53 protein-coding genes (2 of these 53 running past the window's edge) are annotated in these 57671 nt (G+C 34.0%); 35 read left to right on the top strand and 18 right to left on the bottom strand.

The genetic code is table 11. The annotated features are described in order from the left end of the window. From BT156_RS03470 to rimP, 4 genes are all read right to left on the bottom strand, one after another. A protein-coding gene (locus BT156_RS03470) for a SusC/RagA family TonB-linked outer membrane protein (RefSeq protein WP_072407270.1) crosses the window boundary here: on the bottom strand, positions 1–2558 show its 5' portion. The gene continues 298 nt to the left of window position 1, outside the view; only the first 2558 of its 2856 coding nucleotides appear in the window; its start codon is at positions 2556–2558; the stop codon falls past the left edge of the window. Positions 2559–2862: 304 nt separating this feature from the next. Then, complete coding sequence (gene infB / locus BT156_RS03465; protein WP_072407268.1) at positions 2863–5862, bottom strand: translation initiation factor IF-2; 3000 nt, start codon at positions 5860–5862, stop codon at positions 2863–2865. 79 nt (positions 5863–5941) lie between these two features. Beyond that, positions 5942–7177 (bottom strand): transcription termination factor NusA, encoded by a 1236-nt coding sequence (gene nusA / locus BT156_RS03460; protein WP_072407266.1) that lies wholly within the window; start codon positions 7175–7177, stop codon positions 5942–5944. A 16-nt stretch (positions 7178–7193) separates the two neighbouring features. Further along, positions 7194–7661, bottom strand: a complete 468-nt coding sequence (gene rimP, locus BT156_RS03455) for a ribosome assembly cofactor RimP (RefSeq protein WP_072407264.1) — start codon at positions 7659–7661, stop codon at positions 7194–7196. Between the two features lie 217 nt (positions 7662–7878). Between rimP and BT156_RS03450 the strand changes: the two genes are divergently transcribed. The 23 genes from BT156_RS03450 to BT156_RS03340 all read left to right on the top strand — a co-directional run bounded on the left by BT156_RS03450 (position 7879) and on the right by BT156_RS03340 (position 30490). Continuing rightward, positions 7879–9192 carry a UDP-glucose dehydrogenase family protein gene (locus BT156_RS03450; RefSeq protein WP_072407262.1) on the top strand — a complete coding sequence of 438 codons (1314 nt, stop codon included), beginning with the start codon at positions 7879–7881 and terminating at the stop codon, positions 9190–9192. A gap of 4 nt (positions 9193–9196) precedes the next feature. Further along, on the top strand, positions 9197–10276 hold the full coding sequence (gene rfbB / locus BT156_RS03445) for a dTDP-glucose 4,6-dehydratase (RefSeq protein ID WP_072407260.1): 1080 nt from the start codon (positions 9197–9199) through the stop codon (positions 10274–10276). 9 nt (positions 10277–10285) lie between these two features. After that, on the top strand, positions 10286–11146 hold the full coding sequence (gene rfbA / locus BT156_RS03440; protein WP_072407258.1) for a glucose-1-phosphate thymidylyltransferase RfbA: 861 nt from the start codon (positions 10286–10288) through the stop codon (positions 11144–11146). Between the two features lie 175 nt (positions 11147–11321). Next, complete coding sequence (locus BT156_RS03435; protein ID WP_072407256.1) at positions 11322–12170, top strand: ABC transporter permease; 849 nt, start codon at positions 11322–11324, stop codon at positions 12168–12170. A gap of 19 nt (positions 12171–12189) precedes the next feature. Further along, entirely contained in the window at positions 12190–13452 is a 1263-nt protein-coding gene (locus tag BT156_RS03430) for an ABC transporter ATP-binding protein (protein ID WP_072407254.1), read from the top strand. A gap of 130 nt (positions 13453–13582) precedes the next feature. Next, positions 13583–13984, top strand: coding sequence for a sugar 3,4-ketoisomerase (locus BT156_RS03425; protein WP_072407252.1), 402 nt, complete (start codon positions 13583–13585; stop codon positions 13982–13984). Continuing rightward, entirely contained in the window at positions 13981–14442 is a 462-nt protein-coding gene (locus BT156_RS03420; RefSeq protein WP_072407250.1) for an acyltransferase, read from the top strand. The genes BT156_RS03425 and BT156_RS03420 overlap by 4 nt, the downstream gene beginning before the upstream one ends. Then, positions 14435–15535 carry a DegT/DnrJ/EryC1/StrS family aminotransferase gene (locus BT156_RS03415; protein WP_072407248.1) on the top strand — a complete coding sequence of 367 codons (1101 nt, stop codon included), beginning with the start codon at positions 14435–14437 and terminating at the stop codon, positions 15533–15535. Before BT156_RS03420 ends, BT156_RS03415 begins: the two co-directional genes overlap by 8 nt. A 2-nt stretch (positions 15536–15537) precedes the next feature. Next, on the top strand, positions 15538–16512 hold the full coding sequence (locus BT156_RS03410; protein WP_072407246.1) for a hypothetical protein: 975 nt from the start codon (positions 15538–15540) through the stop codon (positions 16510–16512). Positions 16513–16517: 5 nt separating this feature from the next. Further along, positions 16518–17414, top strand: coding sequence for a glycosyltransferase family 2 protein (locus BT156_RS03405; RefSeq protein ID WP_072407244.1), 897 nt, complete (start codon positions 16518–16520; stop codon positions 17412–17414). Between the two features lie 2 nt (positions 17415–17416). Beyond that, complete coding sequence (locus BT156_RS03400) at positions 17417–18238, top strand: glycosyltransferase family 2 protein (RefSeq protein ID WP_072407242.1); 822 nt, start codon at positions 17417–17419, stop codon at positions 18236–18238. Position 18239: 1 nt separating this feature from the next. Beyond that, positions 18240–19109, top strand: a complete 870-nt coding sequence (locus BT156_RS03395; RefSeq protein WP_072407240.1) for a glycosyltransferase — start codon at positions 18240–18242, stop codon at positions 19107–19109. An 11-nt stretch (positions 19110–19120) separates the two neighbouring features. Then, on the top strand, positions 19121–19789 hold the full coding sequence (locus BT156_RS03390; RefSeq protein ID WP_072407238.1) for an NAD-dependent epimerase/dehydratase family protein: 669 nt from the start codon (positions 19121–19123) through the stop codon (positions 19787–19789). Positions 19790–19795: 6 nt separating this feature from the next. Beyond that, positions 19796–20749, top strand: a complete 954-nt coding sequence (locus BT156_RS03385) for a glycosyltransferase family 2 protein (RefSeq protein WP_072407236.1) — start codon at positions 19796–19798, stop codon at positions 20747–20749. 12 nt (positions 20750–20761) lie between these two features. Further along, positions 20762–21550 (top strand): glycosyltransferase family 2 protein, encoded by a 789-nt coding sequence (locus tag BT156_RS03380; protein ID WP_072407234.1) that lies wholly within the window; start codon positions 20762–20764, stop codon positions 21548–21550. Positions 21551–21558: 8 nt separating this feature from the next. After that, positions 21559–22521: a glycosyltransferase family protein gene (locus BT156_RS03375; protein ID WP_072407232.1), complete on the top strand. Its 963-nt coding sequence runs from the start codon at positions 21559–21561 to the stop codon at positions 22519–22521. A gap of 67 nt (positions 22522–22588) precedes the next feature. After that, complete coding sequence (asnB, locus tag BT156_RS03370) at positions 22589–24391, top strand: asparagine synthase (glutamine-hydrolyzing) (RefSeq protein ID WP_072407230.1); 1803 nt, start codon at positions 22589–22591, stop codon at positions 24389–24391. 2 nt (positions 24392–24393) lie between these two features. Continuing rightward, positions 24394–25554: a glycosyltransferase family 4 protein gene (locus tag BT156_RS03365; RefSeq protein WP_072407228.1), complete on the top strand. Its 1161-nt coding sequence runs from the start codon at positions 24394–24396 to the stop codon at positions 25552–25554. 76 nt (positions 25555–25630) lie between these two features. After that, entirely contained in the window at positions 25631–26452 is an 822-nt protein-coding gene (locus BT156_RS03360; RefSeq protein WP_072407226.1) for an FkbM family methyltransferase, read from the top strand. Positions 26453–26457: 5 nt separating this feature from the next. Next, the gene (locus tag BT156_RS03355; protein ID WP_072407224.1) at positions 26458–27393 is read left to right on the top strand and encodes a glycosyltransferase family 2 protein; all 936 of its coding nucleotides are present in this window, start codon (positions 26458–26460) and stop codon (positions 27391–27393) included. Between the two features lie 193 nt (positions 27394–27586). Further along, on the top strand, positions 27587–28585 hold the full coding sequence (locus tag BT156_RS03350) for an acyltransferase family protein (RefSeq protein WP_072407222.1): 999 nt from the start codon (positions 27587–27589) through the stop codon (positions 28583–28585). 12 nt (positions 28586–28597) lie between these two features. Beyond that, complete coding sequence (locus BT156_RS03345) at positions 28598–29536, top strand: glycosyltransferase family 2 protein (protein WP_072407220.1); 939 nt, start codon at positions 28598–28600, stop codon at positions 29534–29536. A 15-nt stretch (positions 29537–29551) separates the two neighbouring features. Then, the gene (locus BT156_RS03340; protein WP_072407218.1) at positions 29552–30490 is read left to right on the top strand and encodes a glycosyltransferase family 2 protein; all 939 of its coding nucleotides are present in this window, start codon (positions 29552–29554) and stop codon (positions 30488–30490) included. A 2-nt stretch (positions 30491–30492) separates the two neighbouring features. Here BT156_RS03340 and BT156_RS03335 read toward each other — a convergent pair whose 3' ends face one another. From BT156_RS03335 to BT156_RS03295, 9 genes are all read right to left on the bottom strand, one after another. Next, positions 30493–31416, bottom strand: a complete 924-nt coding sequence (locus BT156_RS03335) for a hypothetical protein (protein WP_139255399.1) — start codon at positions 31414–31416, stop codon at positions 30493–30495. Next, on the bottom strand, positions 31416–32834 hold the full coding sequence (locus tag BT156_RS03330) for an MBOAT family O-acyltransferase (protein WP_072407216.1): 1419 nt from the start codon (positions 32832–32834) through the stop codon (positions 31416–31418). Before BT156_RS03330 ends, BT156_RS03335 begins: the two co-directional genes overlap by 1 nt. A 2-nt stretch (positions 32835–32836) precedes the next feature. Further along, a complete protein-coding gene (locus tag BT156_RS03325) occupies positions 32837–33217 on the bottom strand; it encodes a VOC family protein (RefSeq protein WP_072407214.1) in 381 nt (126 codons plus the stop codon). Further along, positions 33217–33456 (bottom strand): acyl carrier protein, encoded by a 240-nt coding sequence (locus BT156_RS03320; protein WP_072407212.1) that lies wholly within the window; start codon positions 33454–33456, stop codon positions 33217–33219. The genes BT156_RS03325 and BT156_RS03320 overlap by 1 nt, the downstream gene beginning before the upstream one ends. 9 nt (positions 33457–33465) lie before the next feature. Then, positions 33466–34371, bottom strand: a complete 906-nt coding sequence (locus tag BT156_RS03315; protein WP_072407210.1) for a class I SAM-dependent methyltransferase — start codon at positions 34369–34371, stop codon at positions 33466–33468. Positions 34372–34376: 5 nt separating this feature from the next. Then, positions 34377–36098: an HAD-IIIC family phosphatase gene (locus BT156_RS03310; protein WP_228429974.1), complete on the bottom strand. Its 1722-nt coding sequence runs from the start codon at positions 36096–36098 to the stop codon at positions 34377–34379. A gap of 81 nt (positions 36099–36179) precedes the next feature. Beyond that, the gene (locus BT156_RS03305) at positions 36180–37148 is read right to left on the bottom strand and encodes a hypothetical protein (protein ID WP_072407206.1); all 969 of its coding nucleotides are present in this window, start codon (positions 37146–37148) and stop codon (positions 36180–36182) included. 2 nt (positions 37149–37150) lie between these two features. Next, entirely contained in the window at positions 37151–38584 is a 1434-nt protein-coding gene (locus BT156_RS03300) for an MBOAT family O-acyltransferase (RefSeq protein ID WP_072407204.1), read from the bottom strand. Between the two features lie 26 nt (positions 38585–38610). Then, the gene (locus tag BT156_RS03295) at positions 38611–39381 is read right to left on the bottom strand and encodes a class I SAM-dependent methyltransferase (protein ID WP_072407202.1); all 771 of its coding nucleotides are present in this window, start codon (positions 39379–39381) and stop codon (positions 38611–38613) included. 98 nt (positions 39382–39479) lie between these two features. On the opposite strand from BT156_RS03295, the gene BT156_RS03290 reads away from it, so the two are divergent. After that, positions 39480–40319, top strand: coding sequence for a glycosyltransferase family 2 protein (locus BT156_RS03290; protein WP_072407200.1), 840 nt, complete (start codon positions 39480–39482; stop codon positions 40317–40319). Positions 40320–40325: 6 nt separating this feature from the next. After that, positions 40326–41480, top strand: a complete 1155-nt coding sequence (locus BT156_RS03285) for a glycosyltransferase (RefSeq protein ID WP_228429971.1) — start codon at positions 40326–40328, stop codon at positions 41478–41480. On the opposite strand, the gene BT156_RS03280 is transcribed toward BT156_RS03285, so the two are convergent. Genes BT156_RS03280 through BT156_RS03270 form a run of 3 tightly spaced genes read right to left on the bottom strand, consistent with a single transcriptional unit; the run spans position 41481 to position 43473 of the window. Beyond that, on the bottom strand, positions 41481–42239 hold the full coding sequence (locus tag BT156_RS03280; RefSeq protein ID WP_072407196.1) for an SDR family NAD(P)-dependent oxidoreductase: 759 nt from the start codon (positions 42237–42239) through the stop codon (positions 41481–41483). After that, the gene (locus tag BT156_RS03275) at positions 42239–42472 is read right to left on the bottom strand and encodes a phosphopantetheine-binding protein (protein WP_072407195.1); all 234 of its coding nucleotides are present in this window, start codon (positions 42470–42472) and stop codon (positions 42239–42241) included. The genes BT156_RS03280 and BT156_RS03275 overlap by 1 nt, the downstream gene beginning before the upstream one ends. Before the next feature lie 26 nt (positions 42473–42498). Continuing rightward, the gene (locus tag BT156_RS03270) at positions 42499–43473 is read right to left on the bottom strand and encodes a ketoacyl-ACP synthase III (protein WP_083582277.1); all 975 of its coding nucleotides are present in this window, start codon (positions 43471–43473) and stop codon (positions 42499–42501) included. Positions 43474–43516: 43 nt separating this feature from the next. Here BT156_RS03270 and BT156_RS03265 point away from each other — a divergent pair, with 43 nt between their 5' ends. The 5 genes from BT156_RS03265 to BT156_RS03245 are packed head-to-tail and all read left to right on the top strand — an operon-like array spanning position 43517 to position 47907. Beyond that, on the top strand, positions 43517–44089 hold the full coding sequence (locus BT156_RS03265) for an acyltransferase (RefSeq protein ID WP_228429968.1): 573 nt from the start codon (positions 43517–43519) through the stop codon (positions 44087–44089). Between the two features lie 8 nt (positions 44090–44097). Next, positions 44098–45225, top strand: coding sequence for a glycosyltransferase (locus BT156_RS03260; protein WP_072407193.1), 1128 nt, complete (start codon positions 44098–44100; stop codon positions 45223–45225). Beyond that, the gene (locus tag BT156_RS03255; RefSeq protein ID WP_072407191.1) at positions 45180–46184 is read left to right on the top strand and encodes a glycosyltransferase family 2 protein; all 1005 of its coding nucleotides are present in this window, start codon (positions 45180–45182) and stop codon (positions 46182–46184) included. The genes BT156_RS03260 and BT156_RS03255 overlap by 46 nt, the downstream gene beginning before the upstream one ends. A gap of 6 nt (positions 46185–46190) precedes the next feature. Next, positions 46191–47342 carry a glycosyltransferase gene (locus BT156_RS03250; protein ID WP_072407189.1) on the top strand — a complete coding sequence of 384 codons (1152 nt, stop codon included), beginning with the start codon at positions 46191–46193 and terminating at the stop codon, positions 47340–47342. Between the two features lie 10 nt (positions 47343–47352). After that, on the top strand, positions 47353–47907 hold the full coding sequence (locus tag BT156_RS03245) for a serine O-acetyltransferase (protein ID WP_072407187.1): 555 nt from the start codon (positions 47353–47355) through the stop codon (positions 47905–47907). A gap of 101 nt (positions 47908–48008) precedes the next feature. On the opposite strand, the gene BT156_RS03240 is transcribed toward BT156_RS03245, so the two are convergent. Then, positions 48009–48335, bottom strand: a complete 327-nt coding sequence (locus BT156_RS03240; RefSeq protein ID WP_072407740.1) for a winged helix-turn-helix transcriptional regulator — start codon at positions 48333–48335, stop codon at positions 48009–48011. Between the two features lie 314 nt (positions 48336–48649). Here BT156_RS03240 and BT156_RS03235 point away from each other — a divergent pair, with 314 nt between their 5' ends. The 5 genes from BT156_RS03235 to BT156_RS03215 all read left to right on the top strand — a co-directional run bounded on the left by BT156_RS03235 (position 48650) and on the right by BT156_RS03215 (position 57020). Next, positions 48650–53248, top strand: coding sequence for a T9SS type A sorting domain-containing protein (locus BT156_RS03235; RefSeq protein WP_083582276.1), 4599 nt, complete (start codon positions 48650–48652; stop codon positions 53246–53248). A gap of 352 nt (positions 53249–53600) precedes the next feature. Further along, positions 53601–54269, top strand: a complete 669-nt coding sequence (locus BT156_RS03230) for a carbonic anhydrase (protein ID WP_072407185.1) — start codon at positions 53601–53603, stop codon at positions 54267–54269. Between the two features lie 23 nt (positions 54270–54292). After that, on the top strand, positions 54293–54592 hold the full coding sequence (locus BT156_RS03225; RefSeq protein ID WP_072407183.1) for a hypothetical protein: 300 nt from the start codon (positions 54293–54295) through the stop codon (positions 54590–54592). Positions 54593–54732: 140 nt separating this feature from the next. Beyond that, positions 54733–56325 carry a SulP family inorganic anion transporter gene (locus BT156_RS03220; protein ID WP_072407181.1) on the top strand — a complete coding sequence of 531 codons (1593 nt, stop codon included), beginning with the start codon at positions 54733–54735 and terminating at the stop codon, positions 56323–56325. Between the two features lie 59 nt (positions 56326–56384). Then, complete coding sequence (locus BT156_RS03215) at positions 56385–57020, top strand: carbonic anhydrase (RefSeq protein WP_072407179.1); 636 nt, start codon at positions 56385–56387, stop codon at positions 57018–57020. A 107-nt stretch (positions 57021–57127) separates the two neighbouring features. On the opposite strand, the gene pth is transcribed toward BT156_RS03215, so the two are convergent. Then, positions 57128–57671, bottom strand: partial view of an aminoacyl-tRNA hydrolase gene (gene pth / locus BT156_RS03210; protein WP_072407177.1) — the 3' portion only. It continues 20 nt past the right edge of the window; only the last 544 of its 564 coding nucleotides appear in the window; its start codon lies off the right edge, out of view; it ends in the stop codon at positions 57128–57130.

Here is a 57671-nt window from a genome sequence, read left to right as displayed (position 1 = left end):
TTACCACCATATACATATTTTGGTTGAGAAGCATTTGTATTATCAGTAGTCCAAGAATCATATAAAGCTGATGACAACTGATTTAAATAACCATACTGCCCACTAGAATCGTAAACAAATGCCCATCTATCATATACAGAATAATTACCTTGATAATTTATTAAAAATGATAATTTAAGATTTTTATAATTTAATTCATTATACCAACTTCCAATATGAGTAGGCAATGCATGTTTTCCTGTAAAAGATAACTTTGCAAGCCCTGAATTATTCGTGGTAGCTGTTTTTGTATCATCAGTATACCAAAGTGGATCTCCGTTTTTAGGATCAACTCCTGCCCATAATCTCATGTAAAATTCAGTAGGATTATGACCTGGCAACCAAGCTTTATTCCCGTCAATAGCTGTAGGGTTTACCTCACCGTTTAAGCTTTTAATTCTACTATCATTATAAGAATAATTAAACTTTGTATTCCAACTCAATCCCTCAGCACTTCCTACTCTAAATCCTAAAGTTGCTTCCAAACCTTTTGAATATGAATCCGCTAAGTTTTTAGTCAAAGTTGTAAACCCTGTAGAAGCAGGATTAGGAACATTAAATATCTGATCAGTATTATTATTTCTATAAACCTCAACTGTTCCATAGATTGATCCATTTTTACCAAAAGTGAAATCTAATCCAATATTTGATTTATCCGATTTTTCCCAGTATAAACCTTCAGCTGGAGCAACATTTGAAATAAATCCTGCATTGTTTGAAATATAAGATGAGTTATATGAATATTGGTCAATTTTTGCGTAAGGTCCTGCAGCCTGGTTTCCATTTTGTCCATAACTAGCTCTCAACTTCAAACTCTTAAAGAATCCAGGAAGTATACCAGCTTTACCAAAATCAAAACTTAAACCAGTCCCCCAGAAGTTACCATAATAATCAGTAAATCCTGTATAACCATCTCTTCTAAAAGACCCTGCTAAAGTCAAGTACTTATTAAATGTATATGATACTCTTCCTACATATCCAACTAAACTTCTAAAGTCAGCACTACCTGTCATATCAACAGCATTAGTTCCCGCGTCGGCATATTTAATTCTTGTTCCAGCCGGGAATCCTTGTTTTTGAGAACTATTAAATTCACGTTCAGTTCTAGTTGCCTCAAACCCAACAGAAACGGATACATCATGCTTTTCTGCAAAAACTTTATTAAAGTGAACAAAGTTGTACCAGTTCCATGTAAAATAATTATTAAAAGTCCTATATAAATTACCATTCCCATTTGTATCTCCAGCGTTTAGACCATCTCCAAAATCTGGGTTCCAATATAATAATTCATTACCAGATGTATAATCTAGTCCAAAATTAGATGTATATCTAAAATTTGGTAGAAATTGATAATCAGCACCTACACTAGTAATAATCTTATTGAAAATCCCTTTTTCTAGATTCTCATTCTGAATACCAACTGGGTTAAAGGTTGCGTTGATATAATAAAGATTTGTATTATAAGATCCATCAGGATTGTAAATTGACTGCGTAGGAGACATTAGCCTTCCAGTAAATGTTGGGTTACCAAATGAAGATCCATCTGTTGCTCCTTTTTGAACTGAACGAGATAAATTAATCGACATATTAAACTTAAGCTTGTCACTCGCTTTCCAATCAGCTCTTAATGCTCCATTATATCTATCAAATTTAGAATCTCTAGAAATCCCTTCTTGTTGTAAATACCCCATTGAAGCATAAATTGAAAGATTTCCTACACCTCCAGAATAATTTACATTATATCTACTGAAAGCTGGATTAGCTCTTCTTACAGCTTTATTCCAGTCATAGTTAGAAACCCCATCCCATGCATACTCAGATTGAGCGATGTCATACCCATCTTGCAAATCAGCAGCTTGTCCTGCATTAAATAAACTTAAACCGAACAATTTTGTAGACTCCTCTGCATTAAGCATTTTAAACTTTTCAAAGGCAACATCTCCTGCACCAATTTCAGTAGTAAAATTAATATCAGACTTCCCTTTTTTACCAGACTTAGTAGTAATTACAATTACTCCATTTGCACCCCTAGAACCATACACAGCAGTCGCAACACCATCCTTTAAAACTTCAATATTATCAATATCAGCAGGATTAATTAAAGACAATGCATTTTGTGAGGTTAACAATCCTGAGATATCACCTGAAGGAATTGGAACTCCATCTAAAATATATAAAGGATTATTTCCTGATGTTAATGATCCTAGACCTCTAATTAGAGTAATTGAATTTGCACCAGGCTGTCCACTACTAGCTGTAGACATTAGCCCTGTTACCTGCCCTTGAAGAGCTCCTTCAATTGAAACAGCGGAAGGTCTTTCTAATTGGTCTGCTTTAACCTTTACACTAGCTCCAGTAATTTGCTCTGCTGTCTGTCTGATACCATAAGACCCAGTGATTATTACTTCTTCAATTTTAGTTTCTTTCGGGACTGTATCCTTCTTAGTTGTTTGCGCAAAAGCAGCCTGTCCTAAGAAAAACAAAGCTCCCGCACTTAATACACGTAGTTTAACATTCATATTAACAAATTTTAATATATTTTAATGGGCAAATATGTTAATAAATATTAACACTTGCAAGTTTTTCAACAACATATATGTTAGTTTTTTTTAAGGGAAACTCTAAATTTTATATAAAATAAATAAGATTCAACAAAAATTGACAGTTATTATTTCATAAAATGTATTTTTTATAGACCAAAAAATACATTTAACATATTTTTTTTAAAACTTTAAATATTATTTAGAATTATTACAAATTACTACTTAAAAAAATAAAAAAACCACTTTATAAAAAAGTGGTTTTCATATAGTTAAAAACTAATTATTTCAATTTCTTCTTAACAGCTACTTCTTCGTAAACTTCAAGAATATCACCGTTTTCGATGTCATTATAGCCTTTTAAGTTCAATCCGCATTCGTAACCTTTTGTTACTTCTTTTACGTCATCTTTAAAACGTTTTAAGCTTTCAAGCTCACCATCAAATTTCACGATTCCATCACGAAGTACTCTTACTTTAGACTGTCTCGTAACCTTTCCTGAAAGAACCATACAACCGGCAATTGTTCCAACTTTTGAAATCTTGAAGACTTCTCTAATCTCAACATTACCAATCACCTGCTCTTTAATCTCAGGAGAAAGCATACCTTCCATAGCTTCTTTAACTTCGTCAATAGCAGCGTAGATTACAGAATATGTTCTGATCTCAATCTCTTCTCTATCTGCCAATTCTTTAGCGTTACCACCGGCTCTTACATTAAATCCGATAATAATTGCATCTGAAGCAGTTGCTAGGTTAACGTCAGACTCAGTGATCTGTCCAACACCTTTATGAAGAATGTTTACATTAATCTCAGCAGTAGATAATCTCTGTAACTGATCAGATAATGCTTCAACTGAACCATCAACGTCACCTTTCAAGATAATATTCAATTCCTTGAATTCACCAAGAGCAATTCTTCTACCAAGTTCTTCAAGCGTTGTATGCTTCTTAGTTCTGATAGAAAGTTCTCTTTGAAGCTGCTCTCTCTTGTTAGCAATAGTTTTAGCTTCACCTTCATCTTCATATACTTTAAACTTATCACCAGCTGTCGGAGCTCCGTCTAAGCCTAAAATAGTTACCGGAATAGATGGGCCTGCTTCTTTAAGGTTTCTACCTCTCTCGTCAAGCATTGCTTTTACCTTACCGTGGTTTTTACCTGCAACTACATAATCTCCTACTCTTAAAGTACCTGTTTGCACCAACATTGTAGCAACATAACCTCTTCCTTTATCTAATGAAGCTTCAATAACAACACCTTGAGCATTTCTATCAGGATTAGCCTTTAAAACAAGCATTTCTGCCTGAAGTAAAACTTTTTCCAATAAAATATCCATGTTATTACCAAATTTCGCAGAAATCTCTTGTGCCTGAACATTTCCTCCCCACTCTTCCACTAAGATATTCATCCCGGAAAGTTGCTGACGGATATTATCCGGATTTGCACTTGGTCTATCTACTTTATTTATCGCAATAATCATTGGTACTCCAGCAGCCTGTGCGTGAGAAATAGCTTCTCTCGTTTGAGGCATCACATCATCATCCGCCGCAATTACAATAATTGCAATATCCGTGATTTGAGCACCTCTGGCTCTCATTGCTGTAAAGGCTTCGTGACCCGGTGTATCTAAGAATGTAATTCTCTGACCGTTTTCCAACTTCACGTTGTAAGCACCAATGTGTTGAGTAATCCCTCCTGATTCACCAGCAATAACGTTTGTCTTTCTGATGTAATCAAGTAATGACGTTTTACCGTGGTCAACGTGACCCATTACTGTAACGATTGGAGCTCTTGGAGAAAGATCCTCCTCAGTATCCATATCTTCTTCAGATTCTACCTCTTCAAGGTCTGCATCTGAGAATTCTATTTTATAACCAAATTCATCTGCAACTAATAATAAAGTATCAGCTTCAAGTCTTTGGTTCATTGTTACCATCACACCTAGTGAGAAACAAGCAGAAATTACTTCTGTTGCACTTACATCCATCAAACTTGCCAATTCTCCGACAGTGATAAATTCTGTAACTTTTAGTGAAGTATCTCTTGCATCTGCTTCCTGCTGACGCTCATCCTGCTCTCTACGGTAAGTTCTTTTATCTTTTCTGTGTTTAGCAGATTTAGATTTACCTCCTTTATTGGTTAATTTCTCAAGGGTTTCCTTGATCTGGTTTTTAACTTGCTCGTCTGTTAATTCAACAGGCATCGTTCTTTGACCAGGTCTGTTGTTGTTTCCAGGACCGCCTGGTCCTTTTTTGAAACCACCACCTTGTCCTGGTGGACGGTTACCTTGGTTATTTCCAAAACGAGGCCCACCTTGACCACCTTGTCCTGGTGGACGGTTTCCTTGACCACCCTGTCCTGGAGGACGGTTTCCTTGAGGACCACCTTGTCCTTGCGGACGGTTTCCTTGAGGACCGCCTTGGTTGTTATTATTTCCTCCTTGCTGATTGTTTCCTGTGTTTGGCTGATTCGGCCCCCCAGGTTTTTCAATCCTTTTTCTTTTCTTTTTAGCCCCAGAATTAGGTTTTGGAGCAAACTGACTTAAGTCAATTTTTTCACCAACAATTTTAGGTCCGTCAAGTTTTTGATAAACCGTTTCAATTTTTTGAGACTCTTGAGGTTGTTCAGTTTCTTCTTTTTTAGGCTGCGCTTTTACCTCAACAGGTTTAGCTACGGGCTCTACAACGGGTTTTGGAGCTTGTTTCACAGGCTCAACTGGTTTTTCCTCCGCTTTTTTATCTTCCACTTTAGGTTTATCTTTTTTTACAGGTCTATTTCTAGATTCTATCTGAGACAAGTCTATTTTATCCAGAACTTTGAATTCCTGTTTTTCTTTTTCAGGAGCTGCCTTCACTTCTGGTTCAGGCGTTGGTGTTGGTGGTACAACTACTTCTTCTACTTTCTTTTCTTCTACCACTACCGGCGCTACTGCTGCAGGAGCAACAGGAGTTTCTTCAACTTCAGGCTTTTTAGGCTCCAAGTCTATTTTACCTAAAATTTTAGTTTCCGGTTTATTAGCTTTAGCTCTTATTACTTCAGGGGTTCTCTTTTCTTCAATTTCCAGTTTTTCCTCCGGAACTTTTGTGATCACCACCTCATGAGAAGCTTTACGTTGCTCGCCATCTTTGGCAAACTCAGCTTCCAATGCAGAATATGCCGCTTCTTCTAATTGAGCGTTAGGATTGCTTTCAACCTCGATACCTTTAGCCTGTAAAAATTCTACTAATCTGGACATCGAAATATTGAATTCCTTAACCGCTTTATTTAATCTTATTTTTGGCATCTATTATATTTACTATTTTTTTTAATTCTTAAAATTAAAGTATTTCTTTTTACTGATTATTAAAATTTATTCAAAAATCTTAACTTTCAAATTCTTCTCTTAGAATACGTTTTACATCTTCAATCGTTTCCTCTTCCAAGTCAACCATTTTAATAAGACTCTCCGTATCTTTATCTAATACTGATTTCGCAGTAGTAAGACCTACTTTCTTAAATTCATCCAGAATCCACTGTTCGATATCGTCATTAAATTCTCTCAATTCAACATCATCATCTTCGCTAGACTCTCTAAATACATCAATCTCATATCCCGTTAACCAAGAAGCCAGTCTGATATTCTGTCCTTGCTTACCGATAACTTTAGAAATCTCTTCAACAGGGGTATAAACCAAAGCATAATTGGTTTCCTCGTTGATGTCAATTTTATTGATGGTAACATTTCCTAAAGCTCTCTTCACTAAAATCTCAGGGTTTTTAGACCACTGAATAACATCGATGTTTTCATTTCTCAACTCTCTTACAACTCCGTGAATTCTTGATCCTTTAACACCCACACAGGCACCAACAGGATCTATTCTGTCATCATAAGCATCTACTGCGATCTTCGCCTTTTCACCAGGAATTCTTACTACCTTTTTCAATATAATAGTACCGTCTTGGATCTCAGGAATTTCCAGCTCTAATAACTTCTCTAGGAATTTAGGTGCAGTTCTGGAAATAATAATCTGAGGTTTTGAACCTTTAAAATCTACTGATTCTACAATAGCTCTGATATTTTCACCTTTTTTAAAGAAATCGGAACTGATCTGATTTTCTTTAGGCAAAATAAATTCATTCTCTTCATCATCCAACAAGATCACATGCTTGTGACGGATGTGGTGAATTTCACCGATAACGATCTCACCGATTCTGTCTCTAAACTGCTCGTACAACATTGCGTTGTTGTGCTCCTGCAATTTAGTTGCTAAAATCTGCTTCAAAGTAAGGATATTTCTTCTTCCCAACTGAGCAACAGGAATTTCCATAGTGAAATCCTCGCCCACTTCGAAAGTAGGGTCTATCTTCTTCGCCTCAGAGATCTCAATTTCCAAATCATCGTCTTCCGACATTTCGTCCTCTACAATCGTTTTATTTAAAAATATCTGAAAATCTCCTTTATCCGGGTTCACAATTACATCAAAATGATCATCTGAATCAAATCTTTTTCTCAAAAGAGTCTTCAGTGAATCTTCAATAATCGCCATAAGATCAATCTTACTGATCCCCTTTTCGTCTTTAAAATCACCAAAGGATTCAATCAACGCTATATTATCCATTTATTCTTTTTTCTTTTTAAAATTTAATTGCTACTAATGCTTTTTTAATCTCAGAGTACGGAATTTCTTTTTCCTCCTCCACATCTACTTTACCTTTACCTACTTCTTTCGGTTTTCGGTAACGTAAAATAAGAGTGATCTTTTCGTCGTCTACTTTAGACAGCTCCCCTTCAATCTCAGAAGAATCTGTAAGTAAAACTTCGATGTCTCTTCCTAGATTTTTATTGAATTGTCTTGGAGTTGCCAAAGGCTCGCTTAATCCCGCAGACATCACCTGTAAGCTGAAATCATGTTCTTCGCGATCCATATTGAATTCTATTGCACGACTTGCATCAAGGCAGTCTTGCAACGTAACTCCGTTGTCTCCATCCAAAATCACCGTAATATCATCCCCTGCCGAAAATTTTAAATCAATAAGAAATAAATCTTTTCTTGTGTCAAGGAATTCATTTAATAATTCTTCAATTTTTTTTCTAAACTCCATAAATAATATTAACCTTGGTTTACCTGTACGAAAAAAGGCTTTCTTCCGAAGCCTTCTCATTTTTTTCCGTAAATCCAATGCAAATATACAATTATTTTCTAAAAAAGCAAAATCTCTTATAATCAAGCAGGTAACTTAATATAGATTTACATTAAATTAAAAGACCTGATGAAAGTATTTTTACTATTTTTGTCCTGAATTTTAAAAAACATACATTTTGAATATAACGATTGTAGGTACAGGTTATGTAGGATTAGTTACAGGGACTACCCTAGCAGAACTTGGCAATTCAGTATACTGTGTAGATATTGATGAAAAAAAAGTAGAAGGTATGAAAAACGGCATAGTTCCCATCTATGAGCCGAACCTTGAGGAAATGTTTCTAAGAAACATTCAATCTGAAAGATTATTTTTCACTACCAATTTAAAAGAAGCTTTAGACAAAAGCGAAGTTGTATATCTGGCATTACCCACTCCTCCGGGAGAAGACGGCTCGGCAGACCTTTCTTACGTTTTGAAGGTTGCTAACGATATTGGTGAATTAATGACAGAATACAAAGTTGTTGTTAATAAAAGCACCGTTCCCGTTGGTACTGCAGATCGAGTAAGCGAAGTAATTGCTTCAAAAACAAACATTCCTTTCGATGTAGTTTCTAATCCAGAATTTTTAAGAGAAGGTTTTGCTGTTGAAGACTCCATGAATCCTGCAAGAGTCGTTGTAGGATCGAGTTCTGAAAAGGCGAAAGATATTATGGCTAAAATTTACCAGCCATTTACCAACACTGGTATTCCTATTATATTTATGGATGAGAAGTCATCTGAATTAACGAAATATGCTGCCAATTCTTTCCTAGCCGTGAAAATCACATTTATGAACGAAATTGCAAACTATTGTGAAAAAGTAGGCGCAGACGTTGATAAAGTAAGACTAGGAATGGGAAGTGATGACAGAATCGGCCACAGATTTCTATTCCCTGGAATCGGATACGGTGGAAGCTGTTTCCCTAAAGATGTAAAAGCATTAATAAGATCAGGAAAACAAGAAGATTTTAATTTTCAAATCCTGGAAGCGACTGAAAATGTGAATATTGCTCAAAAAGTAATTTTAGTTTCAGAAATTGAAAAATATTTCGGAGGAAGTGTTGAAGGAAAAACAATCGCCATGTGGGGATTAGCTTTTAAAGCCAATACAGACGACATTCGTGAAGCCTCTTCTCTAGATAACATTGATCTTTTACTAAAAAAAGGCGCAAAAATTGTTGCATATGATGCTGTTGCGGAAGAAAATGTTAAAAAAATTCTAGGCGACAAAATACAGTATGCTAAAGGTATGTATGATGCATTGGAAAATGTAGACGCTTTATTCATCGCAACAGAATGGCCTGAGTTTAAAAATCCAAATTTTGAACTGATGGCAAAAAAAATGAAAAATAAAGTTATTTTTGACGGAAGAAATATGTACCCATTGGAAATCCCGGAACAAAACGGATTCCATTATAAGAGTATAGGCAGAAAGACCATTTCAAAATAATCAGATGAAAAATATAATAATTACCGGAGGAGCAGGATTTATAGGATCCCACGTTGTAAGAGAATTTGTGAAAAATAATCCCAACACAACGATCATTAATCTTGATGCACTCACTTATGCCGGAAATCTGGAAAATTTAAAAGACATCGAAAACGAACCCAATTACGTTTTCGAAAAAGCAGATATTACAAACCCGGAAGAGCTCAGAAAAGTATTTGAAAAATACAATCCTGATGCCATAGTTCATTTGGCTGCAGAAAGTCACGTTGACAGAAGTATTACAGATCCAATGGCATTTATTAATACCAATGTAAACGGAACCGCCAATCTTCTTAATCTTTGTAAAGAATTCTGGACATTAAACCCAGATCACACGCACGGAAGATTTCCTGATGAAAAAAGACAAAACTTATTTTATCACGTTTCAACCGATGAAGTTTACGGAAGTTTAGGAGAAACAGGATTTTTCTTAGAAACAACCGCTTACGATCCACAATCACCATATTCAGCTTCAAAAGCGGCTTCTGACCATTTGGTAAGGGCATATGGAAATACGTACGGAATGCCATTTATTGTTTCAAACTGTTCAAACAATTATGGACCGAATCATTTCCCTGAAAAGCTAATTCCACTTTGTATTTCAAATATCATTAACGAAAGACCATTGCCAATTTACGGTGACGGAAAATATACTAGAGATTGGTTATATGTGATTGATCACGCAAAAGGTATTCATCAAATCTTTAATGAAGCTAAAACAGGCGAAACTTACAACATTGGAGGTTTCAACGAGTGGCAGAATATTGACTTGGTGAAAGAATTAATTAAGCAAATGGATGCAAAATTAGGAAAACCTGAAGGTCATTCTGAGAAACTAATCACTTTTGTAAAAGACAGACCGGGGCACGACAAACGTTATGCCATCGATGCTACCAAGCTTAATAAAGATCTTGGATGGAAACCCTCAGTAACTTTCGAAGAAGGTTTAGGAAAAACCATCGACTGGTATCTTGAGAATAAAGAATGGCTTGAAAATGTAACCAGCGGCGATTATCAGAAATATTACGATAATCAATACAATTAAACACACAAAATGAAAGGAATAATATTAGCCGGAGGTTCCGGAACAAGACTTTACCCTCTTACAATAGCCGTAAGCAAGCAACTGATGCCTGTTTATGACAAACCGATGATCTACTACCCTCTTTCTACATTGTTATTAGCTGGTATTAAAGACATTTTAATTATTACAACTCCACACGATCAGGCGGGATTCATCAAGCTTTTAGGTGATGGTTCGCAGATCGGATGCAACATAGAATATATTGTACAGCCCAGTCCGGATGGTTTAGCGCAGGCTTTTATTTTAGGTGATAAATTTATCGGAGACGATTCTGCAGCCTTAGTTTTAGGTGATAATATTTTCTACGGTTCTGAAATGGGAACTTTATTAAAAAACAAAACCAATCCTGATGGAGGTGTTGTTTTCGCTTATCACGTCGCTGATCCTGAGAGATACGGTGTTGTTGAGTTTGACAATGATTTCAAGGCTGTTTCCATAGAGGAAAAACCTACAACTCCAAAATCAAACTACGCCGTTCCCGGCCTGTATTTTTATGACAATGAAGTTGTAGAGATTGCCAAAAACATACAACCTTCCCCAAGAGGAGAACTTGAAATAACGGATGTAAATAACGTTTATTTAAGCAAAAACAAGCTTGAAGTAGGCGTTCTTGACAGAGGAACTGCCTGGCTTGACACCGGAACATTTGACTCCCTTCATGACGCATCGGAATTCGTAAGCGTTATCGAAAAGAGACAAGGTTTCAAAATTGGCTGTATCGAAGAAATTGCTTTCAGAAATAATTTTATCAACGAAGAAAAGCTATTAGAAACGGCCATAAAATATGGTAAAAGTGGATATGGCGAATATCTTAAACAACTGATAAAATAATCAGAACAATATTAACAATTAAGAAAACTATTGACTTTATGGTCAGTAGTTTTTGCTCATAACGATATTTTTCAATACATTAGTTGTTATTTTTAGGTCAATATGAAGAATAATTCATAATCTAAAAAAATTCGGATAAATTAATTATTATAAATTTGCATAAATTTTTACACAGATGAATGAACCACAACAAAAGTGGACAGAAACCATTGAAGCCAACCATACTTTATTTGATCTAAAGCTCAAAGAAGTGTGGAAATACAAAGATCTTATTTACATGTTTGTAAAGAGAGATTTTATATCGAGTTTCAAGCAAACTATTTTAGGACCAATTTGGTTCTTTGTTAATCCCATTTTCACTACTTTTACGTATCTAATCGTTTTCGGAAAATTAGCTAATTTGCCAACAGACGGGGCGCCTCCATTGTTATTTTACCTTGCCGGCGTTACTCTTTGGAACTATTTTTCAGGAGCATTAATCGGCACCTCAAATACATTTACAGGGAATGCCGCTATTTTCGGCAAAGTCTATTTCCCAAGACTTGTTACTCCGATTTCAATTGTAATTTCGAATTTGATGCGTCTCGGTGTTCAGTTCCTTTTATTTGTGCTTGTTTGGGCGTATTATTTGGCCATAGGAGAAGTCCATTGTAACATTTGGATCTTAGCAACCCCTTTCCTTGTTGTTTTGATGGCGGTTTTTGCCCTAGGAGTTGGGATGATATTTTCCTCACTTACTACAAAATATAAAGACCTTGTTATGTTACTTGGTTTTGGTATAAGTTTATTTATGTACGCCACTCCGGTAATCTATCCTGTGTCTTCACTTCCGGGATATTTCAAAAAGCTGGCCTACTACAATCCATTAACCGGTATTTTTGAATGTTTCAAATATGGCTGGCTTGGTGTTGGAGATTTTTCGCCAATAATGTTGGGAATAAGCACAATTATCATCTTTGCCCTGTTGGCAATTGGAGTTGTGGTTTTCAACAAGGTAGAGAAAACATTTATGGATACTGTATAATTATTTAAACTGAAAAAATATGCTGGCTTTAAAAGCAGAAAATATATCAAAACAATATCGTCTGGGACAAGTGGGAACAGGTACTCTTTCTCATGACCTTAATAGATTTTGGCACAAAGTAAGAGGTAAGGAAGATCCTTATTTAAAAATAGGAGAAGCTAACGACAGATCATCAAAAGGTGTTTCTGAATACGTATGGTCTCTACGTGATATTGATTTTGAAATTGAACAAGGAGATGCTGTAGGAATCATTGGAAGAAACGGTGCCGGAAAATCTACTTTATTAAAACTATTAAGTAAAGTAACAAAACCTACTACAGGAAAAATCTATACACAAGGCAGAATTGCCTCATTATTAGAAGTTGGAACAGGCTTTCACCCTGAAATGACAGGAAGAGAGAACGTATTTTTAAACGGTGCCATCCTTGGAATGACCCGCAAAGAAATCACCAGAAAATTCGATGAAATTGTTGATTTCTCCGGTGTAGAAAGGTATATAGATACTCCTGTAAAAAGATATTCTTCCGGGATGTATGTACGTTTAGCATTTGCCGTTGCTGCCCATTTGGAATCTGAAATTCTTATTGTAGACGAAGTTCTTGCTGTAGGAGACGCAGAATTTCAAAAAAAATGCCTTGGCAAAATGGGTGACGTAAGTAAAGGAGAAGGAAGAACCGTGCTTTTTGTAAGCCACAATATCACAGCTGTTAAAGAGCTCTGTAACAGCGCATTACTCCTTGAAAAAGGTCTTTTGATTAATCAGGGAGATGTCAATAAATGTATCATAGAATATCAAAAGAACAACGAGGTTAAGTTTTTCTATGATTATTCAGACGATAGAGTAAAATTGGAAAATGAGAAGATTTTAGTTAAATCTTTCAAAACTGAACCTATTAACGGAGATATGATCAATATTAAATCCGGTATTTTGGTTACAGTTTCTTTCATGTCTAAAATGGAAGATGTAGATATTGATCTTTCTTTTTTACTTAAAAACAGCCACGATCTAACGGTTATGAGTACAGGATTAATGTTAAGCAACAACAAAGATTCTCAAAAAGGAGATTATACTGTTACTTTTGAAATTCCTCCCTATACTCTTAATGAAGATTCATATTATTTTGATTTCTTCTGGGGTGTAAACAGGTCAGATATTGCAATCAGAACATCTATTTTTGGTTTTGAAGTACACGGAATGCAAAATCAATTTGGAGAAATAATTAAATCTCCGGGAGTTTTATTTCCGAAAATTACACATAACGTGGATTATCAAAAAATGTAGAAATATTGAGTTTTTTCGAAATTATGTTGATTAATAATATATTTCAAGAAACACATTATTTTGTTTATTATCATTTAATTTATACATTTATTTGAAAGAAATTCATCACTAATAAATTACATTCATAATAATGGATATTCCTCATATTATAAATTTTTCTAAAATAGGCTCTCAAGATCTGGGATATATCACTGTTGCCGAAACGCAAAAAGATACTCCTTTTGACATTAAAAGAGTCTATTGGACGTATTATACTCCTCAAGACGTCATCAGAGGAGGTCATGCTCATAAAGAGCTTCAACAGGTAATATTCGCAGTTTCAGGAACTATAGAGTTTAATACTCTTGATTTACAGGGTAATAAAGATACTTTTATCTTAGACTCGCCTTCGAAGGGTTTGTATATTCCTAAACTGATTTGGAGAGATATTAAATTCAGTCACAGTGCAGTATTATTATGTTTGGCGTCAGAAATTTATGACGAAGCAGATTATTTCAGAGATTTTGAAGAATTTAAAAATTACAAGAAATGATTCACTCTTTAGCTGATGTGCAATCTCAAAATATAGGTAGCGGCACCAATGTTTGGCAGTTTTGTGTGATTCTAAAAGATGCACAGATAGGTGAAAACTGTAATATCAACTGTCAGGTACTTATCGAAAATAAAGTGATCATAGGGAATAATGTTACGGTAAAACCGGGAGTACAGATATGGGACGGAATCACCATTGAGGATGATGTTTTTATTGGGCCTAATGCTACTTTTACGAATGATTTATTTCCAAAATCCAAAAATAAAGATTTTAAACTGGAAGAAACTTTAATAAAAAAAGGAGCTTCTATTGGCGCAAATGCAACAATATTAGCAGGAATTACCATTGGAGAAAATGCACTTATCGGCGCCGGAAGTGTGGTTACCAAAAATGTACCTGCCAACGAAATCTGGGTTGGAAATCCAGCAAAATTTTTAAAGAAAAACACGAATGATTAAATTCCTCGACCTACAGAAAATAAACCTTACCCATCAACAGGAAATTGAAGATGCATTATTACAGACTTTCCGTTCCGGATGGTATTTGCTGGGTGATAAAGTAAAAACTTTTGAACAGGAGCTTTCACAATACTGCAATGTTCCTCATGCTATTGGTGTAGCCAATGGTTTAGATGCTTTGAGATTGATTTTCAGAGCATATATAGAGCTGGGTATAATGAAAGAAGGAGATGAAATTTTGGTTCCCGCCAATACTTACATTGCATCAATTCTTGCTATTACAGACAATAAATTAGTCCCCGTTTTAGTAGAACCGGACATCAATACGTATAATATTGACATCTCTAAAATTGAAGAAAAAATAACGGCTAAAACGAAAGCCGTACTTATTGTTCACTTATATGGAAGCATTGTATTCTCAGAAGAAATAGAACGTATTGCTGAAAAATATAATTTAAAAATAATTGAAGACAACGCCCAAACAATAGGCGCTGTTTGGAATAATAAAAAATCCGGAAGCCTGGGAGATGCTGCTGGATTTAGTTTTTATCCCGGGAAAAATCTGGGAGCTTTAGGAGATGCGGGAGCTGTTACTTGTAAAGACCAAGAATTGGCAACATGCATCAGAACTTTAGCAAATTACGGTTCACAGAAAAAATATGTGAATCAATATCAAGGCTACAACTCTCGTTTAGATGAGATTCAGGCTGCTGTTTTATCTGTAAAACTGAAATATTTAGATACAGAAAATAAAATACGTAAAGAAATTGCAGAAAGATATCTTACAGAAATAGTAAATCCTAAGATTGTTCTTCCTCTTCATAAAACAGAAGAAAACAGTCACGTATATCATGTTTTTGTCATCAGAACAGAAAATAGAGATGAACTACAAAAACACCTCGAAGAAAATGGAATTCAGACATTGATCCACTATCCTACTCCTCCTCATCATCAGGAAGCATATTCTTATTTGAAAGAACTTCAGTTACCAATTACCGAAAAAATTCATAACGAAGTTTTAAGCTTACCGATATCTCCTGTAATGACAGAAGATGAAGTATCAACAGTTATACAAACTTTAAATTCTTTCTAACAATGGTACTTAATATAATATTTTCCTTTAACCGCGCTATTCAGTTAGATTATCTTTTACAGTCTACTTTAAAGAATTTTAAAGCAGATTCAAAAATTGTAATTCTATATCATACAAGTGGCGATCACAAGAAAGGATATGATCTGCTTATAAAAAAATATGCCGATCAAAACATATCTTTTGTTGAAAGAAAAAATGTACTTTTTGATTTATCTTATCTAAAAGCGATCCACTCAAAAAGAGACTGGAAGTTTTTTAAAGAAAAAAATCTTTTCAATAAAAACGGAGATAATTTTAAAGGATTGCTTCAGAAAATCATTCGCAACAGCAATTGTGAATTTTTGATGTTCAATACTGATGACGGTGTTTTCTTTGATGAAATTACTATTCCCGAAGAAGTTTTCACGATTATCAGAAACAATCCAGAAAATGCTTCTTACAGGTTATATGTCGGCGAAAACCTTGAAGGTCAGCCAACATATCTTGAAAAGAAAAACGATTATTATCAATGGGATTATTATACCGATAAAGAGATACACCACTGGTCTTATCCATTCTCTGTGGATGGAACAATTTACAACTCAAAAGGTCTTTTAAAACATCTGGAAAAGATAGTTTACCACAACCCTGTAACGCTCGAAGAAAAAGGAGTTAATTATATTATGCAAAATAAGCTTTTCCGTATTGGGTTAAGTCCGATAAAATCAAAGCTTGTTGCAACAAAACTAAACAGAGTATCAGTAGATTCTTTAAATCCTACCATTCATATCAAACCGGATTTTCTTAATGAGAAATTTATAGACGGTTATACATTAGAATTAATCATTCCGAAAGAAATAGACAATGCAAATATAGTTCCCTCAGAGATTTTTCTTGTAAAAGGAGATGAAAGAGAACTTATTTATTCCTTAGATGCACATGGAGAAAAGGTACAAAGCTTATTAGGAATTGAAGGAGCAAAAGAACAATTAGAATAATTATTTTGGAAAAAAAAGATTTAGTAAGTATCATCGTTTGCAGTTACAATCAAGGAAAATATATCAAAGAATGTCTTGATAGTGTTAAAGCACAGACCTATCCGAACATTCAGCTAATTGTTGCTGATGATGCTTCTCCTGATAATTCTGTTCAGGTTTTTGAAAACTGGCTGTCAGAAAATAATTATCCGGCAATTACTAATTTTCATCAAAATAATACTGGGCTTGCCACTGTTCTTAATGAATGTATTGAGCTTATAGAGGGAAAGTATGTAAAAATTATTGCAGCCGATGACTTTCTTCACCCCGATTCTATACAGGAATGTGTAGCAAAACTAGAAAGCTTAGGTGAGGACTATGGAATGGTGTTTAGTGATACTTATGCTATTGACGACAACTCAAATATTTTGCCGGACATAGCTGATTATGACAAGTTGGGCGGGGTACCTCCTGAAACTTTCAAAAAAGATCTTCTTATCGGAAACAGAATTGCAGCATTAACCGTATTAATGAAGAAAGAAGCGCTGATAAAAACAGGAACTTATAAATCTGATCTTTTAATTGAAGATTATTACCGATGGTTAAAGATCAATGCTTTATACTCTACAGCATATGTTCCGCGTAAACTTGCCTATTACAGGCTTCATGATTCAAATATTTCTTCTGCAAGAAAAGAAAGAATAGATGAAGAATGTTTATACCTTCAAATGTTGTTTGATAAAAAAGGAGATATTAAAGGAATTATCAATTATAAAATAGGTAAATTATACGAAAATAATAAGTTATCTGATTTTTTGCTGAACCAATTCAAGGAATATCCTTACAAAAGAAGAAAGCTAAAATTAGCGTTACAATATAAAATATCGGCTCCTTTGTATAAATTTTTAAGTAAAATCATTTAAAAATGCATCCAAGAATTTCCATTATCGTTCCATGCTACAATCAGTCCGAATATCTTGATGAATGCCTGCAGACAGTTCTTGAGCAGACGTATCAGAACTGGGAATGTATCATTGTGAATGACGGTTCTCCCGATAATACAGAAGAAGTGGCAAGGAGATGGACTGAAAAAGACGGTCGATTTAAATATCTCTATAAAACAAACGGAGGACTTTCATCCGCAAGAAATGCCGGAATAGAAATTGCCAACGGAGAATGGATTTTACCTCTGGATTGTGACGACAGGATTGGAAATCAGTATCTAAAACTTGCAGAAGAAAAATTTAATAATGGCTATACTGTTATTTATTGCAAAGCAGAATTTTTTGGTACAACAGACGAATCCTGGAAATTAGCTACTTATAATTATGACCATTTATTACTAGAAAACCTCATTTTTTGCACTGCTTTTTTTAAAAAAGAAGATTGGAAAGCAACGAAAGGTTATGACTCAAATTTAATCTACGGAAAAGAGGATTGGGACTTTTGGCTGTCTATTTTAGATGAAAAAAAGACAGTTCTGTGTTTAGACTACTTAGGTTTTTTCTATCGAAGAAAAGAGGAATCTATGGATGTTGAAATCAATCAAAATAAGGCTAAAAAGGATTTCTCATTAAATTATATCTATAAAAAACACTTAGAAAAATATCTGCCGAAAGATAGCAACGCTATTGACAATTTTATACAGCAAAAAAACATTGGAAGAAGCCTAAACTTTTACAATCATATCGTTAATAAAAATACAATTAATAAATTTTTGTTTAAATTAATTACCAAAACGCCTTAGAATGCTCTCCATTATAATTTCATCATATCAGCAACCATACTATGATCAGCTTGTTAAAAATATTAACGAGACGATTGGTGATGGTATTGTGTATGAAATTATACAAATGTGGAATCCCAATCTAATGAGCATCACAAAAGCTTATAATCTTGGCGCAGAGAAATCACAATATGATAATCTCCTTTTTATTCATGAAGATCTGGTTTTTCACACGCAAGCTTGGGGTGAACAATTAATCGCCCATCTCAACAAAGAAAATGTTGGAGTTATAGGATTAGCAGGTTCTTCATATGTTCCCGCAGCACCTGCCAGCTGGACAGTTGCAGAAAAGTATAATGTTATAAATATTTTACAAGGCAACAAAGAAAATACCCAATCTGTTCGCCTAAATACAACACTCAAAAATATGACTGAAGTATTTGCCGTTGATGGTGTTTTTATGGCAATTAAAAAAAAGGATTATTCAGAGATTAAATTCAATGAGGATTTATCTGGTTTTCACGGATATGACTTAGATTTTAGCCTAAGATGTTCGAAAAAATTCCAAAATTATATTGTTGATGATATTCTGATCGAGCATTTTTCAAAAGGAAATCCAACGAAAGAATGGTTTGACACGAATATAAAAATCAGGCAAAACTTAAAATTTAATTTTAATAAAAAAAATGATTCCGAAACCGAAAAAAATAATTTTTTAGGCTTTTTGTATAAATATTTTGAATATTATCTTATTAATAAAAAAAATATCCTTTTTACATTAAAATTTTATCCTCTAAATAGAATTAATTTTAAAGATCATATTGTAATCGCAAAAAAATATTATCATTACCTAAAATATGCTTCTGATATTAATAAAAAACTAAAGTCTTAAAAATAACACGAATGATTATAGGAAACGGACTTATCGCAAGCTCATTAAAAAATATAGATTCAGAGGACATGCTGTTCTTTGCTTCCGGCGTTTCAAACTCCCTCGAAACCAGAAGCTCTGAATTTGAAAGAGAATTCTCTCTTTTAAGAAATACTTTAGAAAATAATCGCGACAGCAAACTTATCTATTTCTCTACGTTAAGCATCAACGATCAGTCAAAACAAAACAGTCATTACGTTCTGCATAAAAAGGAAATTGAAGATTATATCCGGGAAAATTCTGAGAATTATCTCATTCTGAGAATCGGAAATATCGTTGGAAAAGGAGGAAACCCAAACACTCTTTTCAATTATCTGAAAGCTCAGATCTCAAACAGCAATAAATTTGCATTACACACTAAAGCCCGAAGATTATTAATAGATATTGATGACATCGCATCATTTTTAGATTTAAATTGCGCTCAGATAAAGAATAAAACAATTAATTTTGCTTATCCATATTATTATAATCTTAGTGAAATTATTAATGCAATTCAGCTAAAAATGGATAAAAAAGCAACTTTTGAAGAAGTGAACGAAGGAGATTTTTATAAGGTAACTTTTGATGAAAATATTAATAATTTTTTCTCAAAAACAACCGCTGAAGATTATATAAAGATTCTTACAGAAAAATATATCTAAAAACACATGACTAAAGTTTATTTTATAATAGTTACTTACAACGCTATGAAATGGGCGGAGAGATGTTTTACAAGTTTGAGACATTCTAATCTTCCAGTGAAATGTATTGTAATTGATAATGGTTCCACAGACGGCACTCAGGAATATATAAAAACTACTTTTCCCGAAGTAGATTTCATACAATCTGCGGAAAATTCAGGTTTTGGAAGAGCTAATAATGTAGGAATAGAGAAAGCCTATAAAGAAGGTGCCGATTTTGTTTATCTCATGAATCAGGATGCATGGGTTTTTCCTGATAGTGTAGAACAGCTACTCGAGGTTTACAACAGCTATCCTAACAAGGATCAAATAGGTATTTTAAGTCCGATGCATATGGACGGAAGCGAAAAGAGATTTGACCTCCATTTTGAAAACTATATTGCACAGGACGCTAAAAATAACAGATTGGTTTCTGATATATTTTTTGGCAGTATTAAGCCTTTTTATGAAATAAAATTCGTGAATGCGGCACATTGGTTTATTCCCAGAAACATCATTGAGAAAGTTGGAGGATTTAATCCGTATTTCTTTCATGGTGCTGAAGATTATGACTACATCAACAGGGTTACTTATTTCGGATTCAAAATAATTGTTTGTCCGAAAAGTAAGGTCGTACACGACGCAAAAGTGCAATCTTTCGAAAAAGAGCAACAGAAAACGCCTGCTGAAATCTTAGCCAGACAAAGGCTTTCTATGCAAATGCAGAGGGAAACGAGATATATGAATCCCAATTTTGATTATAACATCAAGAGAGAAAAAAAGGCCTTTCTGACCTCTATTTTAAAAGTAGGGGCACAAAGAAATCGCAGTGAATATAAATTTTACATGGAACAGTATAAATACTTTTCAACGAAATTTAGTGAAATTGAAGCCTATCGAAAAACAGCTATGACCGGTAAACATCCATTTTTAAATCTTTAAATCATAACTAAAATGGAAAAGCTGCCTATAAGTATCTGTATTCTTTCCTGGAAAAGTGGGAGTACTCTTAAAAACACTTTAAAGTCATACAAAAAGTATGGACTTTTAGAGATGGTGGATGATATTGTCATTCTCTTTCAGGAAGTAAGTGAAGAAGATAAAAAAACCGCAGAAAAATATAAAGTCAAATATATTGGCTTAAAAGACAATATCGGGATTGGAAAAGGCATGAAAATGCTGGCTGAAAATGCTTCTACCGAAAACATCCTTTTCCTGGAACATGATTGGGAACTTATTGAAGAAAAAAGCTTTGTATTTTCTCATCTTAAAGGCGGATTAGATCTTATCAGTAAAGGATTTGATGTTGTACGTTACAGAAGCAGAAAAAGCCCAGGATATCCTTTAATATCAATTAGAAATAAAGGGAAAGAGCTTGATTATTATGATGATTGGCACGAATGTACCTCTCCTCACCTGCTTGAATCTCTCCATTGGCTAGACCCGGCTGTAGAGTTTCCCGATAAAATACAAAAGCAGGGAGAATACTTCGTAACCACTTCCCGATGGGCCAATTGGACAAACAATCCTTATCTTGTTAAAAAAAGTTATTTGCTTGAAAAAATCCTTCCCTTTTCCGGAGAATCTGTTTCTCTTGAAAGAAATATTGCCTCTTGGTGGGTAAAACAGGATTTTAAAATAGCACAGGGCGAAGGTCTTTTTAAACACAATGATTTTACTAAATATCCGAAGAAAAGTCTTCTTCGCAAAATATTGAGTAAATTGAAAAATAAATTTAAATAAGCAACGTAATGAAAATCCTTTTTCATGAGAACGAACTCAATTACAGAGGGACTTCCATCGCATTATATGATTACGCAGACTTCAATGAAAGATATCTGGGAAATGAGTCTGTCATTGTTTACAATAAAACTTTACCCACAAATCATCCGTTAGGAATTGAAAAATTCGAGAAGCGCTTTCAGGTAATTGATTATTCAGATTTTAAAGAAGTTGACACCATTATCAAAAACAATAATATTGATCTTTTTTATGCCATCAAAAATGGTTTTATAGACGGTGTAGAAACAAAAGAATGCAAAACCGTTATTCACAGTGTTTTTAAATACCTCGAACCTCACGGAGATGTATACGCCTATGTTTCAGAATGGTTAAGTGAAGAAATGACAGGTTCAAAATCTCCTTTCGTTCCTCATATGGTCAATTTCGGAGCCGAAACCCATGACGATTTAAGAGCTGAACTTAACATTCCCAAAAACGCCAAAGTTTTTGGATATTATGGTGGCGGACAAAGTTTTAATATTGCTTTTGCGCAGCAAACAGCAGAAAAGATTGCTTCAAAATATAAAGATGTTTATTTCATTTTCATGGGAGTGGATACTTTTGTGAAGAAAAAGTGGTGGAAATCTGCTCTTACCAATATCATATTTCTTCCTCCAAGTTCGGATATTATGATGAAACTTAAATTCATCAACACTTGTGATGCCCTTCTTCATGCCCGTGAAAGAGGTGAAACGTTTGGAATCACCGTTGCTGAATTTGCGATTAAAGGAAAACCCGTCATCACTTTTGCAGATTCTCCCGAGAAAGCTCATAATATGCATTTGAAAAATAAAGCCTATTATTATCACAACGCAAAAGAATTGAAGGATATTATTTTAGATTCAGATCTGAAGTTATCTGCGAAAGAACTGTATGAAAAGTTTTTACCTCATCCCGTAATGGATACTTTTAAAAAGGTATTTATAGATTAATTAATCTTCAATTTTTATATTTCATAAAACACAAATAAAAAACAAAACTTCCCTTAACAAATTACATATGTGTGGAATAGCCGGAATAATCACCAAAAATGCAGAAAATTATCAGAACACGATAAAAAAAATGACGGATGCCATGGCGTATCGCGGTCCGGATTCTTCTCATTTTGAATTTTATGCAAATGCTGCATTAGGTCATAGAAGACTTTCAATTATCGATCTTTCTGAAAATGGTAAACAGCCTATGTTTTCCAGCACAAAAAAAGAATGTATTGTTCTGAATGGTGAAATTTATGGCTATCAGAATATAAAAGATCAGTATTCAGATTATCCTTATCGTGGAGGTTCAGATACGGAAGTTATTCTTGCAATGTATCAGAAAAAACAAAAAAACCTGATCCATGATCTTCCCGGAATGTTTGCTTTTGCCATTTGGGATGAAGAAAGGCAGGAATTGTTTTGTGCAAGAGACCGTTTCGGAGAAAAACCGTTTTATTACGCTATTGGTGAAAACGGCGAATTCATTTTTGCATCTGAAATTAAAGCAATTTTGGCTTCAGGATTGATAAAACCAGAGATTGATAAAGCACAGATCGCTTATTATCTGAAAAACGGCTACATTCATCCTCATAAAACTATTTATAAAAACATTTTCAACCTTAAACCGGCTCATACACTGGAACTTAAAGATGGAAAAATAGAAACAAAACCATATTGGACGATCCCGACTGAAACTTCAAAACTGAGTTTGGACGACAGTATTGAAAAATTCAAATATCTTTTTGATAATGCTATAAAAAAACAGTTGGTTGCCGATGTTCCTGTAGGTTCTTTTCTTTCAGGAGGGCTGGATTCCAGCACAATCGTTGCTGTTGCATCAAAGTATAAAGAAAACATTAAAACGTTGGTTTATGGCTATGAAAGTGGTGATTTAAACGAAATGCCCTATGCCCAATCTATAGCAGATAAATATAAAACCGACCATCATATTATTTTAGATAAAAAACAGAAAATTTCTGAAACCCTGCAGGAAGTCTATTCTTATATGGATGAACCTCTGATGGACACTTCTTTGCTTCCAACCCATCTTATTTTTAAAGAAGCTGCGAAAGATCTTAAAGTGATTCTTTCCGGAGATGTTGGGGATGAGCTTTTTGGAGGATACAGTTTTTACAGATATAACATAAACCTGTCTCAAAAAGGGTTTTATCCTGATTATCTTTCAAAAATGATTCTTATGGCAGGTAAGTTTAAGGAGATTGGATCGGAAAGACGTCATAGAGCAGAATATAGTGACACATTAGATTATCATCAGAATAAAGTTCGAAATCATTTTACAGTTTTCGAAATTAAAAAATTAGGCATCAGTGATGAAGTTCCTGGGCAGGATTTTAGTTTTACACCTAAAAATGAAGACTACAATGATCTGATGCGAATAGATCTTGAAAAATATGTCCCCGGAAATATGCTCTTGAAAGGTGACAGAACTTCGATGTACAACTCTATTGAAGTAAGAATTCCGTTTTTGGATATTGATTTTGCGGAGTTTTGTATTCAGCTTCCGTGGCAATACAAAGTAAACTCCACCGAAGATAAAATTATATTGAGAAAAGCTTATTCTCAAGCCTGGACAGAAGAGATTGCAAAACGTAAGAAAAACGGTTTTGGAGCCTCTGTGAAAGAATGGTTCAAGGAAACCGAACTGCAGGATCTAAGCCGAGAACTTCTTGAAAATAAGAATAGTTATATATTTAAGTTTTTAGATTTCAATGAGGTACAAAAGAAACTTAACAAGCAGATGCAACACTGGAGCTTGCTGATTCTGGCACTTTGGTTTGAGAATAATAAAAATTACTTACAGTAACTATGAAAATAGGTCTGACACAAAATGATTATCCGATCAGAAGAAACATTTTAAATAAAGTTTCCGGATTTGAGTATATATTTTTGAGAAAGAATAACAATCTTTTTCATTCTTTGTCTACTGTAAAGAAAATATTATTTAGAAAAAAAAGCAATATCGAAGGAAAATATTTTTTTTATCAAAAACCGAAGATCGATATTCTGCATCTTTATAATGATATTAATTATTCTTCTCAAAAATGGGTTACGTCTTTTGAAACGTTAGTTCCAAGATTTACTGAAACTAAAAACGATCATCAAAAAACTGAACCTCAACATATTCATAATACAAAAACAGAAAATGCCCTTAAACAGATTTCCAGAAAAAACTGTTTAGGAATTATCTCAATTTCGCAGGCTTCTGCAAATATTCAGCTAGAGTTATTAAAAAATTATCCTCAATTTCAGGAAGTAATTAAAAATAAACTTTCGGTTATTCATCCGTCTCAGGAGGTTATTCCAAGAGATTCGGAGGAAGTTTACAAAAATATTGGGGTCTTTAATTTCATTTTTGTCGGAACACAATTTCACTTGAAAGGCGGTGTCGAAATGATTGAAGTTTTAAAAAAATTAAGACAAAAATATAATTTCAAACTTACGATTGTTTCCTCGTTTAAAACCGATCATTACGTAACTAAGGTGACCGAAAAAGAAGCTCAGGAAACTAAAGAAATGTTGAAAAAAGAAGAATGGATCGATATTTTCGAGAACATTCCTAATGAAAAAGTTTTAGATCTCATTAAAGAATCCCATGTAGGTTTGCTACCAACTTGGTCGGACACTTATGGATTTTCCGTTTTGGAAATGCAGGCAGCAGGAGTTCCCGTCGTTACGACAGATATACGTGCTTTGCCGGAAATTAATAATGAAAACTGTGGATGGCTTATTCATTTACCTCAAAACCGTTTAAAACAAGCGCTTTATTTCACAAATGAGCAACGAGATGAGCTTAAAAGAACATTGAAACTACAGCTTGAGAATATTTTAGAAGATATTTTTACAAATCCTCAGCAACTGTTGGAAAAATCAAAAAATTCTTTGGAAAGAATTAAAGAAAATCACGATCCTTTTGTCTTTAGTGAAAAACTAAACACCATATACAGCAAAAAAATCAATATATTCTAAAATAGAATTTATAAAACAGAACTCTGGACAAAAATATTTTCAACAGATTAAAAAAAACAACTATAAAAAAAATAATATGTATAAATCATTAAAAAAAAGTTTTACTAGCATTTTTTTTCAAGAAGGTATAATCAATTTTATCAAGAGAAAACAAAATATTTCTTTTCTGGATAATAGGAAACTTTTTATAATTAATTATAATAATAAAAAGACTAAAATATTTTTAAATAAAAAATTCGGGTATGTCGATTTTTATATTTTTAAAAATGGAATTTATGAACAGGAAATTATTGATGATATAAGAAACACCCTTTCTAAAGACAAAGTATTATTAGATATCGGAGCCAATATCGGTCAACATAGTTTATTACTTGCACCTTATTGCAAGCAGATTTATGCTTTTGAGCCAATTCCAGATGTTTATAAAGAATTTAGCGATAGTATTAAAGAAAATAAATATCAAAATGTAAAACTTTTTAATACTGCAATAGGCAAAGATTCTGCTGTACATTCTTTTAATTATGTAGCAGGTCATGCTGGTATGAGTTCATTTATTGAGTCTAAAAATCCCGGAAATAAAATAATTAATGTTCAGGTTGAGCCTTTAAAGAAAATGATTGCTGACACGAAGTTTGATGTCGTTAAATTAGATGTTGAAGGCTATGAAGCTGTTGTAGTATTAGGCAACAAAGATATTTTCCTGCAAAACAGACCAATATTTTTCATGGAGTTTTGCCCATTAGCAATTGAAGAAGAAGGGACTTACACTCCTCAAGATTTAATAAAATTCTTTCTAGATAATAATTACAAAGTATATAGTAGAGAATTAAAAAAAGAATTCTACAGCGTAGAGCCAGAATTAATTATCAATGACAACTTAATTATTACCCCAATTTAACCGTAATGCAGATATCAGTTATTATTCCCGTTTACAATGCGTCAGAATTTTTGGAGAAGGCTGTAGATTCTGCACTACAATTTGATGAAGTACAAGAAATTGTATTAGTTGAAGATAAATCGACCGACAATTCATTGGAAATTTGTCAGAAATTGGTTGTGAAAAACTCAAAAATCAAATTATATCAACATCCCGACAAAGGAAATCACGGAGCCGGAGCAACAAGGAATTTAGGACTTGAAAAAGCAAACTGTGAATTCATATCTTTTCTTGATGCTGATGATTATTACCTTCCCAACCGTTTTGAGGCAGAAAAAGAAATTTTTAAACATACCAAAATTGAAGGTGTTTTCGGTGCTATTGGTGTGGAATATTTAACTGAGAAAGGCAAACAGGCATTTCAGGATAAGTTCAAAAATATTTCTTTGACCACCGTTAATTTTCCTGCAGAGGGAGAAGAGGTTTTCAGAGGTCTATTAGGTTTAACAACTAAGGTTTTCGGAACATTCTTTCATTTGAATGCTCTTACGATAAGAAAATCAGCATTAATAAAGAATGATCTTCGCTTCAACGAAAATCTTCGTGTACATCAGGACTCCGATTTTATCACGAAATTAGCTTATCACTGCTATCTAAAATCCGGAATTATAGATAAAGCGATTGCCGTAAGAGGTGTTCATGACAATAACAGGATAACGAAAATTGTAAGGTATTCCAGAGAATATAATCAAAGACAGCTTCTTTTATGGACTTCACTCTATAATTGGGCAGATTCAAATTCAATACTTCCGGAAGGTAAAAGGAAAATTTATCTGACCTATAAATCGTTTGACTTATCATTAAAAACAGGACTAAATAAATATTTTTGTATCTTTTTAGAAGTTATTAAAAACCCGCAAATATTAAAAACACAATATCGCTTTACCTATCTCAACAGATAAAATGGAGGCAGTTACTACCCAATAGTACGCTTTATATCAATCATTTAGTTAAAAACTATTTAATTAAATATAAGTTTTCTGATAATTCGGAATAATAAATAGAAACATAATTAATCGTAAAAATAATTCTGTCATTTTTTACTTTTTAAATATATCAATCATCAAAAGAACAATCATTAGTTATTAAAATATTATGAAACTAAATAACCTACAGATATTAAGAGGAATTTCGGCATTATTAGTTTGCTGTTTCCACTTTCGGGGCTATATAAATTTTGAGACTATACAATTTGGTGATATTTTATTCGGAAAGGGAAATATCGGAGTTCCTATTTTCTTTGTAATCAGCGGTTTTATAATGGCATTTACAACCCGGAAATTGGATTTCAGCAAAGGTATTTCAAAAGAGATCTCAATATTTTATAAAAGAAGATTAATCAGAATTGTGCCACTTTATTATCTATTAACTTTTGCATGGATGATTCTTGGAGGAAGTTTCTTTTTATACTTTCAGGGAGAAACTTTTTCAAGGTTTTATCATTCGATGCTGTTCCTTCCCGAGAAAGATACTCCGCCGGTTCTGTATTTAGGCTGGTCTTTGAATTATGAAATGTTTTTTTACCTTATATTCGGTATTTCATTGGTATTTAAAAGGTATAGGTATTTTTTTATAGTAGTCTTTTTCATCATCACTTATATATTAGGGCTTCTATTTGATTTTGGCAGTGCTTATATGCAGATGGTTACCAATTATTCTAATTTATTCTTTATAGCAGGCATTTTATTCGCTCTTTTACTGGCGAAAGTTACAGTTCCTAAAAAATGGGCAACAGTAATTTCAATTGTTGGAATTACGTTTTTTATACTGCATTTATTTAAAATTATAGTTATAACAAATCACTTATTGGTATTATTAATCGTTTCTATGTTTGTATTGTCATTTTTACTATTTGATTTTACCTTTCATATAAAAGGAAATCGGTTTTTAATCTTTTTAGGAGACATTTCTTATTCTCTATATCTGTCTCATCCTTTTGTAGAAATACTTTTCAGAAAATTCAAAGTACAAGGTTATCTTAATTTGCCTTATCTTGTATTGAAATTGGCTATTGTAATTGCTGTAGCAGCATTTTTTTACTATTTTGTAGAAAGAAAAATAACCGAATATTTAAAACTAAAGTTAAAAGCATAATTTGATAAAAAAATGAAAATTTCTGTAATCATTCCCGTTTATAATGCTGAAAAATACATCTCACAAGCTGTAGAGTCTGCCCTTCAGTTCAAAGAGGTATATGAGATTATTTTAATTGAAGATAAATCTCCGGATAATGCTTTGCAGATTTGCCAGGAATTAGCTGAAAAATATGATCAAATTAAACTGTATCAACATCCGGACAAAGGAAACCACGGCGCAGGAGCGTCCAGAAATCTGGGATTAGAAAAAGTAACCGGTGATTTTATCGCATTTTTAGATGCTGATGATTATTATTTGCCCAATAGATTTGATGCTGAAAAAGAGCTTTTCAAAAACCCGGACGTAGATGGTGTTTATGGAGCCAATGGAGTACAGTATTATTCAGAAAAAGCAAGAGAACAATTCTACCCTATTTATAAAGATAAACTAGATACTGTCTATAAAAAAACAAATCCTGAAGATGTTTATTTAGGTTTGATCAATTTACGCGGGACTTTTGGTTTAATTCATCTCGATGCTTTAACAATTAGAAAATCGGCTCTTTCCAAAATGAGCAAAATGTTCGAAACCTCTCTTCGGCTTCATCAGGATTCAGAATTTGTAATAAGATTAGCTTACTACCTTCAACTTTACACAGGTATTAATGATAAAGCTTTAGCGCTAAGAGGACTACATGAAGACAACAGGATTACAAAGGTAGATTCCGGAAAAATAAATCCTGCCACAACAAGGGTTTTACTTTGGAGAGAACTGAATAATTGGGCAAAAAACGAAGAGACGATACCCGAAGATGTTAAAATTCATATCAACAGAATGCTTCGCAGCTTTGAGATCGCCATTGCCCCAACTTTCAAAAAATGGGGATTGATTGCGAAATATCTTATTACGGACTACCCAAGTATCAGATCAGGATTATATAATATTAATTTTAGGTCTGCCCTAATTTAAATTGCTATTATTTATATGAAAATATCAGTAATTATTCCCGTTTATAATGCCGAAAAATATGTTTCTCAGGCTGTAGAGTCTGCATTGCAGTTTGAAGAAGTATTTGAAGTGATTCTAATAGAAGATAAATCGCCAGACAATGCACTACAAATCTGTACGGAATTAGCTGAAAAATATAACCGGGTAAAACTCTATCAACATCCCGACAAAGAAAATCATGGAGCCGGAGCAACCCGAAATCTGGGATTAGAGAAAGCTTCCGGAGATATTATAGCATTCCTAGATGCCGATGATTACTATCTTCCCAATAGATTTGATGCCGAAAAAGAGCTTTTCAAAAATCCCGATGTAGAAGGTGTATACGGTGCTATCGGGGTTCATTATTATTCTGAAAAATCAAAAAAACAGTATTATAAGTTATTCGGAGATCGGCTTACGACTGTCTATAAGAAGCATCACCCGAAAGATGTATTTCCAGGGCAGATTCATATGCGAGGAGCTTTTGGGCAGTTTACCCTAGATGCTCTTACCTTACGGAGAGAATCGTTAGATAAAATGAGCGCTTTCTTTAAAACCCATTTAAAGCTTCATCAGGATACAGAATTTCTATTAAGACTATCTTACTATCTCAATTTGCATACAGGCATTATAGACAAGGCTGTAGCGATGAGAGGCGTGCATGAAGATAATAGAATCACTAAAGTAAATTCCGGACAGATAAATCCTGCCACAACAAGGGTTTTACTTTGGAGAGAAATAAATAAATGGTCTCAAAATGAAGAAACCATCCCCAAAGACGCCAAAATTCATATAAAAAGGATGCATCGCAGTTTTGAAATTGCTGTTGCTCCACGTTTTAAGAAATGGGGAATGATAGGAAAATATCTTATTACGGATTATCCCAGTATTCGTTCGGGATTATTCAATATTAATTTTAGAAAAGGATTGTTTTAGAATTATTTCATTTTTGGATTTGCTATGATAGAATCAGCAATCTGAGCAGTGAAGACCTTCCCGGATTCTTTATACATATGGTTTCCATCCGTATAAATATAATTCTCTGGTTTTGAGGATAAGTCAAAAAACTTAACTCCATTTTTTTGAGCTATAGCCTGTATTTTACTGCTGAATCCCGGAGAATATCTGTTTTCAAGCTCCATCATGCCTTTGAACGCCGGAATTCTTACAATATAAACCGTTCCTTTTTCTTTAAGATACTTAATCATATCTTCAAAACCATTTATTCTGTATTGTGAGATTTGCTGCTTTTTAAGCATATCAGTATATCCTTCAATCTTTTTAACTTCTCTGGCTCTGATGCTGTCAGGATGTATATTAACATTTACTTCCATCCACCCATTTTCATGCAAAAAAGTCTTCGATCTTCCCATTTCCTGTCTATCCCTGTAAATATTAAACCAGCTTTTTGAAAAATGCTTTAAAAGGTATTCATAGTTTGGGCTCATATCATAAAAATGCATATCAGCCAAAGGAGAATTTCTATCCGGATCTTCTTTCGAGTTTATTAAACTTTTGTCTACCGACAAACACCAGGGATCAACCGTTAAAATGAAAATTCCATCTTTGGTATCCGGGTTAATTCTTTTCTTTACAGCCTCAAGATATACTTGCCCGTAAGGAGAATCACCAATATTCAGTGCAAAATTATTAAACTTTCTCCCTCTAAATTTTTCATCCAAAACATAGGGAATAACAGCCTGCCCGCCTCGGGAATCTCCCAAAATCATATCGGAAGGGTTAGGCCCCGTATAATGTCTGTAATTATCATCCGTATTACCATCTGCATAAGTTCCTAAGAACAGCAAAACACCAATAACTCCAATAATATAAAATGATATTTTAAATAAAAACTTTTTCATTAGAACTGTTCATAGATGAAACTTCCGTTACCAAACACGCCGTAATACATAATCAGAAAAATAAGAAAAACATAAAAGCTCCTTCTTACCATTGGTTTAAATCTGCTGATTTCCAAGCCGTGTTCCTGCTCTTTATTAATCCAGTCAATTAAAATGATAACTCCGATTAACCCTAAAATTTTAATTTTAATAAACTGCGGAATTGAGAAAAGTGAAAGACTGAAAATTCTTCCATACATCCCGAAAGCATCTTTTAAACTAGGAGCCACAAACAGAATCAAAGCAAAACAAACCAAAATCATTGTATAAACAATATTCCCAAATTCTTTAAATGTAGGAATTGTCTTAGATAATTTTTTCTTTTTATTAATCTGATTGTTAACCACTAACGGAACATAATACAGCCCTTGCAACGCTCCGTACACAATAAATGTCCAGTTTGCTCCGTGCCAGAAACCTACGATCACAAAATTCAGAAAAACGGCAAGCATTAACCCTTTTTTATCATAATCTCTAAACTGTATTACCAAAGGTGTAAAGACATATTCTGTTAACCAAGAAGTCAATGAAATATGCCATTTCCTCCAATAATCTGCAATATTCTGAGCAAAAAGAGGGAAAGCAAAGTTTTTAGTGGTTTTAAAACCTAAAAGTTTTGCGATACCAATAGCCATATCCGAATATCCTGAAAAATCCGCATACATCTGGAATAGAAAAAGTACCGCCCCAAAAGCTATCGTACTCCCCGAAAGATTTTCGTAATTTTGGAATATATTCTGAGTAATGGGTGAAATACTATTAGAAACAACCAATTTTTTGAATGCTCCCAAAAGGATCTGTCTTGCAGCATCAGAGCCACTTTCTATTGTAAAAACTCTTTCTTTCTTCAACTGTGGAAGTAGTAGCCCTCCTTTGTCGATAGGACCGGAAGTCATACTTGGGAAAAAGGAAATGTAGTTGAAAAAAATTAATGCATCTGTTTCAGCTTTCAACTTATTATTCTTAATATCAAGAATATAGCTTATCATCCTGAAGGTATAAAAACTAATTCCCAGCGGTAAAATTATTTTTAAGGTCAGATCATTTTTAATTCCAAACAAATCGGCAAAAGACTCAATAAAGAAATTAAAATATTTAAAATAAAATAATGTTCCTACAGAAAACAGCAGTCCTAAATTTACCCAAAGTTTTTTTCGTTTCAGATCTTCAGCTTCAGAAATTTTCAGCCCTAAATAATAGCATATTGCTGAGCTTACCACCAAAAGTATAAGAAACCTCCAGTCCCAGCTTGCATAAAACACATAGCTGGCCAATAATAAAAAGATATTCTGAGCCTTAAGATTTTTTCCTAAAACCCACCAGTATATGGCAAAAACAACCGGAAAAAAAAGAATAAATACAAAGGATGTAAACTGCATTATCAGTTGCTATTTAAAAGTTCTACAATTCCATAAGAAAGCATTAAAAAAGCTACTTTTCTGTTATTGAAAAGTATCGCTTCTTTGGGTGGAGAAATTAGCATTCCTCCTTTTTCGGTAAGATCTTCTATTGTTTTATCAATATCATCCACCTCATAGCAGATATGATAGTATGAAATTCTTTTTTTCAAAAGATTTTCTACCGGCTTTCCCGCAACAAGCTCGATATTCAAACCATCTTCTACCGTAATCATACATAATTCTGCCTGCTGATTAGGATCAAAAACAACAGGAGTTTCTTCTATGATTTTGTGAAGTTGCCTTATACTTTGGAGTTCTGCCTGTATATCCTTACAGGCAACTCCTACGTGATGAAATTTCATTACAATTTTGAAGCAATAGAATTTGCCATTTCACCCACCGTGTTCCAGCTTTGAATTTCTGAAGAAGTAAAACGGACTTTAAAAGCCTTTTCTACCGCCACAATAAGTTGAATATGAGAAAGTGAATCCCATTCTTCCACGTCATTTGCTGTAGTATTTTCTGTTAAGGTAATGTCTTCGTTATCCAATTCTTCACGGAAAATTTCTGATAATTTTGATAAAATTTCTTCTTTATTCATAATGTTTAATTATTTTTTTATTTTTAAAAAAGAGGCATACATGGTTGCAATCTTTCTTTTTTCTGCTTTTTCTAAGTCTATGTCTTCGCTTACAAAATACCTTTCATCCACAATTTCCAATCCGGCCTCAATAATTAGATCTCTGATTTCCTGAACATTGTTAAACAGATAAATATGGTCTATTGAAGGTGCATTGGTAGGCGTTGTAATAAATATAGTTCCTTCGGGCTTTATTAAGCTTTTTATCTTCGTTAATAATGCCAAAGGATCTTCTACATGTTCCAGAACCTCTCCCATTGTTATGAAATCTTTCTTTTCATCCTCATCAGTATAATCGAATACATTTTTTAGATGATAGATAACTTGATCACTTTTGATTAAACTTTTTGTTAGTTCAAGTGAAGTTTCGCTAATATCAAGAGCTTCAAAAGTACAATCGTCACCAATTTTTCCCATCGCTGCCTCAAAATATAAACCATGTCCCGCTCCTATTTCAAGATAAGATTGTACAGGCAAATATTTTTGAATTCCATTTTTAAAATACTGATACACATCATAATGATGCTTCCACAAAAACTGAGAAAGCAACAATCCGTGCATATGGGAAACCATTACATCCGGATTATTATACATTGCCTTGTTTACAGCATCAAATGAAGTATTTCTGTATTTCCCGGTTCTCATAAAATCCAGCATTTCTTCATTAAAATCCCCGATCATTTTAAGATAGTAGTTGATTGAATCATCAAATGTAAGACTGTTCTTTTCAAGAATATCTTTATACTTATTTATAAAAACATTATAATCATTAATATAATTTTCTTCTTCCTTCAAAAAAGAAAAATTCTTTTGCAGCTTCTTGCCATGAATAGCATTTTTAGTCGCGATGTTTTCGATTAATTGTTCAATTTCCATATTTATTATGTAGTGCTTATAAAAACTTCTTTTTGTTCATAGCTATCAATATCCAATACCCATTTCCCCTCATTTTCTATAAACCCTAACCTTTGGTAATGATCTTTTACCATTTGGTTTTTTGCTGTTGGAAGGTATTCTCCCACAACATATTTAAAACCATTCTTTTTTGCTGTGTCAACAATAGTATTTAATGTAAACTCTTCCATTCCTCTCTTTAAAACTCTACAGCTCATCAGCCATGTTTCAATGAAAAGAGTTTCCGTATCCTTTTTTTCTAAAACAATCACGCAAATCAATCCGTTATCACCGTATTTATCTACCAAAGTAAAAGAAATAGTATGATGATTCTCCGAATTCATAAGGTTTTCAACTTCCTGCTCTGTATATCTTACCGTTCTTAAATTGAACTGATTAGAACGCTGCGTTAATTGAGAAACCCTTGGTTTTGAAAAGTTATTGAATGCCTGAACATCAGACTTCATATTCATACTTTTAAGAAAATCTTCTACGTTGGTAAAACTGTCTAAAGCAATTGCTCTTTCGGCTTCAACCTGATATTGTTTTGTTCTTTCGGCATCATTTTCAGAAAAGCTTGCGGTTTCAAAAAGATTTAAACTATATAAATATTCCAAATATTCTGCAGGATCTTCCGGTAATTCCGGAACGCAAACATCAGGAAGGTTTTCTCTTACAATATTTCTTTCAAAAGGATTGTCATCCAGGAAAACCATAGAATCAAATCCAATATTCAATATACTCTGAATTTTTCTGATATTGTCTGCTTTATTATCCCAATTGGCTACAAATACAGCAATATCATCTAATGTAAGAACCATATCGGGATGTTTTTCAAAAGGTTCTTTTGCCTTATCCTCATCATTTTTACTGCAAACCGCTATGATGATACCTCTCTTCTGTAAAGCTTTAGCCCAATATTGAAGTTCTGTAAATGCTTTTCCGATTCCTAAACTTCCGATCTGGATTTTCTCAAGACCGTCATCACCAATAATCCCTCCCCATGTTGTATTATCGAGATCCAGGATCAGACATTTCTTAAATTTACCTTCTACAGAAGATAAAATACTCACGATGTGGTGCGCCACAATCGGCAGTACATCTAAAGACAATACCATTTCTGTATTCACATAAATATTGGGAGAAAACATAAAATTTCTGCCCCATTTATTTTGAATGGAAAGTAAATCTGCGATGAAAAGATTATTCTTTTTAACCGCTAATTCTGATAATAAATAATTCAGTTTATTTTGTTGGAAAACAAAAGATGATTCTACTTTGTTCGCAAAATTTCCAAAAATTTGATTATCAATACCTGCAAAATTGCAATAAACAACTTTACTCTTCGTCCTATTTTGAATTGTACTGTATAATTCTTCTATATAATTGATCTTATCCTGAGCAAAATTCAGCTGAGAATGATAAGATTTATAATATTGCGTCAGCAACTTATGTGAAGATTCGAAGATGATCGTGTAATCAGCATTAAACTCGTAATACTCTGATGTAGGATCTAAAATCTGACGGGAAATCTGTCCAAAATCTGCCTCAAAAACCTCTAAATCAAAGCCTTCATCAATAGCAGAACCTTTCAAGGCTACATTTAAAAACTGAGTTGCCGTATCTCCCAACAACGCCACCTTTATTTTTTTCAGCCCTTCCGGTTTTTTACTTACATTTTTCTTTAATTGTGTAAACGTTTTCATCATAGGTTTCATTTGAGAATTGCAAAATACAATTTATATAATTTACTTACAACCCTCTGTTTATGCTTTAATTAAATGCAATATCTACTGTTTTTTATCTAAAACTTTCTCCAATAACGGAGCTGCTTTTTCAGATAGAATTTTTGATCCTTTTCCGTTAAGATGCCCATAATCCCACCTGTTTTCATATTGATAAAATTCGGGATATACATCAGGATCTACAATGCTTACAACAGGAACCTGAAATGCATTTTGATAGGCTATCAGTTTTTTAGCATCCGGTTCTGCTGGCCCCGGAATAAAAAGAATCAATTGTATGTTTTTTTTCTTACACTTTTCATAAAGTTCATTTATTTTATTAACTAAAGCTTTATTTGGCGTGTATTTATTATGATCAGCATGATAACGTTCAAGCCTGTCGTTAATTACACTTTTCAGTTTCTGCTCCTCTGTTCTTTTCGTACTACTAAATTCTAGCGGAGAAAATCCCTGATTTTTATCAACAAAATTATTCTTTGCCTCACGAACAGTTCTCTCGTCAAAATATTTATTAATATGAAAAACATTTAAAGCAAAAGAAACCAGCGAAAGACCGATTTGCTTATAATCTTTATTCTCTTTATGATATTTTACCGCAAAAGCTGTGTTTTCGTAATTGAAAGATCCGAAACTTCTTTCTGTCTTAATATTGGTTTTGGTAACCTTTATTTTATCCTGCAATTCAACGATGATATATTTAGGTTTGAAATTCTTATTATTTAAGATAAAATCTAAAGTCTGAAAATTTTCGAGATCAAAACCTGCATTAGCTCCTAAATTATACGACTTTACTCCTTTTATATTTTGATCGATAATTTTACAGTCTATCTGATCATTTATTTTAGAACTTCCGATGAAATACATATTATATTCCGGATGTTTTTCAAGAAACTCCAGTTTTGCATTTAAAAACGCGTATGAATAATTCGAATTAGGGCTCAGAGCAAGTTTTATTAAGCCGATAATAAACATTACGACTATAAATAAAACTAATCTTGAAAGAAATTTTTTCATTTTTAAAACTGAAAATAAATAAATTCATTACTGCCGAAATTGGCGAAATTCAATATCAAATAGGCTACTATGACGTAAATAATGCTCTGTAGCCATGGCTTTCGGTTCTGAATTTTCAGTCCGTAATCATGTGTCCTGTTCCACCATTCTATCACCAGCATAAATACAATAAGCCCTGACAAGACCAGTCTAAACTGTGTAGGAAATGTAAAAAGACTTTCACTAAATATTCCCCTAATATATCCAATGGCATCGGAAACGCTTTCTGAACGGAAGAAAATCCACGCAAAACATGTAAGCGTAAAGGTCATTAAAATACTGAAAACCTCCCTGAAAGACGGAATAATTTTTCCCATTGCCACGACTTCCAGATGATGTCTGTTTTTTTCAGCTATTAATAAAGGAAGGAAAAATAAAGCATTCAACCCGCCCCAGATAATAAATGTCCAATTGGCTCCATGCCAGAAACCACTGACCAGGAAAATAATAAACGTATTCCTGATTTTCATCCACAATCCGCCCTTACTTCCGCCCAAAGGAATATAAAGATAATCCCTGAACCACGAAGAAAGCGAAATATGCCATCTTCTCCAGAACTCGGCAATATCTCTTGAAAAATAGGGAAACGAAAAGTTTTTAAGCAATTCCAGTCCAAATAATCTAGAGGTCCCTAATGCAATATCAGAATATCCTGAAAAATCTCCATAAATCTGGAAAGCGAAAAGTACTGCTCCTAAAACCAAGTTGCTCGCACTTTCCGTATGGTAATGACTAAATATTTCGTTAACAATCGGCGCGCAGTTATCTGCAATGACCATTTTCTTGAAAAATCCCCAAAGGATCTGAGCCATTCCATCTTTTGCTTTCTCGTAATCAAAAGATCGTTTTCTCTGAATTTGAGGAAGAAGGTGCGTTGCTCTTTCAATAGGTCCGGCTACCAACAAAGGAAAATAGCTTACAAATACGGCATAATCTACATAGTTTCTCTCTGCCGGAATTCGTTTTTTGTAAACATCTATCACATAAGACAGACCATGGAAAGTATAAAATGAAATACCAACCGGTAAAATAACTTTCAACACCCACATGTTTACACCAAATCCAAATGAACTTAACAGTTCGGCAAAGTTTTCTATGAAGAAATTGTAGTATTTAAAAAAGCCCAGAAAACCTAGATTGATCGCAATACTTAATGTCAACCAGAAAGTTGCCATTTTTTTTGTTTTACTGTTTTCAATTTGAATTCCCGAAAAATAATCCAGTCCGATAGAAAATATCAGAAGAAACAGAAATCGCCAATCCCAGCAGCCATAAAAATAAAAGCTGGCCGCCAGCAAAAGCATATTCTGGTATTTATAATTTTTATTGAATACACGCCAGTATAAAATAAAAACTATAGGTAGAAAAATTAAAAAGGCAATAGAGTTAAAAAGCATAGAATATTTTTAACGTAAAATGAATATTACTTAATAAAAACTCCTACATATTTCCCTTCGAATTCTACAACTTTGGTATCGATGTTATTTTTTTCGCAGAAATCCTGATACGCAGAATTATCACCAATATCATCACTTATAAATACTCCTCCTTTTCTAAGACGTACATACATCTCGTCATAAGCCCACATTCTCCCGTTATAGCTCTTGTCCGAGTCATAATGAAGAATATCAAAAGAAGCTGTTTCTGCGAAGATTTTCGGCAAAGATTCTTTATCTGCAAAACGGAATAATTTCCAGTTCTTTTTAAGATCTTCAGGAACAACGCATCCAACGTACTGATCTCCATCCTGTGCCAGATAAGGCATATCAGAGCTGTACAGAGTTCCGTTCCTTTTTTCAAGTGACAACAAGGCGGCTAATGAAGACCAGCCATAAGCAACACCTGTTTCGATAACATGCTGCGCTTTTGTAAATTCACATGAATAATAGATTAGTTCAAGTGCGCCTGCACCTCCCATTTTAATAGGACAATCTTTCTCTTTCTGCTCAGAATTTCTTAAAACTTCCTGAAAATCTGTTTTGAAAGCACTCATCTCGAAGCCAAAAAGCTGGGAAATAACTTCCTGCTGAGAGATAGATTTAGACGCAGCCCATGAATTGGTTTTATCTTTACCTTTAAAGGCATTACCTCTGTTTACGGTGTTTTTAACGATTTTCCTTCCTAGTTCCGGGTAAAGATCCGGTCTTTTAAGATAAGCTACAAATGTTTTGAGAACTCTTAGTATTTCACTCACTGTGTTAAAGTTTAAGCAACAAAAATAAAGATTTTTCTGTAATTTTTAATTTTTATCTTTGTGAAAAATTTATTAATTATAAAACACATACATCTCGGATGAAGTTTTCTATACTAATAGCCAATTATAATAATGGAAAGTTCTTCAAGAAATGCTATAACTCAATTATTGCACAAACGTATGATAATTGGGAAGTTATTATTCTTGACGACGCTTCTACTGACGATTCTTTAGAAGTCATAAAAAAAATAATAGGTAATGATGATCGCTTCAAAATATATCAAAATGAAGAAAACAGCGGTGTCGGCATCACAAAAAGTAAGCTAATTGAGTTGGCGGACGGTGATATCTGCGGATTTGTAGATCCTGATGATGCTGTTGTTCCTACTGCCCTGCTTTCGAGTATCCATATTTTCAAAAAAGATAAAGAGGTAGTTCTCACCTATTCAAAATACATGAAATGTGATGAGAATCTTGAACCGATAGAAGTCCCTAAACTAGCAAAACAGGTTCCGAATAATGATCCGTATTTTTTTAACTGCCCTGTGCGAATCGTTCATTTTGTAAATTTCAGAAAGGATATCTATAACCAGACCGAGAAAATGAATACTGTAATGAAGATTGCAGAGGATCAGGATCTGTATCTAAAGATGTACGAAAAAGGTAAAGTTCAGTTTATTGATGAAGCAAACTACTTTTACAGAACACATTCCGGAGGAATTTCTCAGAATGACAACAGGCCTGCGTCCCGTGAATATTTTGCGAAAGTAATTTTCAATGCCATGAAACGCAGAAACCTGAAAACGATAAACGGTAAGCCTATTCCCAAAGAATATACCAGTTCTACCGAAATTTATAGTTTATTAAAATATCAGAACTCTATTACATACAGAATAAAGGTAAAACTAAGAGTATTTTTACAACAAGTCTTTGGTTAAATGATGATGAATAAAAAAATAAAAGTGCTTTTCAGACACCGTTCCATGGAAATGGGAGGGGTGGAAAAGGTAATTTTAAGCATGCTTAACAATCTTGACAAAAACAAGTTTGAGATGACGATATGCTTAAACATGAATCAGGGTGAATTAAGGAATGAGTTCCCGACACATATCAGAAAAACATTTATAACAGAAGGAAAAGAAGATTTTTCTAAAAATTCTGTGATTCAAAAAATTCAGCTGGCCAAGAGAAGATTAAAACTAAAACAGGCAGAAAAAAGCCCGAAAATAGCTGATGCCATTTTAAACGAAAAGTATGATGTAGAAATTGCCCCTACCTATGCTGCTTATTCATCAGTTTTAAATTCAAGCAATAAAAATTCAAAAAAAATTGCGTGGCTGCATTCTGATTTATCACAAGAAGGCTTTGCACCTTTTCGTGAGGAAATTTTCAATAACATGAAGCAGTTTGATTACATCATTTATGGATCACAGCAGTGTAAAGATGTTTTAGATAAGAACTACCCAGATTTACAGCTTCCTCCCGGTAAAGTTATCTTAAATGCCATCCCCATTGAAGAATTGAAGGTAAAAGCAAAGGCTTTTGATCCTAATTTTGATAAGAAGATCCCAACTTTTGTTTCAGTAGGAAGATTACACTACAGAAAAGGGTACAGAACTCTTCTGGAGACTCATAAAAAACTTCTGGAGAGCGGATTGGTTCATAAAATTGTAGTAGTTGGTGACGGTGAAGATTACAGTCTTCTCCAAAAAAGAATACAAGAATTAGGTGTTCAGGATTCATTCTTGCTTCTCGGAACACAAATGAACCCCTACCCTTATGTAAAGAATGCCGATTTTTATATTATGCCCTCCGAGAGTGAAGGCTGGCCATTAATTATTGCTGAAACTTTAATCCTTCAAAAGCCCATTTTGGCAACAGCAGTTGGAGGCATTCCAGAAATGATAGAGCATAAATCTACGGGTTATCTTACCGAATATTCTCAGGAAAGTTTATTCGATGGAATGAAAGAATTTTTAACGAATAAAGAGCTGGTTCAAAGCATTCAGGAAAACCTGAAAGACATTGAAAAACAGTTTGATAATCAGAAAATCTTTAATGATGTGGAAGAGATTATTAAAGAAGTTCACAAAAAATAGTTAATGAGCTGAGTACCCCCCATCGACAACCAAATTTGAGCCTGTAATCCATTTTGCGGCATCTGAAAGCAGAAAAACACATGCATTTGCTACATCTTCCGGTTCTCCGATACCAAGCGGATGCTTTTTTAAGATTTCCTGTGACGATTCTTCGCCAACATCTTCAAACATTTTGTTCAGAATTGGGGTATTTACCATTGCAGGGCTAATGCTGTTAACACGGATATTGCTTCTTGAAAGCTCCATTGCAATAGATCTTGCCCCTGAAATTACAGCACCTTTACTGGCAGAATAGGCTGTTTTCCCTATTTCGCCCACCAAACCTGCAACAGAAGAAATAAAAACAAAGCTGGCAACTTCGCTTTTGTATTTTTTTAGAGATAAAATTTTAGCTAATTCAAATCCGGCAATGACATTTACAGCAAAAATATCATTGTAAAGTGTTGAATTATGCTTTTTCAAAGGCAGTGTTTTTTCAATTCCTGCGCAATGAATAAATCCTGATATTTTACCTAAAATTGAAACTTTCTCGGCAATTAATTCTTCAAGATTTTCAGCATTGACGATGTCTGCAATAATAACCTCAGCTTTCGAATCCGGGTCTAGCAATGACACTGTTTTTTTTAGCTCTTCCTCATTTCTTGCAATAAGAATAAGGTTGGCTCCGCTTTTACTGCACTCTACAGAACAGCTTCTTCCAATGCCGGAAGAAGCCCCTGTAATAAGGATTGTTTTATTTTGTAAGGAAAAAGGATTCATTAATCTTCAAAATTTTCTTTTCCTATAATATTCATTAAATCTGAAATTGTTTCAATATCTTTAAATTGCTTTGTGTCAATTTTTTTATTGAAATTTTCGTCAACGAAAGCAATTATTGTCAATAAACTGATAGAATCATAGCTTTCTAATCCTTTCAAATTAGTTTCAACAGTAAGCGTTTCGTCCTCTTCTAATTCCTCTTGTAATTTTTCTAAAAAAACTGATGTTTTCATAATATTTTTGATTTTATGATTAATTATTAAATTTCTATTATCGTAGCACCCCAAGAGTACCCTACTCCAAAACCAGCCAGCAATACCTTATCTCCTTCTTTTAGCGTCCCTTTATCCATCATATTTTTTAAGGCAATTGGAATTGTTGCGGAGACCGTGTTTCCTGTTTTCTCCATATCAATATAAAACTTTTCTGCCGGGATCTTTGTTTTCTTTCTTAAGTAATTAAGCATAAAAGAATTAGCCTGATGGAAAACAAAATAATCAATATCATCCATTGTTTTATTGTTTACCTCCAACGTTTCTTTTACCAATCCGGGAATATTTTCAATAGTAAAATTAAAAATTTCGGGGCCGTTCATATAAAGATTTTCCGGGTCAAATTCGTTGTTAGGATTGAGTTCAAAATCTTTTTTGAATGCTCCTTTTTTTACGATAAGGTTTTCGGCACCGCTTCCATCTGTACCAAGACAGAACTTATAATCCTCCGGGCTTTCAGATTTCTCAATAACTGCGGAGGCAGAGGCGTCACCAAAAATACTTCTGTTGGCCTTATCTTTTGGGTTGATGTGCTTGGTGTAAGTCTCAGAAGTAATTAGCAAAATACTTTTGGCAATACCTGCAGAAATTAATCCTTTTGCAAACGCCAATCCGTATACAAAACCGGAACATCCCAAATTAAAATCCATTGCACCGATATTCTTTCTCAAACCAAGTTTGTCTTGTAAAATACACGCTGTAGTTGGTAAAAAATAATCCGGACTTTGGGTACAAAATAGTATAAAATCTATTTTATTTCTGTCGTAGGTTTTAAATATTTTTTCTGAAGATTGTATGGCCAGTTCCAGAACAGTTTCATTTTCAGAAGAAATATGTCGTTGTGTAATTCCAACTTTCTCCTTAATTCTGTCTGAACTCCATTCGGGGAACTCTTTTTCCAAATCTTGGTTGGTAAGAATATCTTTTGGTAAATAATATTCAATTTTGGAAATTTTTATCATTTAAATTTTTTTTCTTTGCAAAAGTAAAAAACAATTTAGAATAATGATGAATTTAATATTTAGAATCCTCTTAAAAATACATTCCATTTATCATAATCTTTTAAATAAAGCAAGTTTAGAAGCAGCGAAATACCAGGGAATGAAAGTTGGCAAGAATTTTAATATGCCCGATAAAATTTATTTCGGTACAGAGCCCTATCTTATTGAAATTGGTAATGATGTGAGCATTGCCGGCGGAGTAAGGTTTGTAAACCATGGTGGTACGGCCAATCTTTTAAAAAAAATCCCGGGATATGAAGATGCAAGAATCGTTGGGAGAATAAAAATCGGTAACAACTGTATGCTTGGTTTAAATTCTGTCATTATGCAGGATGTACAAGTTGGCAACAACTGTATTTTGGGCGCGAACTCCGTTTTATCCCAGTCTATGCCGGACAATACTGTTTTTATAGGAAATCCCGCACAATTCCTTTGTACTGTAGAAGATTATGGTGATATTGTATTAAAGAACAATCCCAGCTATCCAAGGGAACTGGAGACAGATAAGAAAAAACTTGATCAATATTTAAAAGAAAATATTCCCCATAAGTATAAAAAAGCAAGGAGAATAAAATAAAAAACACAATGAAAAAAAAATTATTTATATACTATCAAAATCTCAAACCGGGAGGTGTTGCCAAGGTTCTGTGTAATCTCACCTGGGAACTGGCCGAAAAAGGACACCATGTAGAAGTTCTTTTTTTGATGGCTCCTCATGAAGATTTTTATCCCATGCATCCCAACGTAAAAAAGCATTATGTTGACTCTTTTGCAAATAAATATGCCCAATTGGGAACTAAAATTAAAAAAAAATATAGCTGGATTCCCAAAGCATACAATATCCATGCTTATTTATATGATTTAGGCTCGTATCAGGTTATGAATGATTGGGTTAAAAAAAACCATCACCAGTACGACACCATCATAACCTGTTGGTATAAACTTTCTTCAATGCTTTCTTTGAATAAAAAGGTTAGCCAAAAAAATATCGCCTGGGAACATTCTTCCTTTCGTGTCGGCGGGTTCATCTATGATAAATTACTGAGAAACAACTACAAAAAACTGAAAGGCATCGTTTGTATTAATAAACCTTCCGTAAAATATTATGAGTCTTTGAACAAAACTTTTTTTATCCCAAATATTGCCGACAGTATTTTTGAAGAACAACATTTTGTTCCAAATAATGAAAAAGAGAATATTATAAGTGTCGTTGGGCGACTGGATAAAACCAAGAATGTTTTTGAACTTGTTAAGATATTTAAAGACACCATAAAACCACCCGACTGGAAATTACAAATCATCGGTGATGGCCCTGAAACAAGTATTATTGCTGATTACATTAAAGAACATCATTTAGAAGACTCTGTTTTATTATTAGGAATAAAAAAGCCAGCCGAAATATCAGATTTATTAAGAAAATCAAAAATATTTGCCTTCACTTCTCTCAGTGAAGCATTTGGGCTAGCGTTACTTGAAGCAATGTTTTGCAGTAATGTTATTGTTGCCTATGATTGTGAATTCGGCCCTTCAGATATTATCAATGAAAAGAATGGATTTTTAATACCTTTACACAATACGAAGATGTTTGCTGAAAAGCTGGAAACCCTTATCAGTAATGATGAAACATTAAGTAAGCTTATGAAATCATCTTTCGAAGAATCAGGCAAATGGAAGAAAGAAAAAATAATAGAGCAATGGAAAGAAGTACTTTAGACGACAGCATTTACATATCCGTTATCGTTCCGGTATACAATGCTGCAGCCAGTTTGCATAAATGTATTGACTCTATCTTAGAACAGACTTATACCGAGTTTGAATTGCTTTTAATAAATGACGGGTCTGCGGATCATTCTCTGGAAATAATGAATTCTTTCACCGAAAAAGATGCAAGAGTTAAAGTTATTGATAAAGTTAAGAACAGCGGTGTAAGTGATACCCGAAATATTGGAGTTTCTTATGCTAAAGGAAAAAACATTTGTTTTATTGATTCTGATGATTGGGTTGAAAAAAACTACCTTCAGGTGTTTATTGATAATTATGAGTCCTCTGAGACTTTACTTCTTCAGAATCTTATACGAGGAAAACCCAGGGAACTGTATTATAAAACTTATCCGTTACAGACAGACTTTTCAGAATTATTTGTTAAAAATAACTTATTATATTATGGCGCCCCTTATGTAAAATTCTTTGACAGGGAGATTATAATAAAAAACAAAATTCTTTTTAATAAAGAAATCAGCTACGGTGAAGATTTGATGTTTTTTCTGGAATATATAAAACAAATTAAAGCCATAAAGATTATTGACGCAGCGCTTTATCACTATGAATATACCGAAAACTCTTTAAGCAGAGTACAGCATTCTTTCAACACTCTTTTTATATTACATTCTGCCATAAAAGATTTTATTTCTTTTCAAAAGCAAAAAGAGAAAGAAGTAAAAAAATATCTTTACAGGGTTGACTGGGACATCGCCGAAGCCAGTATAGATCAAGGAATTATTGGTAAAAAACTAAACAGGGAAGAGGCGCATAAATCGCTGCATAAGATAAGTTCATCTTTGGATTCCAACCATTTTTTATATTCAAGCTATTACCGAAAAGTCTTATTTTTACTTCTTAAAACAAGACAATTTGGTCTATTGCTAAAACTTAAAAGAAATCTAAATAAATAATATTCTATTGTTTTGAAGAAAAAAATATTAATTAGAATCGGTTCTCTGCGTCATGGCGGAGCAGAAAAAGTTTTAGTAACTTTTCTAAAAAACATTCCCGCAGATAAGTATGAAGTAGATTTATTAATCAACTTATATTCGGGCATTTATATTAAGGAAGTGCCTTCTTGGGTCAATGTTTTTTACTTGTTGAAAGGAGAAATGATTACAACCAACAGACCTCATGAAATTCCTGTAAAAGCTTTTCGTGTTCTTTATCAAAAGATGTTTCTATGGTTTCCTTCCCTGCTTTATAAATTTGTTCTGAAAAATAAACAGTATGATATTGAGCTGGCTGCTATCCACGGATATTACAGGGAAATTTTATCAAGTCCGCAGAAAGATTCAAAAAAAATAATCTGGGTTCAGAATGATATTTTTAATCTAAAAGAATATACCACAGACATTATAAGAGAATTTTTCAAGTTTGACAAAATATTGGTCATTTCCAACAAATTGGAAGAAGAAATGCACAAACTTGCCCAAAACGAAGCGGAAAAACAATCTGTTATAAAAATTTTCAACCCGATTGACAAAGAAGATACACTAAAAAAAGCAAATGCTTTTGTTGATGATTACCCTTTTGACAATAATATCCCTACTTTTGTAAGCGTCGGAACTGTTTATCCTCAAAAAGGCTATGACAGACTATTGCAAGTTCATAAAAGACTGCTTGATGAAGGCTTTAAACATCAGCTTCTGATTATTGGTGACGGATATGATCTGCATAATATTCAGGCTTTGCTTGATCAATTAGGTCTGCAGAAAACGGCAAAAATGTTAGGTTTTAAAAGTAATCCTTATCCTTATTTGAAAAAGGCAGATTTTTATATCATGTCTTCTCGCCACGAAGGATTTCCCACCATTATTGCAGAAGCGCTTATTCTTAATAAACCGATTTCTGCGACAGATATTTCGGGAATTAAAGATCTGCTGCAGGACGGAAAATTAGGAACTATAACTCCAAATTCTGAAGACGGAATTTATGATGGGATGAAAAAATTCCTTATCGATAAAGATCTTGCCGAGGAATACAAAAAACAAATAAATAACACAGATCTGCCTTTCGTTTTGGAAAAATCTGTACAAAAGCTTCAAGAAATAATTGATGAAGTATAAATATTAAACTATGCCGAATTATTCCATCATACAAAAAGATTTTTACCGCGAAAGTGGAAAATGGCTTTCAACATTTGAGATCTTAACGAAATGCATCAACCCCAATCTGCACTTTATTTATATCTTACGAAAAGCTCAAAAACATAAAGAAAATGCTATTCTTGGAATCTTCTGGAGGATAGTTTTAAGACACTATCAAATAAAATACGGCTATCAGATCTATCCTGAAACTGAAATTGGAGAAGGATTTTATATAGGACACTGGGGAAGTCTGGTCATAAACCCTAAAGCTAAAATCGGCAAGAACTGCAACATCGCGCAGGGGGTAACTATCGGACAGCAAAACCGCGGAAGATTCGTAGGTTTTCCTACCATTGGAGACGAAGTCTGGATTGGTACAAATGCTGTAATTGTAGGTGGGATAACAGTCGGAAGGAATGTTCTGATCGCTCCAAATGCCTACGTTAATTTTGATGTTCCTGCTGATTCCGTAGTGCTTGGGAATCCCGGAAAAATTTACTCAACTAGAAAATCTACAGTAGGTTACATCAACAATAAAGTATAAATAATCATATAGATTTATAAATCTATATTACTTTTTTAATAAAAATTTACTTCTCTATTGCGGGAAGTTATTTTTTTGTTGACTTTTATGAATCAAGTATTCTAAAAATTCTTATTCATCATAACACCCTCCAGCTGTTCAAAAACAGGAACAAGTGATTTCCCCTTTTCTGTGAGATGGTATTCGATATGTAAAGGTTTTCTTTTAATCACAATCTTTTCTAATATATTCATTTCTTCAAATTCTTTTAACGCTATTGCTAATGATTGTTTATTGGAACCTTCTATTTGACGCAGAAGATGATTAAAACGTAAAGGTGATTTAATAGACAGCCGAAATATTTCAGGTTTTAATTTTCCGGAAAGAAACTTTAAAAGTTTTTGTACAGGGCAAATTATTGAATCATCATTCATATTATTAGTGGTCATGTTTTTTTGACTTATTTGTTTGTGTTTCTTTAAAAAATATATTTGCACTAAAAATTAGTGCTTTATATTACTCCGTACAAATCTAGTCAAAAAAAAAATTAATAAAAAACTAAAACTCCTTATCAGAAAAATAATTTAAAATACTAAGTTGGTTTAACACAAGAAACAGTAAATTCATTATTACAGAATCTTTTTCTTCATTTCCTAAGTTGGGAATGAAATATTTAACATTAACACCTGGAGTTCTATCTCAAATTTATATGATTCTTAAATAACTTAATATTTCAAAAAAAAACACTTTAATTTTAACACGTATGAAAAAAAAATCGACACTCAAGATTTTTGCTGCAGTACTCTGTATTGCATCTTCTCATGCTTATTCGAGGACAGTACCTGTCCCCAAGCCAAATGAGAAACCCATTGGCTCCAAAATCAAAACAGCTACTCCACCGAGTACTTTTGATCTGGATCCTCTGATCGTCATTTCACAGAATGTGAATGAAAAAGGACTGGTTGTAATGAGCGGAATGCTCAACAAACCATTCACAAACAGCAACATCCTGCTATCCATTAAGTATCAGAATGCTCAGGGAGAATGGATTACCGGCTGGTGTAAAACATTATACTCCTACAATCAGTATAATGAAACGCTGAAAGCTACTTTTGAATTACCCGCATCCGCAAACCCGACTTACAATTTAAAAGTTGAGTTAAGTTCAGATTCGGCAAGCAATTTCACAACTGTAGCATGGAACAAAGCCGTAACTCACTACAAAGCCGCAGATTATGCCGCCGTAAATTGCGATCTGGATGAAAATGAGTATACCATGCTTTTAACACCTAAAAAAGATGGTACCCTTATCACAGATGCCAACGGAAAAGTAACGGGTGTAAAAGACAGAGTAACATCTGCGTATTCTTGGAATAAACTCAGCAACGTCTTAATGAATAATAAAAAAGACGATGTAGTTTTTGCCCCGACCAATCCATCAGATGTTATAACGGAAGCCAATGGTGTAAAAGCTGTAAAACTGGTAAATACAGGAGCAATTACTAATACGTTAGGAACAACTCCGGAATTTATTTACAATGAAGCGGCGGGACACCCGATTCCTTATCTGTACAGTTATGATGATCCCGTATACATGTTTGCAGGGAAGTTTTCGGCTAATGGATTTTACATGAAATTCAGTCAGTGGCCGGGAGATGCTGACGGTCCCGGATATCATAATTTTAAAAATCCGGCTTATTTAGAAAGCAGATATTTTAATTTGTATAACAGAATTTATAAAAATTTATCTGAATTTATCCCGGATCAGGAACCTGTGGTTATTGTTTCAAGTATTGCAACAGGTTTAAGAGCTTATAAAAGTGACGGTACATTTATTGACCTAACACCAAACAGCACAAGTAATTACGGAGCTCCTTACTTTGGATACACGAATAATGTTGCAAGACGAGGCCCCGGATCTGAAAACCTGTCAATATCTAACACTACAGAATTAACATTGTATGGTGTTGGTGCCTTGAGAAATGATGTTTCAACTTCTTATCAGACCAAAAGATCATTACAGGATATTGAAAGAGAAATTTCAAAATTCATCAAGTATACAGGCGTTTTTGGAAATACAAATTCATATAATAATGATGCTTCCGAATGTTCTACGCAATGTTTCGCCATCAATGCGGGAGCGCTTCCGGACAACAATGCATTAGATTGGGCAAAAGCACCTAACAGTTATATTTTCGAGCCTAATCAGGACAGTGACGGATTATATATTCCTGTGAAAAAAGCTTACAAAATGTGGAATTCCGATTCTCGCATGGGAGGAAGCCCGATTCCTACAGGTACCATAACTGCAGATGTTTATTGGGAAGATATTCAAGGTTTGATAAAATCAGGAACCAACTACAGTTTAGAAATTGTAGGTTCAGGCGAAGATGCCAAAATCAAAGTTCCTATCAACAAAACTAAAGAAGGAAATGCCGTAATTGCTTACAAAGTAAATGGAGAAGTTTTCTGGTCTTGGCACGTTTGGGTGACTGATAATCCTAGAAACGGATCAACTTACAAAAGTTTTGATGGCGTTAAAAGACAAAAAAGTGACGGAACCATAGAACCAATTCCAAGTTCAGATTGGGGATGGATGGACAGAAACTTAGGAGCTTTAAGCAACACAATTACCGGAACCGAATTTAATAAAAATGGAGGTTTACTGTATCAATGGGGAAGAAAAGACCCTATTCCGCCTTTAGCTTACAAAGGAAATGATTTCTATGAAGCTTCAGGATCTGTCGGAAGAGTGAGACATAAGCAATCCAGAAATATGGCTAATGGAGCGACAAAAATTGATAATTTAATCAAAACAGTATTGTTGTCGAATGCAACTGTATCAAACAATATTCGTTTGTCTGTTAAAAATCCTTTAAGCTTAATTTATGTAAACAAGGATGATAATTCTGGTCAGGCACTTTACAATAATAATGCTAATTTACAGGTAAACTGGTTCGGAAACTCATCATCACTTACTACAGATAAATTATCTGAACTAAATTTATGGTCTGATAATTCAAGAGGAATGCTTAATTCCGTAAGCAATTACAACGATGACAATAACGCAAACCCTTATAGAGACAAGTCATCATTTGACCCATGTCCAAATGGATGGAGAATACCTTCAATGCTTGTTGCAAACTTAGGAAATACAAGTTATATTGATGATTTGAGAGTGGATTTCAGCCCATTCGGAATTAAAAACAACATCGGTAAAAATGTTTTTGAAGCCAACAAATATCACATCATTAAACCTAATGACAACAACACTCCAAGCTATATGAAAGGCTTTAAGATTTACAATAATGTTGGGGTAGATCTAAGCAATGTAGGAGGAAACAACATGGGAATCTTCCCTGGAACCGGAGTTCTTGTAAGAGGATATCATGAAGGCCAATATTCAGATCAGCATGAAACGTATTTATGGACTGCAACAATGGCAAAATGGTTTGACACTACCCCTTCCGTTTCGGCCAGAAGTTTCCGTATGATTCCGGACAGAGATCAGCCGGACACACCGGATTCTTCTTTACCGGCAATCACAGGAAGATATCAATATTATCCTGCAGGAGGTGGCGCAACATCGGGAGCGAACGGATGTAGATGTATCAAAGATCCTTTATACGTTGTAAATCAATATGATTTCCCAACCGAATTCTTTAATGATGATGTTGAATACGCAGAAGGATTAAATAATCCAAACTCCTATTCTATCGTTAAAAATACGGTTGAATCTACTATTCAGATCCCAATCAGTAAAGCATTCTCTGCACAGAGTAAATTGTTGAATAATCCTGATATTTTAAATGCAGCAAATTTCAATAATCTGAAAGCTAATGTATTGTGGTCTACCAACACGAGTTTGATCAGCAATATTTCACTTTCAAATACTGCTCCGGGTTCATTATCAGCGATTTCAAATACAAATATCACTGTTAAGATCGCTCCTAACCAGTCTGGTAACGCTGTAGTTACTTTGCACAACGGAAGTATTACAAATCCAATTTACTGGAGCTGGCATATTTGGGTAACAAATACCCCGATCACCTCTGTGGTTTATACGACAGAATTGCCTAATCAAGCAGCTGTTAATTATATCAATTACATTAAACCAGGTGAAGTAATAAAGACTGAAATAATGGATAGAGATTTGGGAGCCAATCAAGCTATTGATGAAGCCAATAAAACTACTTCAACAGCCGGATTACATTTCCAATGGGGAAGAAAGGATCCGTTGCCGGTTTTTGTGAACGCAAATAGAAATTCAGCTCCTGTTTATTTAGGAACAGCGCAGGCGAATGGTACGGTGACCTACACTACCCTAGCTTCTGCAACGTATTATTCAGATGCATATCTTAAAAAATATCCTGACTATTCTGTTCAGTCTAGTGTGTTGGCTACCGATAAAACTTCAGATAAGATCAGCAAAGTTTTATCGTATTCCGTGAAAAATCCAATGATCTTCATGGTTCCAACAATGACTACCAAAGCAACAGATATTAATCATACGAATGGTGCAGACTGGTTGGCCAACGAGCCCAATTTAGCTCCGGAAAGATGGGGAAGAGGAGGAAAAAAATCACCTTTTGACCCTTGTCCGGAAGGATGGAGAATACCTGACTTAACAGGTGTAGCCAACACAAGTGTCGGTGCATCTCCATTTTATAAACCAACAACAGGAATCAGTATTCCTAATAATTATGGAGGAACAAGAATCAACAGAACGCCGTATAGTTCTGCAGCAATTGGTTACACATTCGCCAACCCTGCATATAATATAGGAAGTTTTGTAAATTCTGGGGTCAGAGGTAGTAGAAATACAATAGAAGCTTCTCCTGCTGCTCCGGATTTCAATATCATTGATTACACGTATGGTGGTTTTTGGTTAGGAGGTCTTAACTCAAATTATACAGGAAGAGCTTTAAGAGTAGAAATTCAGAACAATGGAAATTATCTTACTGCATTTAGCAGTAATGCTGACCCGTATTTTGGTCAAAGCTGTCGTTGTGTGAAAGTAAAATATGATGAAAACGGTAATGAATTAGGTCCAATTCCAAGATTGCAGGTAACAAATGCTACATCTGGAGAAGCTAAAACAGTTTTACCAAAATCTATCATCGAGGAAAAAGTAGCGCAAAACAAACTTGAGTTCTTCCCGAATCCTGTGAAAAGCATTCTGTACATCAAAGGAAATGATAAAGCTAAAGATTATTATTATCAGATCTATAACATGTCCGGACAGCTTGTAAAATCAGGTAAGTTTGAGAATGAACAGACCGATTTGTCTTCTCTTACACAAGGAGCTTATTTAGTAAGAATCAATAACTCCGAAACTATTGTGAAAATTATTAAAGAATAATAATTGATATTATGATTTTTTTCAACCGCCTCAGTCTTGAGGCGGTTTTTTTGGAACAATTAAGAATATATTAATTTTAAAATTTCATTTTATTCTTAATTGTTTGTATTTTTATATCTAAATTTTGTCTGTTTAAATTATCAAAAACATAATATATTAACAGAAAAAACTGTGAAACCTGCTCATTCCGAAGTTTTCATATGATTTTAAGCATATTTTAATATTAAACTTTGTTAAAACTAATTGCTATTAAAACAAAAATTATATTTTTGCATGATTATTGATTTAATCTATTGAATCTGAAAATAATTTAAACGAAATAAATAATTAATCCTTTTTAAAATTTTAATTTATGTCTCAATCGTACGAAGTTATTTTCGAGAACAATAAAAAATGGGTAGAATCAAAAGTTGCCAATGACCCAACGTTCTTCGAAGAACTAGCCAAAACTCAGAATCCGGACTTCCTGTATATTGGATGTTCAGACAGCAGAGTAACGGCAGAAGAATTAATGGGAACGCAGCCGGGCGAAGTTTTTGTAACGAGAAACATTGCCAATGTGGTGAATACTTTAGACATGAGCTCAACAGCAGTCATTCAATACGCTGTAGAACATTTAAAAGTAAAACACATTATCGTTTGCGGGCATTACAACTGCGGTGGTGTAAAAGCAGCAATGACTCCTCAGGATTTAGGATTATTGAATCCTTGGCTGAGAAATATTCGTGATGTTTACAGACTGCACCAAGCTGAGCTTGATTCTATTGCAGATGAGGGCAAACGTTATGACAGACTCGTAGAACTAAACGTTCAGGAGCAGTGCATCAACGTGATCAAAATGGCCTGTGTACAGGAAAGATACATCTTAGAAGAGTATCCTGTGGTTCACGGCTGGGTTTTCGACCTTAGAACAGGTAAGATCATTGATTTGGAGATCGACTTTGAAAAAACCTTAAAGGACATCCAAAAAATCTACAACCTTACAAGTTCTGACTGGGTAATGAGTAAAAAGAAAAGTTAAATAAACTTTTTAAAATTTTAGGGATGAAATTCTGGAGTATTATTGTTTTAACGTTTTTCCTGAACTTTACAGCGCTGCCGAGCATTGCTGCAGTTTTCGGTTGGGAATTACAGAGAACCAATATTATCATCAATGAAGAAGAGCCCCATTCTCACCCGACAACTTTTACTGTTTACGAAAAAACACTTCCAAAGACTTTAAATGTATTCGATTACGTAAAGTTTTTTGAGCCTGATCTTTCAGGCAGATCTTTTGTACTGGTAGATGACGACTTTCATCTATCACCGTTACTCACCATATTTTCTCCGCCTCCGGAAGCTTAATTTTTAAGTATAGCCAGATTTTTTAATAGTATTCATATCAATTTTTGATATCGAATAGACACGTGCTTTAAAAATTAAATTTCCAATCTTTATGACTGGTCATTCACAGCCGACCGGTCATATCACAGCATTTTCATATCATGAAAAACACATCATTAATAGGAGGAATTAAGGAGAATTTCCCTTCAGGACTCGTTGTATTTTTAGTTGCACTTCCGTTATGTTTAGGAATTGCATTAGCATCAGGAGCTCCACCCTTATCCGGCATTATCGCAGGTGTTGTAGGTGGTTTAGTAGTAGGAACGATGAGTAACTCGAATATTTCGGTTTCCGGCCCTGCTGCAGGTCTTACGGCCATTGTATTAACGGCAATTACAGATCTGGGCGCATTTGAACTTTTTCTTTGCGCAGGAATGATTGCAGGACTTATTCAGTTGATCTTAGGATTTATAAGAGCAGGAAGTATTTCAAATTACTTCCCCAATAATGTAATTGAAGGAATGCTTGCCGCAATCGGGATTATCATTATCTTAAAACAAATTCCGCATGCATTGGGATTTGATAAAGATTATGAAGGTCATGAATCTATTTTTGATAACGGACTCAACTTCGGCTACTTTACAGAACTTTTCGGAGCTATTCATCTGGGAGCTATTGTTGTAACATTAGTTTCTATCGGAATTCTTTTGGCCTGGGATAAAATTCCAGCGTTGAAAAGAATGAAAATGCTTCCGGGAGCTTTGGTTGCCGTAGTTGCAGGTATTTTACTGAACGAATTTTTCAAAATGACAGGAAGTTCATTGGCGATTGCCCCTCAACATTTGGTTGTCTTACCAATCCCACAGTCTTTTGATGATTTTAAAAATTTGATCGTAACGCCTGACCTCAACGGATTTACCAATCCAAAAGTATGGATCGTAGGAGCAACGATCGCTATTGTAGCTTCTATTGAAACGTTACTTTGTATCGAAGCGTCCGACAGATTAGACCAACAAAGAAGAATTACAGATACCAACCTTGAATTGAAAGCTCAGGGAATCGGAAACCTGATAAGTTCATTCATTGGCGGGCTTCCGATGACTTCGGTTGTAGTAAGAAGTTCTGCGAATGCAAATGCGGGTGCAACATCAAAACTTTCAGCGATCATTCATGGAGTTCTGTTATTAATTTGTGTACTTTCGATTCCGATGATTTTAAATTTAATTCCACTGGCTACATTGGCTGCGGTATTACTTTTAGTTGGCTATAAACTTGCAAAACCGGCAACATTTAAGCATTTCTGGCATTTAGGAAAGTTCCAGTTTATCCCTTTTGTGGCGACTGTTGTGGCTGTTGTTGCGACCGATCTATTAAAAGGTGTCGGAATTGGTTTAGCAATCTCAGTTTTCTATATTTTACAAGGAAATATGAAGAGAGCTTACTATCTGAGCAGAGAAAAACTGAACGATGCAGACGGAATTAACATCAAATTGGCTGAGGAAGTTTCATTTTTAAATAAAGCAGCTATTAAAAAGACTTTAAGAAATATTAAACCTAATTCTACAGTGATCATCGATGCCCGAGGAACTTCATATATCGCGACAGATGTACTGGAAATGATTCAGGATTTCGCGAATATCAGGGCGAAAGAAGAAGACATCAATGTAGAACTTTTAGGCTTTAAAACTTCTTACAAAGATTATGAAACCAATGAAGATTCTCACATCTTAATTACACATAGAAGAGCAATGTAAGCTCATTTATCAACAAATATTTTTTTAACTTTAAAATAAAATTCAAATAAACATATCATATGAAAGCACATACATCCGAAACTCAGTCAACCATTACTCCTGAAAAAGCATTAAATTTTCTAAAAGAAGGAAACCAAAGATTTGTAAACAATCTGAAGGCCAACAGAGATCTTTTGGAGCAGGTAAATGCTACGCGTGAAGGGCAATGGCCTTTTGCAGTTGTTTTAAGCTGTATCGACAGCCGTACTTCTGCGGAACTTATCTTCGATCAGGGACTGGGAGATGTTTTCAGTATTAGAATTGCGGGTAATTTTGTGAATCAGGACATTTTAGGTTCAATGGAATTTGGCTGTAACGTAGCAGGTTCTAAGCTTGTTGTAGTTTTAGGACACACAAAATGTGGCGCTTTAAAAGGCGGTCTTGATGCAGCACAAATTGAAGGATTAGGAATGGATAACTTAAATCATTTAATCAATCATTTCGATCCGATCATCAATGAAATTATCGAAGAAGGTGAAGATCGTTCATCAAAAAACAGCGCACTTTTGGAAAGATTGAATCAGCAGAACGTAAAAAGCGCAATTGAAGATATCCGTAAGCAAAGTTCAACCCTTGCAAGACTTGAACAAGAAGGTAAAATCAAAATAGTTGGAGCCAACTATGATGTTGAAACCGGAGTTGTAACTTGGTTATAGGAGACTTAATTCACTATTATATAGTTAGTTAATTTTTAGATTATATTTTGAAAAAGACCATCGATATTTCGGTGGTCTTTTATTATTTTCAGGCTTTAATTAGAAAATCATTTTCCGTTAAAAGCAGACATTGTATTATTAATTCCGGCAAAAACAAATGAAAGGCAAGCTTTAGAGAATTTTTCTATTCTTTCGGGAAGTTTTTCGGCTTCTTCTTCATTCCATGTTCCGAGAACGTAATCTACCTGTCTCCCTTCTGAAAACTCAGCAGAGATTCCAAAACGAAGTCTTGCGTAATTTTGTGTCTGCAGAACCTCATTAATGTTTTTAAGCCCGTTATGACCTGCGTCTGAGCCTTTCATCTTCATTCTTAATGTCCCGAAAGGCAGCACAAGATCATCTGTGACGATCATTACATTTTCTAAAGGAATATTTTCTTTCTGCATCCAAAATTTTACGGCGTTTCCGGAAAGGTTCATATAAGTATCCGGCTTTAAAACCAATACTTTTCTGCCTTTATATTTGCCTTCAGCCAGCCATCCGAAGTTGGTAGTTTTGAATGAAGCCTCCAATGTTTCGGCTATTTTTTCGGCTACTTTAAATCCTATATTGTGACGTGTATTTTCATATTCAGGGCCTTTATTTCCAAGA

The organism is Chryseobacterium limigenitum, from assembly GCF_900114875.1.
GTDB lineage: Bacteria > Bacteroidota > Bacteroidia > Flavobacteriales > Weeksellaceae > Chryseobacterium > Chryseobacterium limigenitum.
Note: the sequence above shows the minus strand (reverse complement) of the source record. Positions and strands in the feature narration are given on the sequence as shown.

Excerpts from the sequence above, each read along its gene's own strand:
- infB (WP_072407268.1), bottom strand. The coding sequence starts at position 5,862 with ATGCCAAAAATAAGATTAAATAAAGCGGTTAAGGAATTCAATATTTCG.
- nusA (WP_072407266.1), bottom strand. The coding sequence starts at position 7,177 with ATGGATAATATAGCGTTGATTGAATCCTTTGGTGATTTTAAAGACGAA.
- rimP (WP_072407264.1), bottom strand. The coding sequence starts at position 7,661 with ATGGAGTTTAGAAAAAAAATTGAAGAATTATTAAATGAATTCCTTGAC.
- rfbB (WP_072407260.1), top strand. The coding sequence starts at position 9,197 with ATGAAAAATATAATAATTACCGGAGGAGCAGGATTTATAGGATCCCAC.
- rfbA (WP_072407258.1), top strand. The coding sequence starts at position 10,286 with ATGAAAGGAATAATATTAGCCGGAGGTTCCGGAACAAGACTTTACCCT.
- BT156_RS03435 (WP_072407256.1), top strand. The coding sequence starts at position 11,322 with ATGAATGAACCACAACAAAAGTGGACAGAAACCATTGAAGCCAACCAT.
- BT156_RS03430 (WP_072407254.1), top strand. The coding sequence starts at position 12,190 with ATGCTGGCTTTAAAAGCAGAAAATATATCAAAACAATATCGTCTGGGA.
- BT156_RS03425 (WP_072407252.1), top strand. The coding sequence starts at position 13,583 with ATGGATATTCCTCATATTATAAATTTTTCTAAAATAGGCTCTCAAGAT.
- BT156_RS03420 (WP_072407250.1), top strand. The coding sequence starts at position 13,981 with ATGATTCACTCTTTAGCTGATGTGCAATCTCAAAATATAGGTAGCGGC.
- BT156_RS03415 (WP_072407248.1), top strand. The coding sequence starts at position 14,435 with ATGATTAAATTCCTCGACCTACAGAAAATAAACCTTACCCATCAACAG.
- BT156_RS03410 (WP_072407246.1), top strand. The coding sequence starts at position 15,538 with ATGGTACTTAATATAATATTTTCCTTTAACCGCGCTATTCAGTTAGAT.
- BT156_RS03400 (WP_072407242.1), top strand. The coding sequence starts at position 17,417 with ATGCATCCAAGAATTTCCATTATCGTTCCATGCTACAATCAGTCCGAA.
- BT156_RS03395 (WP_072407240.1), top strand. The coding sequence starts at position 18,240 with ATGCTCTCCATTATAATTTCATCATATCAGCAACCATACTATGATCAG.
- BT156_RS03390 (WP_072407238.1), top strand. The coding sequence starts at position 19,121 with ATGATTATAGGAAACGGACTTATCGCAAGCTCATTAAAAAATATAGAT.
- BT156_RS03385 (WP_072407236.1), top strand. The coding sequence starts at position 19,796 with ATGACTAAAGTTTATTTTATAATAGTTACTTACAACGCTATGAAATGG.
- BT156_RS03380 (WP_072407234.1), top strand. The coding sequence starts at position 20,762 with ATGGAAAAGCTGCCTATAAGTATCTGTATTCTTTCCTGGAAAAGTGGG.
- BT156_RS03375 (WP_072407232.1), top strand. The coding sequence starts at position 21,559 with ATGAAAATCCTTTTTCATGAGAACGAACTCAATTACAGAGGGACTTCC.
- asnB (WP_072407230.1), top strand. The coding sequence starts at position 22,589 with ATGTGTGGAATAGCCGGAATAATCACCAAAAATGCAGAAAATTATCAG.
- BT156_RS03365 (WP_072407228.1), top strand. The coding sequence starts at position 24,394 with ATGAAAATAGGTCTGACACAAAATGATTATCCGATCAGAAGAAACATT.
- BT156_RS03360 (WP_072407226.1), top strand. The coding sequence starts at position 25,631 with ATGTATAAATCATTAAAAAAAAGTTTTACTAGCATTTTTTTTCAAGAA.
- BT156_RS03355 (WP_072407224.1), top strand. The coding sequence starts at position 26,458 with ATGCAGATATCAGTTATTATTCCCGTTTACAATGCGTCAGAATTTTTG.
- BT156_RS03350 (WP_072407222.1), top strand. The coding sequence starts at position 27,587 with ATGAAACTAAATAACCTACAGATATTAAGAGGAATTTCGGCATTATTA.
- BT156_RS03345 (WP_072407220.1), top strand. The coding sequence starts at position 28,598 with ATGAAAATTTCTGTAATCATTCCCGTTTATAATGCTGAAAAATACATC.
- BT156_RS03340 (WP_072407218.1), top strand. The coding sequence starts at position 29,552 with ATGAAAATATCAGTAATTATTCCCGTTTATAATGCCGAAAAATATGTT.
- BT156_RS03335 (WP_139255399.1), bottom strand. The coding sequence starts at position 31,416 with ATGAAAAAGTTTTTATTTAAAATATCATTTTATATTATTGGAGTTATT.
- BT156_RS03330 (WP_072407216.1), bottom strand. The coding sequence starts at position 32,834 with ATGCAGTTTACATCCTTTGTATTTATTCTTTTTTTTCCGGTTGTTTTT.
- BT156_RS03325 (WP_072407214.1), bottom strand. The coding sequence starts at position 33,217 with ATGAAATTTCATCACGTAGGAGTTGCCTGTAAGGATATACAGGCAGAA.
- BT156_RS03320 (WP_072407212.1), bottom strand. The coding sequence starts at position 33,456 with ATGAATAAAGAAGAAATTTTATCAAAATTATCAGAAATTTTCCGTGAA.
- BT156_RS03315 (WP_072407210.1), bottom strand. The coding sequence starts at position 34,371 with ATGGAAATTGAACAATTAATCGAAAACATCGCGACTAAAAATGCTATT.
- BT156_RS03310 (WP_228429974.1), bottom strand. The coding sequence starts at position 36,098 with ATGATGAAAACGTTTACACAATTAAAGAAAAATGTAAGTAAAAAACCG.
- BT156_RS03305 (WP_072407206.1), bottom strand. The coding sequence starts at position 37,148 with ATGAAAAAATTTCTTTCAAGATTAGTTTTATTTATAGTCGTAATGTTT.
- BT156_RS03300 (WP_072407204.1), bottom strand. The coding sequence starts at position 38,584 with ATGCTTTTTAACTCTATTGCCTTTTTAATTTTTCTACCTATAGTTTTT.
- BT156_RS03290 (WP_072407200.1), top strand. The coding sequence starts at position 39,480 with ATGAAGTTTTCTATACTAATAGCCAATTATAATAATGGAAAGTTCTTC.
- BT156_RS03285 (WP_228429971.1), top strand. The coding sequence starts at position 40,326 with ATGAATAAAAAAATAAAAGTGCTTTTCAGACACCGTTCCATGGAAATG.
- BT156_RS03280 (WP_072407196.1), bottom strand. The coding sequence starts at position 42,239 with ATGAATCCTTTTTCCTTACAAAATAAAACAATCCTTATTACAGGGGCT.
- BT156_RS03275 (WP_072407195.1), bottom strand. The coding sequence starts at position 42,472 with ATGAAAACATCAGTTTTTTTAGAAAAATTACAAGAGGAATTAGAAGAG.
- BT156_RS03270 (WP_083582277.1), bottom strand. The coding sequence starts at position 43,473 with ATGATAAAAATTTCCAAAATTGAATATTATTTACCAAAAGATATTCTT.
- BT156_RS03265 (WP_228429968.1), top strand. The coding sequence starts at position 43,517 with ATGATGAATTTAATATTTAGAATCCTCTTAAAAATACATTCCATTTAT.
- BT156_RS03260 (WP_072407193.1), top strand. The coding sequence starts at position 44,098 with ATGAAAAAAAAATTATTTATATACTATCAAAATCTCAAACCGGGAGGT.
- BT156_RS03255 (WP_072407191.1), top strand. The coding sequence starts at position 45,180 with ATGGAAGAAAGAAAAAATAATAGAGCAATGGAAAGAAGTACTTTAGAC.
- BT156_RS03245 (WP_072407187.1), top strand. The coding sequence starts at position 47,353 with ATGCCGAATTATTCCATCATACAAAAAGATTTTTACCGCGAAAGTGGA.
- BT156_RS03240 (WP_072407740.1), bottom strand. The coding sequence starts at position 48,335 with ATGACCACTAATAATATGAATGATGATTCAATAATTTGCCCTGTACAA.
- BT156_RS03235 (WP_083582276.1), top strand. The coding sequence starts at position 48,650 with ATGAAAAAAAAATCGACACTCAAGATTTTTGCTGCAGTACTCTGTATT.
- BT156_RS03230 (WP_072407185.1), top strand. The coding sequence starts at position 53,601 with ATGTCTCAATCGTACGAAGTTATTTTCGAGAACAATAAAAAATGGGTA.
- BT156_RS03225 (WP_072407183.1), top strand. The coding sequence starts at position 54,293 with ATGAAATTCTGGAGTATTATTGTTTTAACGTTTTTCCTGAACTTTACA.
- BT156_RS03220 (WP_072407181.1), top strand. The coding sequence starts at position 54,733 with ATGAAAAACACATCATTAATAGGAGGAATTAAGGAGAATTTCCCTTCA.
- BT156_RS03215 (WP_072407179.1), top strand. The coding sequence starts at position 56,385 with ATGAAAGCACATACATCCGAAACTCAGTCAACCATTACTCCTGAAAAA.